General features: G+C 33.6%; 44 protein-coding genes (1 of these 44 running past the window's edge). 26 read left to right on the forward strand and 18 right to left on the reverse strand.

Annotated elements, in window-relative coordinates:
• Positions 1-874: 874 nt before the first annotated feature.
• Complete coding sequence (locus tag RT99_RS19655) at positions 875-1,555, reverse strand: DUF4294 domain-containing protein (protein ID WP_042566454.1); 681 nt, start codon at positions 1,553-1,555, stop codon at positions 875-877.
• A gap of 81 nt (positions 1,556-1,636) precedes the next feature.
• On the opposite strand from RT99_RS19655, the gene RT99_RS19660 reads away from it, so the two are divergent.
• The 6 genes from RT99_RS19660 to RT99_RS19685 all read left to right on the forward strand — a co-directional run bounded on the left by RT99_RS19660 (position 1,637) and on the right by RT99_RS19685 (position 10,366).
• Positions 1,637-2,725, forward strand: a complete 1,089-nt coding sequence (locus RT99_RS19660; protein WP_042566455.1) for a M42 family metallopeptidase — start codon at positions 1,637-1,639, stop codon at positions 2,723-2,725.
• 60 nt (positions 2,726-2,785) lie between these two features.
• Positions 2,786-3,466: a response regulator transcription factor gene (locus RT99_RS19665; RefSeq protein ID WP_042566456.1), complete on the forward strand. Its 681-nt coding sequence runs from the start codon at positions 2,786-2,788 to the stop codon at positions 3,464-3,466.
• Positions 3,463-4,827 carry a HAMP domain-containing sensor histidine kinase gene (locus RT99_RS19670; RefSeq protein ID WP_042566457.1) on the forward strand — a complete coding sequence of 455 codons (1,365 nt, stop codon included), beginning with the start codon at positions 3,463-3,465 and terminating at the stop codon, positions 4,825-4,827. Before RT99_RS19665 ends, RT99_RS19670 begins: the two co-directional genes overlap by 4 nt.
• Before the next feature lie 92 nt (positions 4,828-4,919).
• Positions 4,920-6,167, forward strand: a complete 1,248-nt coding sequence (locus RT99_RS19675) for a TolC family protein (protein ID WP_042566458.1) — start codon at positions 4,920-4,922, stop codon at positions 6,165-6,167.
• 11 nt (positions 6,168-6,178) lie between these two features.
• Entirely contained in the window at positions 6,179-7,264 is a 1,086-nt protein-coding gene (locus RT99_RS19680; protein ID WP_042566459.1) for an efflux RND transporter periplasmic adaptor subunit, read from the forward strand.
• 3 nt (positions 7,265-7,267) lie between these two features.
• A complete protein-coding gene (locus RT99_RS19685; protein ID WP_042566460.1) occupies positions 7,268-10,366 on the forward strand; it encodes an efflux RND transporter permease subunit in 3,099 nt (1,032 codons plus the stop codon).
• Between the two features lie 367 nt (positions 10,367-10,733).
• Here the strand turns inward: RT99_RS19685 and RT99_RS19690 are convergent, their stop codons facing one another.
• The 6 genes from RT99_RS19690 to RT99_RS19715 form a co-directional block, all read right to left on the reverse strand.
• Complete coding sequence (locus RT99_RS19690; protein ID WP_042566461.1) at positions 10,734-11,114, reverse strand: ankyrin repeat domain-containing protein; 381 nt, start codon at positions 11,112-11,114, stop codon at positions 10,734-10,736.
• 680 nt (positions 11,115-11,794) lie between these two features.
• Complete coding sequence (locus RT99_RS19695; protein WP_042566462.1) at positions 11,795-12,751, reverse strand: phosphoribosylaminoimidazolesuccinocarboxamide synthase; 957 nt, start codon at positions 12,749-12,751, stop codon at positions 11,795-11,797.
• Positions 12,752-12,927: 176 nt separating this feature from the next.
• Complete coding sequence (locus tag RT99_RS19700; protein ID WP_042566463.1) at positions 12,928-13,515, reverse strand: hypothetical protein; 588 nt, start codon at positions 13,513-13,515, stop codon at positions 12,928-12,930.
• 117 nt (positions 13,516-13,632) lie between these two features.
• On the reverse strand, positions 13,633-14,466 hold the full coding sequence (locus RT99_RS19705; protein ID WP_042566464.1) for a Cof-type HAD-IIB family hydrolase: 834 nt from the start codon (positions 14,464-14,466) through the stop codon (positions 13,633-13,635).
• A gap of 138 nt (positions 14,467-14,604) precedes the next feature.
• On the reverse strand, positions 14,605-14,967 hold the full coding sequence (locus tag RT99_RS19710; RefSeq protein ID WP_042566465.1) for a DUF1801 domain-containing protein: 363 nt from the start codon (positions 14,965-14,967) through the stop codon (positions 14,605-14,607).
• A gap of 224 nt (positions 14,968-15,191) precedes the next feature.
• Positions 15,192-16,142 carry a PhoH family protein gene (locus tag RT99_RS19715; protein WP_042566466.1) on the reverse strand — a complete coding sequence of 317 codons (951 nt, stop codon included), beginning with the start codon at positions 16,140-16,142 and terminating at the stop codon, positions 15,192-15,194.
• A gap of 183 nt (positions 16,143-16,325) precedes the next feature.
• Between RT99_RS19715 and RT99_RS19720 the strand changes: the two genes are divergently transcribed.
• The 6 genes from RT99_RS19720 to RT99_RS19745 all read left to right on the forward strand — a co-directional run bounded on the left by RT99_RS19720 (position 16,326) and on the right by RT99_RS19745 (position 22,703).
• Positions 16,326-17,153 (forward strand): S-adenosyl-l-methionine hydroxide adenosyltransferase family protein, encoded by an 828-nt coding sequence (locus RT99_RS19720; protein ID WP_042566467.1) that lies wholly within the window; start codon positions 16,326-16,328, stop codon positions 17,151-17,153.
• Between the two features lie 355 nt (positions 17,154-17,508).
• Positions 17,509-17,805 (forward strand): putative quinol monooxygenase, encoded by a 297-nt coding sequence (locus RT99_RS19725; protein ID WP_042566468.1) that lies wholly within the window; start codon positions 17,509-17,511, stop codon positions 17,803-17,805.
• 228 nt (positions 17,806-18,033) lie between these two features.
• Entirely contained in the window at positions 18,034-18,759 is a 726-nt protein-coding gene (gldF, locus tag RT99_RS19730) for a gliding motility-associated ABC transporter permease subunit GldF (protein WP_042566469.1), read from the forward strand.
• Positions 18,759-20,444 carry a gliding motility-associated ABC transporter substrate-binding protein GldG gene (gene gldG, locus RT99_RS19735; RefSeq protein ID WP_042566470.1) on the forward strand — a complete coding sequence of 562 codons (1,686 nt, stop codon included), beginning with the start codon at positions 18,759-18,761 and terminating at the stop codon, positions 20,442-20,444. The genes gldF and gldG overlap by 1 nt, the downstream gene beginning before the upstream one ends.
• Positions 20,445-20,551: 107 nt before the next feature.
• Positions 20,552-21,670, forward strand: a complete 1,119-nt coding sequence (gene dnaN / locus RT99_RS19740) for a DNA polymerase III subunit beta (RefSeq protein ID WP_042566471.1) — start codon at positions 20,552-20,554, stop codon at positions 21,668-21,670.
• Positions 21,671-22,073: 403 nt separating this feature from the next.
• A complete protein-coding gene (locus RT99_RS19745; protein WP_042566472.1) occupies positions 22,074-22,703 on the forward strand; it encodes a DsbA family oxidoreductase in 630 nt (209 codons plus the stop codon).
• 54 nt (positions 22,704-22,757) lie between these two features.
• Here the strand turns inward: RT99_RS19745 and RT99_RS19750 are convergent, their stop codons facing one another.
• Positions 22,758-23,789, reverse strand: coding sequence for a substrate-binding domain-containing protein (locus tag RT99_RS19750; protein ID WP_042566473.1), 1,032 nt, complete (start codon positions 23,787-23,789; stop codon positions 22,758-22,760).
• A gap of 205 nt (positions 23,790-23,994) precedes the next feature.
• On the opposite strand from RT99_RS19750, the gene RT99_RS19755 reads away from it, so the two are divergent.
• From RT99_RS19755 to RT99_RS19810, 12 genes are all read left to right on the forward strand, one after another.
• Positions 23,995-24,447, forward strand: a complete 453-nt coding sequence (locus tag RT99_RS19755; protein ID WP_042566474.1) for a YhcH/YjgK/YiaL family protein — start codon at positions 23,995-23,997, stop codon at positions 24,445-24,447.
• Between the two features lie 175 nt (positions 24,448-24,622).
• Positions 24,623-25,435 (forward strand): SDR family oxidoreductase, encoded by an 813-nt coding sequence (locus tag RT99_RS19760; protein WP_042566475.1) that lies wholly within the window; start codon positions 24,623-24,625, stop codon positions 25,433-25,435.
• 342 nt (positions 25,436-25,777) lie between these two features.
• Positions 25,778-26,962, forward strand: a complete 1,185-nt coding sequence (gene uxuA, locus RT99_RS19765) for a mannonate dehydratase (RefSeq protein WP_042566476.1) — start codon at positions 25,778-25,780, stop codon at positions 26,960-26,962.
• Between the two features lie 219 nt (positions 26,963-27,181).
• Entirely contained in the window at positions 27,182-28,822 is a 1,641-nt protein-coding gene (locus tag RT99_RS19770; protein WP_042566477.1) for a hypothetical protein, read from the forward strand.
• Positions 28,823-29,055: 233 nt separating this feature from the next.
• Positions 29,056-33,141 carry a two-component regulator propeller domain-containing protein gene (locus RT99_RS19775; protein WP_042566478.1) on the forward strand — a complete coding sequence of 1,362 codons (4,086 nt, stop codon included), beginning with the start codon at positions 29,056-29,058 and terminating at the stop codon, positions 33,139-33,141.
• Positions 33,142-33,583: 442 nt separating this feature from the next.
• On the forward strand, positions 33,584-36,586 hold the full coding sequence (locus tag RT99_RS19780) for a TonB-dependent receptor (protein WP_042566479.1): 3,003 nt from the start codon (positions 33,584-33,586) through the stop codon (positions 36,584-36,586).
• Positions 36,587-36,602: 16 nt separating this feature from the next.
• Positions 36,603-38,117: a RagB/SusD family nutrient uptake outer membrane protein gene (locus tag RT99_RS19785; RefSeq protein ID WP_042566480.1), complete on the forward strand. Its 1,515-nt coding sequence runs from the start codon at positions 36,603-36,605 to the stop codon at positions 38,115-38,117.
• A 249-nt stretch (positions 38,118-38,366) separates the two neighbouring features.
• Positions 38,367-39,542, forward strand: a complete 1,176-nt coding sequence (locus tag RT99_RS19790; protein ID WP_042566537.1) for a glycoside hydrolase family 88 protein — start codon at positions 38,367-38,369, stop codon at positions 39,540-39,542.
• A gap of 93 nt (positions 39,543-39,635) precedes the next feature.
• Positions 39,636-42,074 carry a glycoside hydrolase family 2 TIM barrel-domain containing protein gene (locus RT99_RS19795; RefSeq protein WP_042566481.1) on the forward strand — a complete coding sequence of 813 codons (2,439 nt, stop codon included), beginning with the start codon at positions 39,636-39,638 and terminating at the stop codon, positions 42,072-42,074.
• A 217-nt stretch (positions 42,075-42,291) separates the two neighbouring features.
• Positions 42,292-44,109 carry a glycoside hydrolase family 2 protein gene (locus RT99_RS19800; protein WP_042566482.1) on the forward strand — a complete coding sequence of 606 codons (1,818 nt, stop codon included), beginning with the start codon at positions 42,292-42,294 and terminating at the stop codon, positions 44,107-44,109.
• 65 nt (positions 44,110-44,174) lie between these two features.
• Positions 44,175-44,738: a DUF2911 domain-containing protein gene (locus RT99_RS19805; RefSeq protein ID WP_042566483.1), complete on the forward strand. Its 564-nt coding sequence runs from the start codon at positions 44,175-44,177 to the stop codon at positions 44,736-44,738.
• A gap of 120 nt (positions 44,739-44,858) precedes the next feature.
• Entirely contained in the window at positions 44,859-46,253 is a 1,395-nt protein-coding gene (locus tag RT99_RS19810) for a serine hydrolase (RefSeq protein ID WP_042566484.1), read from the forward strand.
• Positions 46,254-46,382: 129 nt separating this feature from the next.
• Here the strand turns inward: RT99_RS19810 and RT99_RS19815 are convergent, their stop codons facing one another.
• The 4 genes from RT99_RS19815 to RT99_RS19830 form a co-directional block, all read right to left on the reverse strand.
• Positions 46,383-46,838: an Hsp20/alpha crystallin family protein gene (locus tag RT99_RS19815; protein WP_042566485.1), complete on the reverse strand. Its 456-nt coding sequence runs from the start codon at positions 46,836-46,838 to the stop codon at positions 46,383-46,385.
• Between the two features lie 823 nt (positions 46,839-47,661).
• Entirely contained in the window at positions 47,662-49,872 is a 2,211-nt protein-coding gene (locus RT99_RS19820; RefSeq protein WP_042566486.1) for a xanthine dehydrogenase family protein molybdopterin-binding subunit, read from the reverse strand.
• A 7-nt stretch (positions 49,873-49,879) separates the two neighbouring features.
• Positions 49,880-50,860, reverse strand: coding sequence for a xanthine dehydrogenase family protein subunit M (locus tag RT99_RS19825; protein WP_042566487.1), 981 nt, complete (start codon positions 50,858-50,860; stop codon positions 49,880-49,882).
• Complete coding sequence (locus RT99_RS19830) at positions 50,857-51,495, reverse strand: (2Fe-2S)-binding protein (RefSeq protein ID WP_042566488.1); 639 nt, start codon at positions 51,493-51,495, stop codon at positions 50,857-50,859. Before RT99_RS19830 ends, RT99_RS19825 begins: the two co-directional genes overlap by 4 nt.
• Before the next feature lie 178 nt (positions 51,496-51,673).
• On the opposite strand from RT99_RS19830, the gene RT99_RS19835 reads away from it, so the two are divergent.
• Complete coding sequence (locus tag RT99_RS19835; protein ID WP_042566489.1) at positions 51,674-52,795, forward strand: cysteine desulfurase family protein; 1,122 nt, start codon at positions 51,674-51,676, stop codon at positions 52,793-52,795.
• A 136-nt stretch (positions 52,796-52,931) separates the two neighbouring features.
• On the opposite strand, the gene RT99_RS19840 is transcribed toward RT99_RS19835, so the two are convergent.
• From RT99_RS19840 to RT99_RS19850, 3 genes are all read right to left on the reverse strand, one after another.
• A complete protein-coding gene (locus tag RT99_RS19840; protein WP_042566490.1) occupies positions 52,932-53,525 on the reverse strand; it encodes an NTP transferase domain-containing protein in 594 nt (197 codons plus the stop codon).
• Positions 53,515-54,639 (reverse strand): XdhC family protein, encoded by a 1,125-nt coding sequence (locus tag RT99_RS19845; RefSeq protein ID WP_042566491.1) that lies wholly within the window; start codon positions 54,637-54,639, stop codon positions 53,515-53,517. Before RT99_RS19845 ends, RT99_RS19840 begins: the two co-directional genes overlap by 11 nt.
• 197 nt (positions 54,640-54,836) lie before the next feature.
• Positions 54,837-55,307: a copper resistance protein NlpE N-terminal domain-containing protein gene (locus tag RT99_RS19850; protein WP_042566492.1), complete on the reverse strand. Its 471-nt coding sequence runs from the start codon at positions 55,305-55,307 to the stop codon at positions 54,837-54,839.
• A gap of 358 nt (positions 55,308-55,665) precedes the next feature.
• Between RT99_RS19850 and RT99_RS19855 the strand changes: the two genes are divergently transcribed.
• Positions 55,666-55,998 (forward strand): YegP family protein, encoded by a 333-nt coding sequence (locus RT99_RS19855; protein WP_042566493.1) that lies wholly within the window; start codon positions 55,666-55,668, stop codon positions 55,996-55,998.
• 103 nt (positions 55,999-56,101) lie between these two features.
• Here RT99_RS19855 and RT99_RS19860 read toward each other — a convergent pair whose 3' ends face one another.
• The 3 genes from RT99_RS19860 to RT99_RS19870 all read right to left on the reverse strand — a co-directional run.
• Complete coding sequence (locus tag RT99_RS19860) at positions 56,102-56,488, reverse strand: helix-turn-helix transcriptional regulator (protein ID WP_042566494.1); 387 nt, start codon at positions 56,486-56,488, stop codon at positions 56,102-56,104.
• Between the two features lie 201 nt (positions 56,489-56,689).
• On the reverse strand, positions 56,690-57,091 hold the full coding sequence (locus RT99_RS19865; protein ID WP_042566495.1) for a hypothetical protein: 402 nt from the start codon (positions 57,089-57,091) through the stop codon (positions 56,690-56,692).
• Positions 57,092-57,521: 430 nt separating this feature from the next.
• A protein-coding gene (locus RT99_RS19870; RefSeq protein WP_042566496.1) for a carbohydrate kinase crosses the window boundary here: on the reverse strand, positions 57,522-57,671 show its end. Its footprint extends 750 nt past the window's final position; the window shows 150 of its 900 coding nt (coding positions 751-900); the start codon falls outside the window, past its right edge; the stop codon is at positions 57,522-57,524.

Consider the following 57,671-nt stretch of genomic DNA (forward strand, 5'->3'; position numbering starts at 1 on the left):
AGCGGGTGCAAAAGTAGAAAACTTATTTCTAACTGGCAAATGTTTTTTGAAGTTTTTTTTAAGAAATTTTAATTTCCTTTTTCTTCATTTATTTACCAATCTGTCAATGAACTTTCCCTGTTTTGCGGGGTGCAAATGTAACTTCTGTTTTTAAATCTCACAAGCTTTTTTGAATCTTTTTTTGAAAAAATTTTTCTTTCCAAAATCCGTATGCCTGTCAGTATTTCTTAGAACGTCTGTCGCTGTTGCGGGTGCAAAAGTAGCACCTTTATTTACATTTACAAGCCTTTTTTTTATATAATTTCAATCTTTTTTATAAATCACTGGTTTTGCGTTTTTTACAATCCAAAGTTTTTTTGATCGGATTGGGGTTTTCTGAATTTGTAGCGTTTTTTATGAGTTTGGATGGTTTTGCCACCAAGGCACTAAGGCCCCAAGATTTTTGTTTTACTTCTTTTTATTGGGATGGAAAAGTCACAAGAGTGCGGTTTGGGCTGGTTTTTGTTTCGCGCAAAGTCGCAAAGGCGCTAAGTTTTCTTCTTTGTTCCTGAATTTTCCTCTCTTTATCCAAATGTTTTCTTGAAAACTACTGCCCTAGCCCCGATAGAAACGGAAATCCTTTTGTGCCGGGGTTCGGCACAAAAGATTGTAGTGGATAGCGGGAAATAGCTCCTTCTAAAAACTAAATTCCAAATTCTTCAAACTCCAAAATTCCAATCAGTGGCGTTTCGGCTTCAGTTCAGCAGGATAAACTATACATATCTAATTAAAGAAGTTTCTCCTTATATATAATAGGTAGCAAAAAACAAACCCGACAGGTTTTCAAAAACTGTCGGGTTGTAGAAATTAAATTCTATTACTATATATAGGTATATTATTTTTTATTGAGTGTTTTTGCCTTTTCTTCCCAATGCTCCATCAAATCATTATAATTAACTGGATTTGCAGGTTTTTGATTTATTAATCGACCGGATTCAAATGCTCTGACAAGAATGGTTTCTATTAAATAGTCTTCATTGACTTCATAAGGCTTATATTCTGTTTTTAAACTTATGTCAAATAAATTGGCCGTGGTATTTGAGACAAATGCCTTGAAACCACTTTTTAGAGTTCGGATTAATTCATATGTTGTAATTCCGGTTTGACGATGAATTAATTTTACCAAAATTTGACCTTGTTTTCTAGAGAGCTTTTTAAGTCGCTCTTCAAATTCGTTATTAAGGTAATCTTCTACAATTTTAAAATATTTCTTTTTCTCACGATTTGTTTTTAAACGTGCCATTCCTTTATTTAAAGCTGTCAATCTATCTGATGCTAATTTTGCGTACGGATAGGTTTTATAAACTCTGTTTTGAAGAATCAAAAATTGTTTCTGCGCTTCGGGGTCCAGCTTTTCTTTAGATATTATAATCTCTGGCAACTCGATTGTATCGTTTAAGATAGAATCTTGTTCGGTAAGGATATATCCCATTTCCTGATTTTCTTTTGGAGTAACCTGAGCCTGAGTTGTAAAAGAAACCGATATAAAAAACAAAATAATGTAGGTAAATCTCATAGAGTCATAATTTAAATGTAAAATTATATATTTATATACAACTCTAATACCAAATTTATAAATTAGCGCAAAAATATTTTTATGAGTACGAAATCTATCTTAAAAGATACCTCTATTGCTTTTCTGGAAAGTTACCTAAATAACGCCTCTCCTACTGGTTATGAAAGTGAAGGGCAAAAACTTTGGATGAATTATTTAAAACCTTACGTTGATACTTTTATTACGGATACTTATGGTACTGCTGTGGGAGTTATTAATCCTGATGCTCCTTTTAAAGTAGTCATTGAGGGACATGCTGATGAAATTTCCTGGTATGTAAACTATATTACTGATGATGGCTTATTGTATGTAATTCGCAATGGTGGTTCTGATCATCAAATTGCGCCTTCTAAAAGGGTTCACATTCATACTAAAAAAGGAATTGTAAAAGGAGTTTTTGGATGGCCTGCAATTCATACTCGTTTGCGTGACAAGGAAGAAACTCCAAAACTGAGTAATATTTTTATCGATTTAGGCTGTGAAAACAAAGAACAGGTTGAAGCGATGGGTGTTCATGTGGGTTGTGTGATTACATATCCTGATGAATTTATGATATTAAACGAAAATAAATTTGTTTGTCGCGCTATAGATAACAGAATGGGCGGTTTTATGATTGCCGAAGTTGCCCGTTTATTGCATGAAAATAAAAAGAAATTACCTTTTGGATTGTATATTGTAAACTCTGTTCAGGAAGAAATTGGTTTGCGTGGTGCCGAAATGATTGCACAAACTATTAAACCAAATGTTGCAATTGTAACTGATGTTTGTCATGACACAACTACTCCTATGATCGATAAAAAGGTCGAAGGCGACCTTAAAATGGGAAGAGGTCCTGTTATTGCTTATGCACCGGCTGTACAAAATAAATTGCGAGATTTAATTATAGATACTGCCGAAGAAAATAAAATTCCGTTTCAACGCAGTGCGATTTCAAGGGCCACTGGAACAGATACTGATGCTTTTGCTTACAGTAATGGTGGTGTGGCTTCGGCTTTAATTTCGCTGCCTTTACGTTATATGCATACTACTGTAGAAATGGTTCATAAGGAAGATGTTGAAAATGTTATTCAATTGATTTATGAATCTTTATTGAAAATTGAAAATAATGAGACTTTTTCTTATTTCAAATAAAAAATAATTTTAAACGTCAATTCTGTTATTAATGACCGAATTGACAAATAAAAAAACAATATGAAAATTTTACTACTCGAAGACGATTTTACTTTATCCAAAGAAATCTCAACATTCTTTACTTTAAAAGGATTCGAGTGTATTCCTTATTATGATGGTTCATTATTATTGAAAAAATATTTTCCGTATGAATATGATTTAATAATTCTGGATATTAATGTTCCCGGAATCAATGGGATCGATGTTTGTAAAGGTATTCGGGAAGTCGATAAAAAAACACCTATTATAATGTTGACTGCTTTTAGTGAAATTGAAGATAAACTGACTTCTTTTGATAATGGAGCTGATGATTATTTGGTGAAACCTTTTCATTTTGAAGAATTATATGCCCGAATTTCATCTCTTTTAAGAAGAAAAGAGATTCCGCAACAGGTTGAGAAAAAAATTTCTATTGAAGATTTAGAAATATTCGAAGATGACATGAAAGTTTTTCGCTCTGGCGAAGAAATTAAATTAACCCCAAAAGAGTTTAAACTTATTTTGATTTTGGCTCATGCCAAAGGAAAAGTGCTTTCTAAACAATTTATTGCCGAAAAACTTTGGGATTATCATATAGAAACAAATCAGAATACGATTGAGGTTTACATTAATTTTTTAAGAAAGAAAATAGATAAAGACCACGAAATAAAATTGATTCGAACCAAAATTGGCTACGGCTATTATTTAAGCAATCAGGAATGACTTTAAAAAACCGGATATCACTTTTAGTAAGTTTATTATTTACAATCCTTTTTGGGTTGGCTTCTACATTGATATTTGTTTTATATTCTAATTTTAGAAAAGAAGAATTCCGTGATCGATTAGAAATAAAAGCACTTTCTAATATTAAATTACTGGTAAACGTTAAAGAAGTAGACGATCAGCTTTTGAAAATGATTGATCAAAATTCCATTAATAAATTGTATGATGAAAAGACATTGGTTTTTGATTCTCACTTTAAACTTATTTATAGCAGTATTGATGATGCGAAAATTAACTGGTCTATTGATGATTTAAAATATTTAAAGAAAAATAAAACTTTTTTTAAACAACAGGGCGATTATGAAGTTTATGGTGTTTTTTATGACACTAAAGACAAAGACTTTTATGCCCTTATATCTGCAACAGATGATTATGGTAAACGAAAATTACTTTTTTTACGATACACCTTAATTATATCTTATATCTTTTTTACTTGTATTTGTTGGGTATTAACTTCATTCATGGTTAAAAAGGCAATGAGTCCTTTAAATATATTCCATCAAAAAATTAAAAATATAAACGAGAATAATCTTGATACTCGTATTGCTTCTAAAAGCAATAAAAATGAAATTGATTTGATTGCAAATGAATTTAATTTCATGATGGATCGCATCGAAATATCGTATCAAAAACAAAAAGAATTTACCGCACACGCTTCGCACGAGCTTAGAACTCCCCTGTCCAGAATTACATCGCAAATTGAAAACACTATTGAAGATTCGGCAACATCTATAAAAGGTAAAAGCTTTTTAAAAACTATTTTATCTGATGTGAACCAATTAACCGAATTAATTAATTCGTTATTGATTTTGTCTAAAATAGACAATAAAAATCATGAGAATTACGAAGTTCAAAGAATGGATGAGATTTTATTTTCTGCTATTGAGAATTTAAATAAAAGCTTTCCTGATTTTGTTATCCTTTTTGAAATGGAAGAAAATGAAAATCTAGATACTGCTTTAGAAATAAAAGGAAATAAAAATCTGCTGGAAATTGCTATAAGTAATGTTCTAAAAAACGCTTGTGTTTACTCTGATAACAAACAAGCTATTGTAAAAATTAGTATTGAAAACGATAACCTTATTATTTCAATTTCTAATATTGGAAAGACTTTAACGGAGAACGAACAAAAAAATCTCTTTCAGCCTTTTATGCGTGGCGAAAACTCAAAAGGAACTGCAGGTTTTGGGCTTGGATTACGCATTGTAAACCGTATTTTAACACTGCATAACGCCAAAGTTATATATAATGTCCCTTTTGAAAACACCAACTTATTTCAGTTGATTTTTCATTCAACTTAAATTCACTTAAATTTTTAAGTTCTTTTTAAGTTCTTTCTTAAGGTGTCTTAAAGTCTCACGATAGCATCTTTGTATCAAATAAAACCGATACAATGAAAAAGTTATTTGCAATACTACTATTGATTTTAATACATCCGGTAGGTTTCGCACAAAAGCCATTCACTTTAGAAGAGTGCGAAAGTCAATTTCTAAAAAACAATCTTTTCCTGCTTGCATCTCAATACAATATTGATGCTTCAAAAGCACTTACAATTCAGTCCAAAATTTGGGAAAATCCAACAATTACTGCAGAGTTAAACGCTTATAATCCTGAAAGAAATCAATATTTTGATATTGGAAAAGAAGGGCAAAAGGCATTTGGTATCGAACAGCTAATTTATTTAGGTGGGAAAAAACGTAATGAAATTAAATTGGCGCAAACTAATGAGAAATTAGCCGAGCTACAATTTAATGATTTATTAAGGACATTAAAACTACAATTACGCAAAAGTTTCTATACCGTTTATTACAATACAAAAAGCCTTGAAACGACTGACGATCAGTTAACTCATATTGAAGATTTAATCAACTCCTATTCTGTTCAGGTTCAAAAAGGTAATATTCCTTTAAGAGATCTTGTTCGTTTGCAATCGTTATACCTAAATTTTAAAAACGAACGAATGGAAGTTGTAAATGATAATATTGAAGAACAGGGAAACCTGAAATTATTATTGAACTCACAAGAAAATATAGTTCCTCAAATTTCTAAAGAAGAATTTAATAAATATCTAAAAGAAATTCCTTTTGATCTTAAAAACTTTCAGGATGAAGCCATTGTAAATCGCCCTGATTATCTGGCCAAACAAAAAGACATCGAAGCAAATGAACTAAATGTTAAATGGCAAAAATCACTTTCTGTTCCTGATATTACGGTTGGTGCCACTTACGATCAACGAAGCGGTGCTTTTAACAAAGAAGCTAATCTTACACTTGGAATTCCTTTGCCGCTTTGGAACAAAAACAAAGGAAATATCAAATATGCCCAAACCATTTTAGAGCAATCAAAAGTCGAAAAACAAAATTTTGATTTGCAATTGCAAACCGAAATTACATCGGCATGGAACAAATGGGACGAATCCCGTAAAAACTACATTGTTATAAAACCAACAGTAAATTCAGATTTTGAGGCTGTCTACAATGGTATTTTAACCAATTTTCAAAAACGAAATATCAGTTTACTGGAGTTTACAGATTTCATGGAAAGTTATAATCAGGCTGCTGTTCAGTTAAACGAACTAAAGAAAAGAGTAGCACTATCCGGGGAAGAATTAAATAGTACAATCAACAAAGACTTATTTTAAAACTAAATAAAATGAAATATAAACTAATTATAGGAATTGCTCTTGTCAGTCTATCAATTGCAAGCTGCAAAAAAGAAGTTGAAAACCCTGAAACGAATACCTCTTTTGCATTAAGCGATGCAATGCTAAAAACTACTACAACGGCTGTGGCACAAACTCAGCCTGTAAAAAATGAATTGAGTTTTTATGGGAAAATTACAGCTGACAATAATAAAATGATTGACGTTTATCCCCTTGTTGGTGGAAATGTAATCAAAGTAAATGTAGAACTTGGAGATTATGTTCGCAAAGGTCAGGTTTTGGCAACTATTAGAAGTACTGATGTTGCCGATTTTGAAAAACAATCTATCGATGCAAAAGGCGATTTATTAGTAGCCAAAAATAAGTTGAAAGTAGCTCAGGAATTATTCGACGGAAAATTAAATTCTGAAAGTGATGTTTTTGAAGCAAAATCAGAAGTAAATAAAGCGCAGTCTCAATTAAGCAAGATTCAGGAAACTTATAAAATTTATAATATTAAAGCAGGGTCTATTTATGAAGTTACAGCTCCAATTAGTGGATTTATCATCCAAAAAAGTATCAATCAGGATATGCTTTTAAGAAACGACCGCTCTGAAAATATTTTTGATATAGCTGAAATTAGCGAAGTTTGGGCATTAGCCAATATTAATGAAATCGATATTAATAAAGTAAAATTAGGAATTGATGCTGACGTTACAACTTTAAGTTACCCTGATAAAGTTTTTAAAGGTAAAGTCGATAAAATCTTTAACGTGATTGATCCTGAAACAAAAGCTATGCAAGCACGTATAAAATTGAAAAATCCGGATTTTATGCTAAAACCGGATATGAATGCAAACATTAAATTATCTTATAATGAAGGAAAATCAATGATTGCAGTACCAAGTAAAGCAATTGTTTTTGATAAAAGTAAAAATTTCGTAATGGTATTTAAAGATCGTCATAATATTGAAACCAGACAAGTTGAAGTCTATAGTGTAGTTGGTGATGTCACTTACATTTCGAATGGTTTGAAAGAAAACGAGAAAGTTATTACAAACAATGAGTTATTTATTTATCGCGCTTTAAACGAATAAGACATGAACAAATTCATACGAAATATTATTGCTTTTTCGCTTAAGAATAAAGCATTCACCTTCTTTTGGGTAGGATTACTGGCTGTTGCAGGATTTATTTCTTTCAAAAATATGCCAATCGATGCTTTTCCGGATGTAACGAATACTCAAATTATTATCATTACACAATGGAATGGAAAAAGTGCTGAAGAGGTAGAACGTTTTGTTACTTCTCCTATAGAAATCTCTATGAACTCGGTACAAAAAAAGACCAGTGTTCGTAGTATTACCATGTTTGGTTTATCTGTTATTAAAATTATTTTTGATGATGGTGTCGATGATACCTTTGCACGCTTGCAGGTAAACAACTTATTAAAAAATGTCTCGTTACCAGATGATGTAGAACCAGATGTTCAGCCACCTTATGGACCAACCGGTGAAATTTTCAGATATATTGTAAAAAGTGACAGTCGAGACAGTAGAGAATTATTAACTTATCAAAACTGGGTTATTGATAAACAGCTTCGTTCTGTTCCTGGTGTTGCCGATTTAAATGTTTTTGGAGGTCAGACTAAAACTTATGAAGTTGGTGTTGATCCAATAAAATTAGCAAAATACAACATTACGCCGCTGCAGGTTTATAATGCTGTTAATGCAGGAAACTTAAATGTTGGTGGAGATATTATCGAAAAGAACGGACAGGCATTTGTTGTACGCGGTGTCGGGCTTTTAAAATCGATTCAGGATATTGAAAATATTATTGTAGATGATGCCAACGGAAATCCGATTTTAGTAAAAAACTTAGCTTCTGTTTATGAAAGTTCAATGCCGAGAGTTGGACAAACCGGTTTAGGCAAAAATGACGATGCCGTTGAAGGAATTGTTGTAATGCGTAAAGGTGAGAATCCGCAGGAAACATTGGCATTGATTAAAGCCAAAATAAAGGATTTGAATGACAATGTTCTTCCAAAAGACATTAAAATAGAAACTTTTTATGACCGTGATAATTTGATGAATTTCACGACAGAAACAGTAATGCATAACTTATTTGAAGGTATTATTCTTGTAACCTGTGTCGTGTTTCTTTTTATGGCAGATTGGAGAACAACTTTTACAGTTTCTATAGTTATTCCGTTATCGTTATTGTTTGCCTTTTTGTGCCTGAAAATGATGGGAATGAGTGCCAATTTGTTGAGTTTAGGTGCAGTCGATTTCGGAATTATTATTGATGGTGCGGTGGTAATGGTCGAAGGATTATTTGTGGTATTGGACCACCGTGCACATCAATTAGGAATGACGGCATACAATAAAATTGCAAAAGGCAGTTTGATTAAAAAAACGGGAGCAGAAATGGGGAAAGCTATTTTCTTTTCTAAATTAATCATTATAACTGCTTTACTCCCAATTTTCTCATTCCAGAAAGTGGAAGGAAAAATGTTCTCTCCGTTGGCTTATACTTTAGGTTTTGCTTTAATGGGCGCATTGCTTTTTACTTTAACATTAGTTCCGGTTTTATCACATTTACTTTTAAATAAAAATGTAAAAGAAAAAAACAATCCTTTTGTTAATTTCTGGGATCGAATAGTAAGTAAAAGTTTTGCCTGGACATTTAAGCATAAAGTAAAAACTTTAATCGCTTCGACAGCCATTTTAGTAACTGTTTTCTTTTCGGCTACGTTTTTAGGAACTGAATTTTTACCTCAATTAAACGAAGGCGCTTTATGGGTAACGGCCGAATTACCGATGAGTACTTCTTTGCCGCAAAGTGTAGAAACAGCCGCAATGATTAGAAAAGATCTGGAAACTTTTCCTGAAGTAAAAAATGTTTTATCTCAAACCGGAAGAAGTAATGACGGAACTGACCCCAATGGTTTTGGATTTATCCAGCTTCAGGTTGATTTGAAACCCAAATCAGAATGGACGCGAAAAATTACGATGGATGATTTGATTAATGAAATGGATCAAAAATTAAAAGTTCATCAGGGAATTACTTATAATTATTCGCAGCCTGTTATTGATAATGTTGCTGAATCTGTTGCTGGTTTTAAAGCCTCAAATGCAGTAAAAATATATGGTGATGATCTTGACAAACTTGATGAATTATCAAATGAAGTTTTAGCTCAAATAAAAGATATTCCGGGTATTAAAGATGCCGGAATTTTAAGAAACGTTGGACAACCGGAAATCAGTGTAATTCTTGACAGAGATAAAATGGCCGCTTATGGAGTAACTTTAAGTGATGCTCAGGCTGTTCTGGAACTTGCATTTGGAGGAAAAACAGCCACTCAAAAATATGAAGATGAAAAGAAATTTGATGTAAGGGTTCGTTTTTCTAAAGAATACCGTAAAGATGAAAATGACATTGCTGAATTGAAAGTTCCAACAATTAGCGGAATCAAAATTCCATTGAAAGAAATTTGCGATCTAAAAACCGTTACTGGTCCCGCTTTTATTTACAGAGATAATACCAAACGTTTTATTGGAGTTAAATTTTCTGTTCGTGATCGTGATTTAGGAAGCACAATTGCAGAAGCTCAGGCAAAAGTGGCAAAAATGAAACTTCCAAATGGCTATACTGTAGGCTGGACAGGAGAATTTGAAAATCAGGTTCGTGCCAGTGCGCGTTTGGCTCAGGTAGTTCCTATCAGTTTAATCGGGATTTTTGTTTTGTTGTTTATTTTGTTCGGAAATATTAAGGATTCATTACTTGTTTTGGCGAATGTTCCGTTTGCAATTATCGGGGGAATCATGGCTTTGCATCTTACAGGAATGAATTTTGGAATCTCTGCCGGTGTTGGTTTCATTGCCTTACTAGGGATTTGTATTCAAAACGGTGTAATTCTAATTTCTGAATTCCACCATAATCTAAAAGCAAAACTATCTCTCGAAGAATCTATTTTTATGGGAGTAAAAGCCAGAACAAGAGCTGTAGTCATGACGGCACTTATGGCCTCAATAGGTTTAATGCCGGCTGCAATTTCAACAGGAATTGGTTCTGAATCACAAAAACCATTGGCAATTGTAATTATTGGAGGATTAATTACTGCAACAATTTTAACATTATTAGTGTTCCCAATTATATTTTGGGTATTCAATCGAAAAAAGCACGTTCCTATTGAATAGTGTTTTAAAAATAAATTAATTTGGTTTGATTAATTTGACTTGGTTTTAAAAAAGAAAAGCATCATTATTATTAATGGTGCTTTTTTGATTTTAAGCTTTAAGGCTTTTTTAAGATCAAAAAAATGAATTTTGCCGCAGAGTTCACAAAGATTTTTTACTATTAGCCTTTTATAAAAAACACAAAGTTCGCAAAGCTTTGTATTGATTAAGCTTTGCGAACTTTCTGTCTAATAGGAAGTACAATCTTTGTGAACTCTGCGGTAAATAACTACTCGATAATAATCAATTTCAAATTACCACAAAAAAAAAGACCCTCTGCTCAAAGAAGATCTTTTTTGTATACTAACTCAAACTTTTTTTTAAACTCTTATTTCAAATCTTTCAAAAGAGCGATTGCATCTGTTGCATTTGATAATTGTGCATATTTTAAAGCTGTATATCCTTTTTCATTTTTGTCACCAGGACGAGCGCCGCTAGCTAATAAAACTTTAATAATTTCAACTTTGTTATAACGTGCAGCTGTCATTAAAGGAGACATATCGTCTGACTTTTCATTAACGTTAGCACCATATTCAATAAATTTTTTAACTACTTCGATGTCACCTTTACTAACAGCAACGTTTAGTGGAGTTGCATCCCAAGCTGAAACTTCAACTGGTTGTTTTACTACTACTTGTTGATTTGAAGCCATTGAAACATTTGCAAATGCAACTAAAGCTAGTCCTAAATAAATAACTGAATTTTTCATAATGATTTGTGTGTTAAATTGATTGATAAATATTTGATTGATAATGGGTTGTTGTTAAATTCTATACAAATGTAAATTAAATTCCAGTATATTGCATTGCAAGGTACTTTGTTTTAACTAATTCTTAACGTTTAATTAATAAACTAATAATGACAAGAGCGTTTAATTGACGTTTCCATATAATAGACGCTGCAAAAGTAAAAATGTTACACTTAATTGAATATTTTCTGAAAAATAATTCGTGAAATATTCAGAAAACGAACAAACAATCCTCTATCTTTTTAACGTTAGTTCAAAAGGAAGTGCAAAAAAAGCTCGAGAATTAAATAAAAACTAAATAAATAGCGAGTAAAATATAAATTAACAATCTAAATACGTCAATTTTAAAGAAAAGCTAAAAAGAAAGAAAATACATCTGATTTCAATGCGTTTCTTTAACATTATTTTCAATAAATTGAATTTGTGCGAGTTTTTAAATCTGTATTTTAACTTAAAACACACTTCATAAAAAGGAAAAAAATCATAAAAAGTGTGAAAGACAATTGAAGATTTAGAGACAAAACAAAAAGCCACAGATTACATGATCAAAAGATTATTAAAATCAAATTAATCATGTAATCTGTGGCTAAATATTCTCAAGCTTGCATTACAGATAATTTCTATAAGACAAGATAAAATAACTATTTTTTAGAAGCGAGATATTCTACGACGTTTTTTTCAATTCGCTCATCGATATTGTCAATGTTTGCCTTAACAAATTTTTCTCCTAAAATATTCTCGTATAATTCAATATATCTTTCAGAAACAGATTCTATATAAGTATCTGTCATTTCTGGAATTTGTTGTCCTTCCTGACCCTGGAAACCATTTTCAATCAACCAGCGACGAACAAACTCTTTAGATAATTGTTTTTGCTCCTCTCCTTTTTCCTGTCTTTCCTGATATCCATCAGCATAAAAATAACGAGAAGAGTCTGGAGTATGAATTTCATCAATTAAAACAATTACACCGTCTTTTGTTTTTCCAAATTCGTATTTAGTATCAACTAAAATTAAACCACGGCTTGCAGCAATTTCAGTTCCTCTTTGAAACAAATCACGTGTGTATTTTTCTAAAACAATATAATCTTCTTCAGAAACAATTCCTTTTGCTAAAATGTCTTCACGAGAAATATCTTCGTCGTGAGAACCATTATCTGCCTTTGTAGTTGGTGTAATAATTGGTTCAGGAAATTTATCATTTTCTTTTAAACCTTCGGCCATAGTTACTCCGCAAATCTGTCTTCTTCCTGCTGCATATTCACGGGCAGCATGACCAGAAACATATCCACGAATTACCATTTCTACTTTAAAAGGCTCACATAAATGCCCTACAGCAACATTAGGATCTGGTGTTGCAATCAACCAGTTTGGTACAATATCTTCTGTTAACTCCATGAATCTTGTAGCAATCTGATTCAAAATTTGCCCCTTGTACGGAATTCCTTTTGGTAAAACCACATCAAAAGCCGAAAGTCTGTCCGTTGCCACCATTACCAAAAGTTCATCATTAATATTGTAAACTTCTCTAACTTTTCCTCGATAAACTGATTTTTGATTTGGGAAATTAAAATTTGTAGTTGTGATTGTATTGCTCATTATCCTTAAGTTGTGTTTTGTTTTATGAATGCAAATTTAAAACTATTTCACAGAGTTACACAATGAAAAGACAGAGATCATCAAGAAATGTGATATTTTATAAATTATAATCTTTTCAAAAAAATAATATTCCAATAAACGTATTAATTATCTGCTATTTATAATACAAAAAGAAACTATTTGAAACTCAATATTCCCTTGCCTAATGTTTTTACTGAAGCATCAAAATTTCCCAAAGTTGTATCAGGCAGTCGTTTTATATCAGCAGTGCTTACAATATAAATTTGTCCCTGATCTTTTGCGGGAGCTGTTGGTACAAAAACCACAGCATTGCCCTCTGTATTTTCTTCAATTAAATAAGCAGGCTGCCAATAGGCGTCAAACTTCAATAAAACAGGCAAATTTGTATTTGGATTATTTACTTTTTTAATCAGTTTTTCTTCTGCCAGCTTTTTATTTTTTTCATAACCCGGCAAAAAAAACATTAATTTATCATCAATCCAGTCTGCGATTTTTTTTAAGAAAGAAAATTGCATTAGATAACCACTGAAATAAATCAATAGAATTAAAAATATTCCACCAATAATGTCGCTCCCAATTGTACCTAAGACTTTATCGATATTCAAAAAGTGAGCAAATTTGTCTCCGTACTTTCTAAAAAATCCCCATACTTTCTCGAGGATCATAAAAAACACAACCAATGGCAATAAAAGAATAATTCCTGAGATACAATTTCTTTGAACCTGAAGTAAAAAATTTTTCATGGTATTGCAGATTAAATTTATATCAAAAAAAAACTTATCTAAAAATCAGATAAGTTTCTATAAAATTAAAAATTTAGTATCAATGGGCAATACATCAATTGGTTAATTATTTAAATATTAATCAATTACAAATTCTTTATTTAGTATTTTAGATGAAATATATCTTGCAACGCCATCTTCGGCATTGGTTTTTATAACTTCTAATTCCGGCAAAGTTTCTTTTAATAATGCCGGAGCGTTCCCCATAATTAAACCTTTTCCTGACGCTGATAACATTTGAACATCATTAAAACCATCACCAAAAGAAACAACCTGTTCTAATGTAAAACCTTCTTTTTCTAATACCGTTTCAATTGCAACTGCCTTATCTATAGATTTATCCATAAATTCTAAACAAGTTGGTAAGCTGAATGCGTGATGCAAATGCTCAGAAGAATTAGCTAAAATATCATCTTTTAATTTTACTAATTTTTCATGGTTGTCGCAGGAAAAGAAAATTTTAATGGCGCCAAAGTCTTCTAGTTTTTTATAGTCGACCAATTCAGGGCGGTAGTTTAATTTTTCCTGAAAAGCATTTAATTTTTCACTTACTTTGTTTGTTTGCCAAACATTTTCTTTAAATAAAACAACTGTAATTTCGGGATCAATTTCAACATTTAGAGCAGCTTTTACAACATCGCTGTCTAAATTAAAAGAGAATAATTCTTCTTTTTCCGGAGAATGAATTCTCGCTCCGTTTGAACTTACCAAATAAACCGGTACTTCCAGTTTTTCAATAATAGCCATTGCGTCAAGATGGTGACGTCCTGTGGCTACAACTATAAGATAATTTTGATTGTGAAGCTCCTGAAAAATTGATTTAGTGTAATCTGATATTCTGTGCTGTGTGTTGAGTAAGGTTCCGTCTAAGTCACTTACAACAACTTTTATATTCTTAAGTTTACAAGTCATATTAAAATCAAGTATTTATGATATACAAATCTACGATTTTAACAACAGTTGAGCAAAGATTACCAAGCATAAAAGCCCAAAGACGGGCAAGTTTATTATTTATTTAACTATTTGGTTAAATAATTATATTATCCTATTTTAAATCCTTACAGCTCCTGAATTATATAAGTTAAGGGCTTTTTGTAAAATAATTTCGATTCTGTCTAATGGCAGATCTTCATTAGAATCGACCAGCATAATTTTCATTCGAGAACGTTTATCCTGAACTAAAAAAGATTCATTAAAATAAGATCCTTCTACTATTCCAATATAAGGTTTCTTGCGTTTTTTATCTATCCATAAATAGCAAAACATTTTACCTTTATAGTAAAAAAATGGCATACCATATTTTATTACATTAGTAATATTTTGGTCTCTTCTTAAAATAATATCCCGCAACGCAATTAGTGTTCCTTTTACAGGTTCTTCCTGGTTTAAATAAAATTCATCTAGCTGATTCATCGGCGCATAACTTTTTTTATTGTGCTAAAAAGTACCTGCAAATTTATAAAGGAAGAATCATTATTTATTTAAAAAAAATTAATTTATAAGTAATTTTAACTTAACTTGTAAAGTTTTACTTAAAAAAAAATATTCGTTTTATGCATTTTTAAAAAAAATGCATAAAACGAATACTAAAACATCAAAAAAACAGTTACGATTAAATCAAATATTTAAATTTAGTATTAATCGTGATTTTCAATTTGTTTATAAGCATCGATTACCTTTTTCACTAATCTGTGGCGTACGATATCTTTATCATCGAGATAAATAATACCAATTCCGTCAACGTCTTTTAAAACCAAAATAGCTTCTTTCAAACCAGAAATAGTTCTGCGTGGTAAATCGACCTGTCCTGGATCACCCGTAATCATGAATTTTGCATTTTTTCCCATACGGGTCAAAAACATTTTCATTTGTGAATGGGTTGTATTTTGCGCCTCGTCAAGAATTACAAAAGCATTATCAAGTGTGCGCCCACGCATAAATGCTAATGGTGCAATCTGAATAATTCCTTTTAAAATGTAATCTTCGAGCTTTTCATTTGGCAGCATATCGCGCAAAGCATCATAGAGAGGCTGCATGTACGGATCTAGTTTTTCTTTCATATCGCCGGGTAAAAAACCAAGATTTTCTCCTGCTTCTACCGCCGGACGCGTTAATATGATCCTTTTTACTTCTTTCTCTTTAAGTGCTTTAACAGCCATTGCCACACCTGTATACGTTTTTCCTGTTCCAGCGGGACCAACTGCAAATACCATATCATTTTTTTTAATGGTATCTACCAGTAATTGCTGGTTGGGCGTCATGGCTTTAATTATTTTACCGCCAACACCGTGCACTAAAATTTTGTCATGATCATATGATTTTCTTTCATCCTGACCATCACTCATAATGACACGTTCGATAACATTATCGTCAATGTTATTGTATCTCGTAAAATGAAGCATTAGTCTTTGAAACCTTTTCTCGAATTCATCTAAAACTTCTTTTTCGCCAAATGCTTTCAAAGTAGTACCTCTCGCAACGATTTTAAGCTTTGGGTAATACTTTTTAATTATTTCAAGATGAGTGTCCTGAGCGCCCCAAAAGTCTTTTGGAGCGATGTCTATGAGCTCGATTATTCTTTCGTTCAAATGAGGTAGTTTTAAATTAAAAATAAATTTGTTTTTGTAAATCTATTGCTGTCGGGTTGTTTATATCTTTAAATGCAAATTGTCTTTTGTTTCTTTCAATTTGCATTTAGTATTACTAGATTTGCATATCTCAAATTTAATGAAAATTAGATTTAAAAACTACCAATAGTTATAAACAAAATTATGTCAATAATTACCCTTACTACTGATTACGGCTTAAAAGACCACTTTGTTGGTTCGCTAAAGGGTAAGATTTTATCTGAATATTCAGAGGCTCAAATAATTGACATTTCTCATGATATAGATCCGTTTAATACTGCCGAAGCAAGCTACATTATTGGAGCATCTTATTTAAGTTTCCCAAAAGGAACTGTACACCTTATTGGTGTTGACATTGAGCGCAATAAAGAGAACCAGCATATCGCCATGCAATGGAACGACCATTACTTTATTTGTGCCGATAATGGAATTTTAAGCATGCTTACGCAGAAAATTGTTCCCGAGAAAATTGTTGCCATTAATATTCATGATCGTTTCCCCGCAGAATCTACCGATTTGGATATTTTTATCCAGGTAGCCTGTCATATTGCAAAAGGCGGATTATTAAATGTTATTGGCAAAGAAATTACGGCTATTAAAGAGGTTACAGAATTACAGGCAGTTGTTGCCGGTGATGGAAATTCAATAAAAGGATATGTAATTTATATCGATCATTTTGGAAACGTAATTACAAATATTTCGAAAAAACAATTTTTAGAAATTTCACGTGGTCGCCCGTACGAAATTGTCATGAATACCAAAAACATCAAAACTATTTTACCAAATTATTCTGCAATTGCAACATCTGATAAATATCCAATAAAAACCTACGAAGGCGAAAAACTGGCTATTTTTAATGAAGCCGGATTTCTTGAAATTGCCATTTTTAGAAGCAATCCTTCAAAAGTGGGTTCTGCAAATAGTTTGTTAGGGTTGAATTATCGTGATGTGATTACAATTCAGTTCTTGTAGGGATTTTTGATTTTAGAGTTCAGATTTTAGATTAAATGGAATACAGATTTTGTGGATTGAATAGATTTACACTGATATTCATTCTCATTTCATCATACTAATGAAGAGATTATTTATTGCATTATAAACATAGCACACGGTTTCAACCGTGGGAATGCATAATGATAGGCATTGTGTCCCCACGGTTGAAACCGTGGGCTATATTTGAAATACGATAAGACATTAGAATCCAAAAAAAATATGTATTTATAATATTTTATTTTTTCATAAAAAGAACAATCAAAATTGGTATTTTTGCCCGCTTATTAGATTTTTTCAATCTAAAATCTAATATCAGCAATCTTAAAATCATTATATGTTTGTTCGAATAGTAAAAATGAGCTTTCACGAAGAAAAAATTCCTGATTTTCTGGAAAATTTTGAAACTGTGAAATATAAAATACGAAATGCAGAAGGAAATCGTTTTTTAGAACTGTATCAGGACAAAAATGATAAATGTATATTTTTTACCTATAGTTATTGGGAAACCGAAGCAGATTTAGAAAATTACAGACAATCTGAACTTTTTAATTCCGTTTGGAGTTTTACAAAAAAACTATTCAATGCAAAACCGGAAGCGTGGAGTGTTGATAAAATTGTTTCTTTAGTTTAAAGTTTCAGGTTTCAAGTTATATACTGGATTTGAAAATTGGAACAATTTAACCGCAAAGAACGCAAAGAAAATATTTAAAGGTTTAGAAAACAAAAAGTTAGCAAAGCTGGAACTTGAAACCTGAAACTTGAAACAATATAAATAATTAAAATATAAAAGGTTTAGAAACGTAAAGTTCAAAGTAAAGCAACTTAAAACCTGAAACAAGAAAAACTTGAAACAAAACATATGAAATCAATCATTTTAAGAGAAATAAAATCTTTTTTTGGCTCTCCTATTGGCTATTTGGTTATTGCTATATTCTTAATTAGCAACGGACTATTTTTATGGGTTTTTGAAGGAGATTACAATATACTGAATACCGGTTATGCAGATCTGACTCCGTTTTTTACTTTAACGCCGTGGATTTTAATTTTCCTGATTCCGGCCGTAACGATGAGAAGTTTCTCTGACGAAAAAAAACAAGGAACTCTTGAATTACTTTTAACCAAACCATTGTCAATTTGGGAAATCGTAAACGGAAAATTTTTAGGTTCATTATTTCTGATTGTTTTGGCCATTATTCCAACATTTATATATGTAAAAGTAATTTCTAATTTAGGTTTACCCGAAGGAAATATTGACATGGGCAGTACAATTGGTTCTTATTTCGGATTATTGTTTTTAATAGCTGCTTATTCTGCTATCGGAATTTTCACTTCTACCCTATCCGAAAATCAAATAGTTGCTTTTATCATTGCCGTTTTTTTATGTTTTCTTTTTTATTTTGGTTTTGAAGGTTTAGCAACATTAATTCCTGGTTTCAGCAATATTATTGTCGATTTTGGTATGCAGGATCATTTTAAAAGTATGAGCCGGGGCGTTATTGATACACGAGATGTTATTTATTTTTTAAGCATCACAGTATTATTTTTGTCTTTTACTGTTTATCAATTAAAATCATTTAAAGCCTAATGAAAGCATCCAATCAACAAAATATCAAAGCATTAGGTATTACAGTTTTCGTTCTAATCGTTTTAAATGTATTAGGAAGTTTATTTTTCCACCGATTTGATTTGACAAAAGACAAACGATATACTTTATCTGAAACCTCTTTACAAATTGTAAAACAGGTTAAAAATCCGCTATCAATCAAAATTTATATGCAGGGCGATTTACCTGCAGATTTTAGACGTTTACAACAGGAAACCAAACAATTATTAGAAGAGTTTCAGGCTTACAACGGTAATATTGTTTTCGAATTTGTAAATCCTATGGAAAACGAAGACGAAAGCATGGAAGTCGTAAAATCACTTTACCAAAAAGGTCTTACGCCAATAAATATTACTGTTGACGACAAAGGTAAACAATCACAGGCAATGGTTTTTCCGTGGGCAATTGCCGTTTATGATAATAAAGAAGTTAATATTCCATTACTAAAAAACATAATGGGCGCTTCGACAACACAAAAAGTAATTGGATCAATTCAACATTTAGAATATTCGATTGCAGATGCTATTAATAAAATTACAAAAGCCAAACAAAAGAAAGTTGCCATTATAAAAGGAAACGGTGAAATAAACGAAATTCATATTGCCAAGATGCTGATGCAAATTCGCGAAAGCTATTACATCGGACCTTTTACATTAGATTCTGTTGCTAAAAATCCAACCGGAAGTTTAGAAGCTTTAAAAAAGTATGATTTAGCTATTATCTCAAAACCAACTGAAAGTTTCTCTGATGAAGAAAAACAGGTTTTAGATCAATTTATCATGAACGGTGGAAAAACTTTATGGTTAATTGATCAGGTTGCAGCCGATATGGATAGTCTTTACAATCAATCCGGTGCAACTCTGGCTTACCCAAGAGATTTGAATTTGAACGATATGTTCTTTAAATACGGCTTTAGAATTAATCCTGATTTGGTAAAAGACGAACAAGGAAGTCCAATAAAACTGGCAACCGGAGAACAAGGAAGCGCAACTCAATATCAGGATTTTACATGGAAATTTGCTCCGCAGGTATATCCAACAAGCAAACATCCAATTGTAAAAAACCTGGGCGGAATTAAATTTGATTTTGCAAATCCTATAGATACTTTAAAAAACGGAATCAAAAAAACAGTTTTACTGCAATCGTCTCAATATTCAAAAGTTATCGGAACTCCGGCAGAAATAAATTTGAATATTGTAACCGAAAAAACGTCTCCGGAAGAATATTTAAACAAAGGAAACTTACCTCTTTCGGTTTTGTTAGAAGGAAATTTCCATTCAGCTTTTGAGAATCGTGTTTTACCTTTTAAGGAAAATGATTTTATTGAAAAAGGGAAACCAAATAAAATGATTGTAATTGCAGATGGCGATTTGGCCCGAAATCAATTGGACAAAAACAGGGAGCCGGTTGAATTAGGTTACGATCAGCGTACAGGAAACCTGTATGACAACAAAGATTTTATTATGAATTGTATCAATTATTTGCTGGATGACACAGGACTTATTAACATTAGAAGCAAGGATGTTGAACTGCCATTATTGGATAAAGAAAAAGTTTACGAAAATTACAGCATAACACAATTCATAACTATCGGACTTCCAATTGTAATTTTATTGGTATTCGGGCTTGTATTTACTTACATCAGAAAAAGAAAATACAGCAAATAGATGTTAATAAAAAAATTACGAAACTAAGATTGTTTACGATATATTTGTAAAACCTATCTTAGTTGAAGAAAAACTAAAGAAAAGAGCAAAAAAATAAAACAAAAGACATGAAATTTATAGTATCGAGTTCGTACTTATTAAAACAATTACAAGTTTTAGGTAGTGTAATTAACAGTAACAATACGTTGCCTATTTTAGATAACTTTTTATTTGAACTAGACAATGATGCGTTGACAGTTTCAGCTTCAGATCTTGAAACTACAATGTCTGCTACATTATCTATCGATTCTAAAAGTAAAGGAAGCGTTGCTGTACCTGCCAAACTTTTGCTTGAAATTTTAAAAACGTTCCCGGAACAACCTTTAACTTTTACAGTTGAAGACAACAATACAGTTGAAATTAGCTCTAACTCAGGAAAATATGCATTGGCATACGCAGCCGGAGAAGAGTTTCCAAAAGCTGTAAATCTTGAAGATCCATCTGTAACACTTGTTCCTGCTGATGTTTTGGCAACTGCAGTAAGCAAGACTATTTTTGCTGCCGGAAATGATGATTTACGTCCGGTAATGTCCGGAGTTTTCTTCCAGTTCTCACCAGAAGGTTTGACTTTTGTAGCAACAGATGCTCATAAATTAGTTAAATATGCACGTACAGATGTAAAAGCATCTCAGGTTGCAGATTTTATTATGCCTAAAAAACCTTTGAATATTTTAAAAAGTATTTTAGGATCTTCTGACGCTGAAGTAAAAATTGAATACAACGACTCAAATGCGACTTTCTCATTTGACAATTATATTTTAATGTGTCGTTTAATTGATGGAAAATACCCAAATTACGAAGCGGTAATTCCTAAAGAAAATCCAAATAAATTAATGATCGACCGTTCTTTATTTTTAAGTTCTGTTCGTCGTGTTGCGATTTTCTCAAACAAAACAACACACCAAATTCGTTTAAAAATTGCCGGAGCTGAACTTAATGTTTCTGCAGAAGATATAGATTACTCTAACAAAGCCGAAGAAAGATTGACTTGTGATTATCAGGGAGACGACCTTCAAATTGGTTTCAATTCACGTTTTTTAACTGAAATGTTAACCAACTTACAATCAGACATGATTATGTTAGAGATGTCATTGCCTAACAGAGCTGGAATTTTAACTCCAGTTGATGGCTTAGAAGAAGGAGAAACCGTTACCATGTTGGTAATGCCTGTAATGTTAAATAGTTAACATCAAAACTTCTTTTTGTTACAGGGATTTTTTTTAGTTTCAAATTAAAGACATATCATTGTAAAAAAAAACATCGCTATTAACCAACCATTTTTTATACCTAGAAACCGCAATTTTTTCAAAAGAGTTGCGGTTTTTTATTTTGGGGACTTTTTGTTTCAAGTTTCAAGTTGAAATGTGATAAGATGTTTCGCAGATTTTTACCGCAAAGACGCAAAGTTTTTCGCAAAGTTCGCAAAGCTAATAACACAAGCTTTGCGAACTTTGCGTTTTTACGGACAAAGTAAATCTAAAAAACCTTGCGCCTTTGCGGTAAAATGACAAAGTTGCTCTACCCTCATTTCAACCTGAAACCTGAAACAAACAAAAACCTGAAACAAATTTTTTCCTTAACTTTGTATTTATGAAAATAGAAATTTGGTCGGACATCATGTGTCCGTTTTGTTATATCGGAAAAAGACAACTGGAAACAGCTTTAGCTGAATTTCCAGATGGAGAATTTGAAATTGAATGGAAAAGTTTTCAACTTGACCCAACTATTACGCCACAGTCAGGAAAAGACGTTTACACGTTTCTTGCTGAAAGAAAAGGTATCTCTATTGAGCAATCAATAGAAATGCACAAAGGTGTTGTAGAACGCGCAAAAAGCGTTGGTTTGGATTATCATTTTGATAAGGCAATTATTTCCAATTCACTTACTGCACATCGCATTATACATTTGGCAAAAACCAAAAATTTAGGCGATGAAATGGAAGAGATTTTCTTTAAAGCTTATTTTACTGATGGAAAAGATCTAAATGATGCGCAGACATTAGTTGAATTAGGCTCTAAAGCCGGTTTAGATTCAAAAGAAGTACAAGAAATTATAGAAAATGAAAACCTTTATCTAAACGACGTAAAAAGCGATATTAGAGAAGCTCAGGAAATTGGCGTTCAAGGAGTTCCTTTTTTTGTTTTTGACAGAAAATATGCTGTTTCCGGAGCACAGCCTGTTGAAGCTTTTGTAAATACTATCAGAGAAGTACAGAAATAATTTTGATTTTAGATTAACAATTCATTTTATCAAAACGGATTGTTAATCTAAATTTTATTTTTTCGCAGGAAAATAATTCTCTTTTAAAATAATCTCCAACGGAATATAATTGGTATTTTCTACCGTTTCCTGTAAAACCAATTTTTTATACAAATAATTAACTCCCATATAACCCTGTTCTTCAGGTCTTTGATTGATTAAAAAATCAATTATTCCTTTATTCAAGTATTCTATGTTTTCTTTCAATAAATCGTAACCTATTATACGAACGCCCTTTATATTGTTTTGTTCTAAAAAACGGGCAACAATATAAGCTCTTGAATTAGGCACAAAAACACTGTTTATTCCCGAAAATATTTCCAACGATAATTGATCAATTCCGGAATCTTTAATAGTTACTTCTGAGAATTTAAAATTAGTAAGTTCGTTATGATCTTTAAAAAAAGAATAAAAACCATCAATACGCTGTAAATAAACAGATGTACTTTCTATTTCTCTGGTAATTTTAAAAATCAGAACCTGTCTTTCGTTATTTACCGCAAAACTAATCAGTCTTCCAGCCAGATAACCGCTTTGAAAAGCATCCTGTCCCACATAAGCGTGTTGATCATTACTCGAAATATTTGAATCGATCATAACAACCGGAATATTTTTCTTTTCATATTCGTTTAAAAACCGAACGGATTCTTCATAAAAAATTGGAGCAAACAATAATCCATTACAATCAAAGTCTAATACTTTTTCAACGGTTTTTTTGAATGAAGCTTCGTTAAAATCATAGAAAAAATAATCAAGCACAACGCCAAATTTTCCAAATTCAATGGCAGCTTTTTCTATTCCGGTAATCTGACTTTTCCAATATTCTATATTTTCATACTTAGGCAAAAAAACGGCAAAGCGAAACTTTTTATTTAATGCCAGATTACTCGCCAAAATATTGCGTTTATAACCGTATTGTTCAATTATAGCATTTACTTTATCTACATTATCCTGAGTAACCTGTCCGCGATTATGGATTATTCGGTCAACAGTTCCTGGTGAAACATTCGCTAATTCTGCTATTTTTTTGATTGTTATGATAATGATTTATTTTTTAAGTTAAAAGGGGATTTTTAAGTCTGTAAAATTAATTTTTTTTGGATATGATGAGTTGTTTTAGAAAACTTTTTATATACATTTGTAAAGCTCGTGTGCGTACACGTAAAATTACATAATTTACATACAAAATCGTAAATTATTTGTCTTTTTTGAAATAATTACACATAAAAAAATCAAATACAAAATTTAAAATATGATTATAGACATTTTAAATAATGCAAAGAGATATTCAGGTTTACATCCGAATTTTAAAAAAGCATTTGATTATTTAAGTCAAAATGATTTGAATAATCTTGAATCTGGTTCGTTTGAAATTGCAGAAGGATTAAAAGTAATTGTAATTTCCGGAGAAGGAACAACCAGAGAAGAAAGCATAAAAGGTTTTGAATGTCATGACCAAAATATTGACATACAATATTCTATAAAAGGCCCCGAAACTTTTGCCTGGAAACCAAGAGAAAAATGTGTGAATCCAAACGGGGAATATAGTGATGAAAGAGATGTTCGTTTTTTTCATGACAAGCCGGATACGTTTTTTGAATTGCAGGAAGGACAATTTTGTATCCTGTTTCCAGAAGATGTTCACGCTGCAATGATTGGCGGAGGGATTATTAAAAAAATTGTTATAAAAGTAAAGATTAAATAAATTCCAATTTTTTAAAATTCCAAATTCCAAACTAAAAAATAAATTCCAAATTTTAAATAGCAAATTCCAATCTTAAAATTAAATTTTAAAATTTCAAATCCCAATTTTTAAAGCTTGCGATTGGAATTTGGAATTTAAAAAATTGGAATTTAATCAACACAAATAAACTAAATACATGAATTCAATATTTAACCTTGAAGGAAAAATTGCCCTAATTACCGGCGGTGCAGGCGTGTTGGGAAGCAATTTTGCAAACGTTTTGGCAAAACAAGACGTAATTGTCGGCATTGTTTCTCAATCGATTGATAAAGCCAATAAAACAGTTACTGACATCGAAAGCATTGGCGGTAAAGCTTTTGCGATACAAGCTAACGTATTAAACAAAGAAGAACTGGAAAAAGCCAAAGATGCTATTGTTGAAAAATACGGTCGTCTTGACATTTTGATTAATGCTGCGGGAGGAAATATGCCAGGCGCAACCATTCAGCCCGATCAGGCAATTTATGACATGAAAACTGATGATTTACAAAAGGTAATCGATTTGAATATCATCGGAACCATGCTTCCTTCGCAGGTTTTTGCAGAACTTTTTGCGAAACAAAAACAGGGAATTATTATCAATATTTCGTCGGCATCGGCACAAAGGCCTTTGACGAGAGTTGTGGGTTATTCGGCTTCGAAAGCGGCGATTGATAATTTTACACAATGGATGTCGGTGGAACTGGCTTCTAAATATGGGGAAGGAATTCGTGTAAACGCTATTTCACCGGGATTTTTTATTGGTGAACAAAACAGGGCTTTATTATTGACTCCTGAAGGAAAATTAACTCCAAGAGGAGAAAAAATCATTGAACATACACCAATGGGAAGATTTGGAACTCCGGAAGATATTGATGGAGCTCTTTTATTTTTATGCAGCGACATGTCCAAATTTGTAACAGGAACAATTATAAAAGTAGATGGTGGATTTGCCGCAACGAGTATTTAAAGATTCTGTTTTACGGTAAAATTTCGATTCTTTGATAGCTCATATCTCTATATTGTATTGTCAGGCTGAGCGAAGTCGAAGCCCACGTTCCAATTGGAGTGCCCTTCGACTCCGCTCAAGGTGACACACGATATAAAAATTAGCCCTCAGGATGACATAATATAAAAAATACTTCTTATGAAAACGAGTGCCCTAGCCCCGATAGAAGTGGAAATCCTTTTGTGTAATGAAATGGAGCAAAAGATTGTAACGGATAGCGGGAAATAGCTCCTTAAAAAACTATAAATAATTATACCTACAAGGTTTCGAAAACCTTGCAGGAACTAATAAAAAACATAAAAAATGGAACAAACATTAAGATGGTTCGGCCCAAAAGATCCGGTTTCTTTACAGGATATTAAACAAACCGGAGCAACCGGAATCGTAACCGCACTGCACCATATCCCGAACGGAGAAGTGTGGACTATTGAAGAAATCATTAAAAGGAAAGTTGAAATTGAACACGAAAATGGCGATCCTAAAAAAGGTGCATCGGGCTTAATCTGGTCGGTTGTTGAAAGTATTCCGGTACACGAAGACATTAAAAAGCAAACCGGAAAATACCTGCAATACATTGAAAATTATAAAGAAAGCATTCGGAATTTGGCGTTGTGCGGAATTAAATGTGTTTGCTATAATTTTATGCCGGTTTTAGATTGGTCAAGAACTGATTTATCGTATACAGTTGAAGATGGATCTAAAGCATTGCGTTTTGATATTAATGCTTTTGCCGCTTTTGAATTATTTATTTTGAAACGACCGGGCGCAGAAAAAGAATATTCATCTATTCAAATCGAAAAGGCCACTAAGTATTTTCATGCTATGACGGATGATGATAAAGTAAAACTTCAGCAAAACATTCTTGCCGGACTTCCGGGTGCCGAAGAAGCCTATTCTGTAGAGGATTTTCTGGTTACTTTGAGTGCTTATAACCATATTGACAGAAAAGCATTGAAGGAAAATCTTTTCTTCTTTTTAAAGCAGATTATTCCCGTTGCTGAAAATAAAGGTGTTCTGATGGCGATTCATCCTGACGATCCTCCCTACCCTATTCTGGGTTTACCTAGAGTTGTTAGTACCGAAGAAGATTTAACAGAATTAATGGCAGCGTACAACTCAAAATCAAACGGATTTACGATGTGTACAGGTTCTTACGGCGTTCGTGCAGATAATGATTTACCCGGAATTGTAAGACGTCACGGCGATAAAATGAATTTTATTCACCTGAGAAGTACGCAAAGAGATGAGGAAGGAAGTTTTTACGAAGCCAATCATCTGGAAGGAAATGTGGACATGTACGAAGTTGTAAAAGCAATTCTTGAAGTAGAAAAAAGAAACAACAGCACATTGCCAATGCGCCCGGATCACGGTCACCAAATGCTGGATGATTTGAATAAAAAGACAAATCCCGGCTATTCTGCCATTGGACGTTTGAGAGGTTTGGCTGAATTAAGAGGGCTTGAAATGGGGATTAAAAGATCCATATAAAAAATTTGCCACGAAGGCACTAGGGCGCAAAGTTTTTATTTCACGCAGATTTTGCAGATTTACGCAGATAATTATCCAAATTTAAATCTGCTCAAATCTGCAAAATCTGCGTGAAAAAATCATTTTAATTCTTTAATTCTTGACTTAAAAAACTTCGTGCCTTAGTGCCTTCGTGGCAAAACGGCAAAAAAAAACTAACTATCATAATAACCACAAACCATGAATAGTCAAAGCCTTATTATTTGTTGCAGCCTTTTTGTAAACAGTATCGCATTTAGCCAGCAAACGCCAAAAATACTGACTGATTCAAAAGCAAATTACCTTCCTGATTTTAGTTACGCTGGCTATCATTTCGGCGAAAGTCCAATTCCTGAAGCTACAGGAAAAACTATAAATGCTGTAGATTTTGGTGTAATAGCAAATGACGGTTTGGACGATTCTAAAGCTTTGTTGAAAGCCATAAAAGCAGCAACTGAAACTGAAGGAAATGTGATTCTGCAATTGCCTGCGGGACGAATTATTCTGAGTGATATTTTGTATATCGAAAGAAGCAATTTTGTACTTCGCGGTGCCGGTTCGGGCGAAAACGGAACCGAGATTTATTGCCCGCGACCAATGATGTACCTTAAAAATCCGGAATCGCTGGCAGAACTTCGCGAATATCTAACGACTTTTGATAAAAGACAACGTGAACCTGAAAATAATGTCGATTTGCCTTTTTCGCAATATGCATGGTCGGGCGGGTTTATCTGGACACAAATTCCTGGCGAACGTGTAAAATCGTATCTGGATAAATATGAACCGGTTCCTAATGTTCTGGCGAAAGTCATTTCTGGAAATATGGGCGAACATATTATTTCGGTTTCTGATGTAAAAGGATTGAAAGTTGGTGATATTGTCGAGCTTCAATTGTTTAATAAAGAGGGCGAAAACGGCGAAATTATTACCGATTTATATAAAGGTGCAAAAGTAAAACCGGGTTCACATCATTGGAAATTTCCAAAACTTCCAATCGTAAGACAACAAGTCGAAATCACTAAAATTTCAAACTCAAAAATTACCATAAAAACGCCGTTGACGATTGCGATAAAGCCAAGTTATCAGGCGCAATTGGTTGAATGGAAACATTTAAACGAAGTGGGAATCGAACATATCCGTTTTACTTTTCCTGATATTCCGAGAGTGGCGCATCACGTAGAACCAGGAAATAATGCGATATTTTTAACGCGTGTTTTTAATAGTTGGGTTAAAGATGTCACGATCACCAATGCTGACAGCGGAATTTTAGGCGAAGAAATTTCGAATGTAACCGTTCAGGATATCGTGACCGATGGAAATCATATGGCGCATTATACCGTAACTTTAGGCGGTGTTCATAATGTTTTGGTTAAGAATCTGAAAATCTACAATAAAGCGGTTCATCCGTTGAGCTTCAATACATTTGCGACTAAAAACGTATATCAAAATTGTGAAATATTTGCCGATCCGCTTTTAGACCAGCATTCGGGAGCAAATCATCAAAATTTATTTGATCATATTACGGTGCATATCAGTCCGGATAAAAACAATAGTTATCTATTATTTGGCGGTGGCGGTGCTGATTACTGGAAACCTTCTCACGGGCCTTTCAGTACGTTTTGGAATCTGAATGTTCAGGTTGAAAAACCTTCTGAAATAACAAAACCTGTTTTGCTTTACGGAATGAAAGACGGTCCTTTTGCAAGAATTATTGGCGTGAATGGCAATGCAAAATTCGAAGTAAAATATGAACCTGACGCTTATATTGAGTTTTTAAATATGCCGATGGAGAAAGTCCCTTCGTTGTATGATTATCAATTACAAAGACGCATGAAAAAATAATTTTGCCACAGATTTAAAGATTAATTTCTTTGCATTAAATAGCCACGAATTCACGAATTATTGTGCATAATAATTATAAAAATTCTTGAATTCGTAGCTTTAAAATCTCACCGCAATCTTTGTCAAAGTTTTAAACTTTGACAAAGATAATCACAATAAAATTCGTGAATTCGTGGCTAAAAAAACTTTGTCCCTTTGTTACTCTGCCCCTTTGCACCTTAAAAAAAACCACCATGAAATACAAAATAGCTTTTCTGGTTCTACTCTTTATTTCGGGTAATATATTTTCCCAAAATAAATACCGCCTCAAAAATATCTCGACGACAGATGGGCTTTCACAGAGTTCTGTGATTGCGATTCATCAGGATAAATTTGGGCAAATGTGGTTTGGTACGCGCGACGGACTTAATAAATACGACGGAAGTCACTTTACCATTTTCAGAAATGATGCTGCTGATAAATCGTCTATTAGCAACAACGATATTTTGGCAATCGAAGAAGATAATATGGGCAAAATTTGGGTTGGAACCTACAACGGATTAAATTGTTATGATCCTGTTACGAATACTTTTAAAAGATATTTACATACCAAAAACAATCATACAATAAGCAATAATGCTGTTTGGTCGATCAGGAAAATCAACAACGAAATGTGGTTTGGTACTTCAAAAGGATTGACAATTTACAATAGAAATACAGGAAAATTTACTTCTTTTTTTCATTCTGATAATGATGATGCTACTTTACCGAGCAATAATATCCTTACTATTTTAAAAACCAAAAAAGGAAAAATCTGGGTTGGAACCACAAAAGGTTTATGTGTGGTTAAAAGCAGAAAATTCGGAAAGCTTTCTTTTAGAAATTACCGCTTAAATAATACTGATCTTCTTAATGTTCAATCTATAAAAGAGGACAGTGACGGAAATTTATGGGTTGGAACTAAAAACAAAGGGCTTTTAAAATTTGATACTTCTGACAATAAATTTGTTTCTTTTTTACCTGATAATAAATACAAAGAAATTAATTCTGATATTCGTTCTCTGGCCTTTGATAATCAAGGTTCTTTATGGATTGGAGCTTATGACGGAATTTATATTTTAGGAAAGGACAAAAGCATTCAAAAAATAAATAACAGCAATAATAACAACGGAATCGATAAGGTAAAATCGGTATTTATTGATAAAAAGGGTTCGGTTTGGATTGGCTGTTATTACAAAGGCGTGAATATTTGGGATGTTTCGAATGTTAATTTCTCTAATTATAATCAGAATTCTAAAAAGATTCCGATGAGTTTTGATGTGGTGAGTTCGATTATTTCAGACAAGAATCATAATATTTATTTTGGAACGGAAGGCGGTGGAATTACGATTTTTAACCAAAATACCGAAGCGGTAAGTTACATTAACAGCAAAACGAATCAGACGAATAAAAATGATATTAAATCAATGTGTCTTTCTGAGGATAATATTCTCTGGATTGGAACTTTCTCTAAAGGAATTTCTGCTTACAACATAATTTCTAAAAAAATTGAAGACAACCGAATTGCATCGGATTTAAGTGATTTACTGAAAGAAAGCGGCGTTTATTCACTTAAAACAGAAGGAAATGGAATTTTATGGATTGGAACTTTTGGGAAAGGTTTGATTCGCTATAATACGATTTCAAAAACTTTTCAGGTGATTGGGAACGATATGGCTTCTGCCAATTTCCTGACGAATAATATTGTTCGAACTCTTTTGGTAGACCAAAATAAACTTTGGATTGGAACTCAAAACGGTCTGAATTGCATTTCGCTAAAAGATTTTCAGCAAAATAAATACACAATAAAACATTACTTTTTTGATGCTTCAGCTTTGTCCGGCGATGATATTCTAACGTTGTTTAAGGACAGTCAAAACAAAATTTGGGTGGGAACTAAAGCGAAAGGATTGCATTATTTTGATGGGAAAAAATTCAACAAAATCAATCTTAAAGTAGGAAACACGATTATTACTTCCATTCATTCAATTCTTGAAGATGATGATAAAAATCTTTGGATTAGTACGAATCAGGGAATTATAAAATACAGCACAATCCTGAAAAAGTTAGTTCTTTATGACCAAAAAGATGGTTTGGCAAGTAATGAATTTAATGATAATGCCGCTTTAAAATTAGATTCGAATCAGTTTTATTTTGGAAGTCCGTCTGGAGCGACTTATTTTGATGCCAAAAAAATCTCCTTGAATGATTATGCACCTCAGGTTTTAATTACAAGTTTGAAAATTAAAAATGAGACCATTAATCCAAACAGAAAAGATAAAATTTTGGAGAAAAGCATTGGCTATACCAGAAACATAACATTAGATTACGACAAAGCCAATTTCTCGATCAGTTTTGCTATTCCAAATTACATTCGATCCAAAAACAATCAATACAGTTATCGTTTAATTGGGTTAGAAAATAATTGGACGATTACCAAAAATAACGAAGCCATATTTGCGATTCAGAATCCTGGAACTTATCGATTTGAAGTTCGTGGCGCCAACAATGACGGTGTTTGGAATCACATTCCGACTACTTTAACAGTTGTTGTAAAACCGGCTCCGTGGCGCAGTATCTGGGCGTTTTTATTATACGGAATCATCATTGGTTCAGCATTATACGGTTTAATATGGATTATGAAATCGAAAGCAAGATTAAAACAAAAACTGGAACTGGAATATCTGGAAACCAAACGTATTGAAGAAAACAACCGCGCCAAACTAGATTTCTTTACCAATATTTCGCACGAATTCAGAACGCCTCTAACTTTGATTTTGGGTCCGTTACAGCAAATTTTATCCGATTATAACGGAACAAATGAAATGTACAAAAAGCTGTTGGTGATTGAAGGAAGCGCGAATCATCTTTTGAGTTTAATCAACCGTTTAATGGATTTTAGAAAACTCGAAAACGATCAGGTTAAATTGGAATCGGCAAACGGAAATATTGTCAAATTCACCAAAGAAATCTTTTTGTCTTTTATCGAATATGCCAAAGATGGCGGCTACAATTATACTTTTGAAACTCAGGAAGAAGAGATTTTGGTTTATTTCGATCGTTATAAATTGGAACGTGTTTTTTATAATTTGATTTCGAATGCGTTTCGTTACACACCAAAAGGCGGTGAAATCAACATAAAAATCAATCACGATCACGAGAATTTATTTATTGCCGTTGAAGATTCAGGAGTTGGAATTGCGGATGAACACATTGATAAAATTTTCGATTTGTTTTTTGAAGTTCCGCTTCATAATAATGTTCAGAAAAACTACAATAAAGGAACCGGAATTGGTTTATCAATCGTAAAAAACATCGTCAAACTTCATAAAGGAAATATTGAAGTCACAAACAAAGAAACGGGCGGTGTGGTATTTACTGTCACGCTTCCGTTAGGACGCGCGCATTTACTGGACAATGAAATTATCGAAAATTTTAAAATCAGCGATGATATTGCACAATATTCGGCTCAACTTGAAACGCATGAAATTACCGAATATGAAGATATTGATGATTTTGTGGTTGATGGAGAAAAGCAAACTATTCTTTTAGTCGAAGATCATAAAGTTTTGAGAACTTTTATGAAAAATTTACTCAAAAAAGAATACAACATCATTGAAGCCGAAAACGGCAAAATAGCATTTGAAAAAGCATTGCAACACGTTCCTAATTTAATTATCAGCGACGTAATTATGCCTGAAATGGTGGGAACAGAATTGTGTTCCAAAATAAAAGAAAACCTAAAAACAAGTCATATTCCGGTTATTCTATTGACTTCGAGATCTTCATTGGTTTATAAATTTGAAGGATTAGAAAGCGGTGCCGATGATTATATCAGTAAACCATTTAATCTGATTGAATTTAAACTTCGGGTCAAAAACCTTTTAAATTCAACCGAAAGATTAAAAAAGAAATTTACCAGCGAAGACAATTTTGTTCCGTCAGAAATTACGGTTTCGTCTCTGGATGAAGAATTATTGAAAAAAGCATTCAAAATTGTGGAAGAAAACATTTCGAACGAACAATTTGATATTCCGCTTTTCTGTTCAGAATTGGGCGTTAGCCGAACGATGTTATTCTTAAAAATTAAAGCATGGACGAATTATACGCCAAACGAATTTATTCATGAAATAAGATTAAAACGCGCCGCTCAATTATTGGAACAAAACAAATTGAATGTTTCTGAAGTAAGTTATAAAGTTGGTTTCAACAATCCGAAATACTTCAGCAAATGTTTTCAAAAAAGGTACGGAGAAACGCCGTCGCAATTTGCTGACAAATTTAGCGAAAAAATCTCCTGATGTATTCCTGCAAGGTTTTCAAAACCTTGTAGGTATAGATTTTAAACACAAATTTCACGAACTAATTAGTGGCAATTGGTGAAATTCGTGTTTATATTTCTATGTGTTAGAAATAATTACACTCAACGCTTACCTTCAAATTTTAAAAAATATAAATGAATACCTACAAGGTTTTGAAAACCTTGCAGGAAGAAGAACTTCAATTAATTGCAAATTCTGTAATAATTCCTAAATCCGCATTTTTAAAGGCTTAAAAAAGGGTATCTGTATTTTTAGATACCCTTTTTTGTATTTCTGTATCCTTCTACCCCTATACATTTGTGATATGAAAATCAAAAAAACAAAATTCCTGCTGCTGCAAATTCTCTGTATGCTGCTCATCATCGGAATGAGTTTATTGCTTTTTTATTTTACCTAACATTAACCTAAAAAACCAAAATGAATGTTTACAAATCTCAAAATTAAATCACTTAAATGGTGTTTTCTGGTACTTTTTTTACTGGCAAATATCATGATGAATGCACAGGAGAAAAAAATCACCGGAAAAGTTACTTCCAGCGAAGATTTACTCGGGCTTCCTGGTGCCAATGTTTATGTTAAAGGATCTTCTGTGGGAGGTTCTGCAGATATGGACGGAAATTATAGTGTTTTCGTTTCAGACAAAAATGCTGTTTTAGTCTTCAACTTTGTTGGCTATCAAACGATTGAAATTCCCGTAGGAGGCAAAACCGTTATCAACGTAAGTTTAAAACCAGATACAAAAAATCTTGAAGAAGTAATTGTTGTAGGTTACGGTACCCGAAAAAAGAGCGACATAACAGGTTCTGTATCATCAGTTACCGCAAAAGAATTAACTGCTTACCCATTATTAAATGCAGAACAGGCTTTGCAAGGACGTGCAGCGGGGGTTTCGGTACAATCAAATAATGGTGGTGAACCGGGCGCTCCTGTAAAAATCAGGGTTCGTGGCGGAACTTCGATCAATGCAAGTGGTGATGCGCTTGTTGTAGTCGATGGTTTTGCGGGCGTTGCCATGCCGGCGCCTCAGGATATTGCTTCGATCGAGGTTCTAAAAGATGCATCTGCAACGGCAATTTACGGATCAAGAGGTTCAAACGGGGTTATTATGGTGACAACTAAAAAAGGAAAACCGGGAAAACCAGTTATCGAATTCAGCAATTCTACATCGGTACAATCTGTAAATAATAAACTCGATTTATTAAATGCTGAACAATTTGTAGCCTACAGAAAAAGTTTTACAACGCATACTGACGGCGGCGCAAACACAGACTGGCAGGATGTTATTTACCGTGACGGAATGGTTTCAAATACATCACTTTCTTTTTCCGGTGGATCTGAAAACGTTAGATATTATGTTTCAGGAAACTACTTTAACCAAAATGGTGTTGTAATTAACTCAGGAATTGACAAATACACAATTGTAAGTAATCTAGAAGCTGATTTGTCTGATCGTTTTAAAGTGGGTTTGAATTTATTTCAAAGCAAACAAAACAAGGAAGGAATTATTAGCCAAACCGGCGCCGGAGGAACTGGTGCTGCAGGTGTAATTGCGGCGGCGTATCGTTTTATGCCAGACAAAGGAATTTATAATGCAGACGGAAGTTACACAACAACGGCTCCAATTGGTGACGATATTGACAATCCGTATGCGACTGCGATGGAAAATGTTTTGGAAACCGTATCCATCGTAAACAGATCGAATTTCTTTGCTCAATATAAAATCACAAAAGATCTTGACTTTAAAACTACTTTAGGATTAACCGACAATAATTCGCAAACCGGAAGATTTATTCCGTCGACTTTAATTGCAGGAAAAAATATCAAAGGAGAAGCTTCTGTAAACAACACAAGATTTTCTTCTTTCCTTACAGAAAATTATCTGACGTATAAAAAAGAGATTATCGACAAAGGAATTTTGACGGTTCTTGGCGGTTATTCGTATCAAAAAAATAAAAACGAAAGTTCGTATGCGGCTTCAAGAGGATTTTTGACGAATACCAATTCGTATAGAAATTTAGGCGCGGGAACTGTTTTCTTAAAACCAGATTCGAATTTATCTGAAACAGAATTAATTTCGGCTTTCGGAAGGTTGAATTTTGATTACGACGATAAATACTTATTTACGTTTACGGCACGTCGCGACGGTTCTTCAAGCTTTAGTAAAAACTACAAATACGGAACTTTCCCTTCTGGAGCCGTAGGTTGGAATATCGCAAAAGAGAATTTCTTAAAAGACAACAAAACGATTTCAAATCTTAAATTGAGAGCGAGTTATGGTGCAACCGGAAATCCGTCAATTGGCGCCTACTCTACTTTATCAAGATTCTCAGAAATTTATGATGTGAGCGGTGACGTTATTGTAAACGCAGTTCAGCTGACTTCTTTGGATAATCCGAATTTGAAATGGGAAACATCATATCAACAAGATTACGGAATTGATTTGGGTTTATTCGAGAACAGAATCAGCTTAACGGCAGATTATTACAAAACTATTACGAAAGATTTATTGTTCAACAGGCCTTTACCGGGCGTTTCTGGAATTGCTTCTCAGCTTCAAAACGTAGGTGAATTAGAAAACAAAGGTTGGGAATTAGGCATAAATTCTAAAAACTTTATTGGTGCAGATTTTACGTGGTCTACGAACTTTAATATTTCTTCAAACAAAAACAAAGTATTAAAACTGGCTGACAATAAAGATCTTTTAATCAACTCTACGCCAGGACATTTCCTTGCAACAGATTCGCAAATTTTGAGAGTTGGCGAGCCGGTTGGTTCTTTCTTCGGATTTGTTTATGACGGTGTAATTCAACAAGGTGAAACAGCTCTTCCGGGGAATTTTGAAACGATTGCCGGTGGAGAAAAATTCAAAGATGTAAACGGCGACGGAAAACTAGATTCTAATGATAAAACGATTATCGGAAATCCAAATCCTGATTTTATCTTCGGTTTAAACAATGATTTTACGTATAAAAATATTGATTTGAATATCTTTTTTCAGGGTTCACAAGGAAACCAAATCTTAAATTATACGTTGATGGAACTGGCATCCGGAAACAACAATGCTACAACAGAAGTTTTAGACGCCTGGACGCCAACAAATACGGACACCAATGTGCCAATTAATGCAGCAAGAACAAAAAGGGTTACTTCGAGATTTGTTTATGATGGAAGTTACATTCGTTTAAAAAACGTTTCTATAGGATATAGTTTAGATGAAAAAGTAGTTTCTAAAATTGGTTTGAGTAAAGTTCGTTTCTACATCAGCGCGCAAAATCTTTGGACAATTACAGATTATCCAGGTTCTGATCCTGAAGGAAATTACCTGAATGATACCAACGCGAGAAGTAACACCAACTTAGGATTAGAATATGGAAGTTACCCAAATGTGAGAACTTTTACTTTCGGTTTTAATTTAAAATTTTAGTCTAAAAAATAATATTATGAAAAAATATATAGCTTTTCTTTTCTTGGGAATATTCGCTTTTGGCTGTTCTGACCTTGAAGAAAAACCCGTGGGAATTATTCGTCCCGATAACTTTTTTAACAATACAGATGACTTACAAGCCGCTGTAAACGGAGCTTTTGCCAACATTGCCCACAATAATTATTGGGGACGTGAATTTACGATTGCCCTAATGCTTCGTGATGATATGGCCGATATTGGCGACAGAACCACGCAGGCTGCCCGTATCGATGTTAATGATATGAATATGAACGATACTAACGCACTTGTTGCTAACTTTTGGCCGCAATCGTATGTGATTATTACCGCTGCAAATCAGGCGATTGAAGGCGCTAAAAAAACGCCCGGAGATCCTGCAAAAGTAAACGCCATTGTCGCTCAGGCTTATTTTGCGAGAGCCTTTGCTTACTATCATTTGGTTCGCATTTTTGGCGATATTCCATATATTGATTTTGTGGTCAATGATGTATCTCAGGTAAATTCGTTAAGCAGAACCAAAGAAGCAGATGTGTACCCAAAAATTATTGCCGATCTTGAATTTGCAAAACAATGGCTGGAAGACAAACCAAAAGTAAAAGCCGTTCCCGGAAAAGGTACTGCAGCAGGATATTTAGCCTCTGTATATCTGACTTTGGGAAATTACCAAAAAGCCTATGACGAAGCAAAATACGTTATTACAAACGAAGCCAAATTTGGTTTAGGTTTAGATGCTGATTTTCAGGACTTATTCAACGCTACAAAAGCGGCGGCATTAAAAGAACCTTTGTTTACTATTGATTTTAATAACTTAACATCAGGAAATTATGGTCAGGATTATACCGCTTTTTTTACAGGTTCTTTAAAAGACGACAGTTACAGTTACGGACAAGGATTTTCGGTTGCTGTGCCTTCTCAAAAAGTTTTTGATACCTGGGATCAAAGAGATTACAGACGTGCGGTAAGTTTTGATACGATTATTAGAAAGAAAACGGGTCCGGGCGGCGCGTTGCAGATTTTCCCTTCAAGCGATAATGAAAAAGCACCACGTCCGCATATTGCAAAATATTTTCGTTTTCCCGGAAAAGCCGGCGCAAACGGAAGAACTTCGCAACACAATTACATCACGATGCGTTACGCAGAAGTTTTGTTAACGGCTGCCGAAGCTTTAAACGAAATCACGCCGGGAACTACTGAAGCCGACGGATATGTAAACCGTGTTCGCGCCAGAGCGAGAAACAAAGCCGGAAAACAGGTTTCGTTTCCTGCAAACGTAACGCCGGGACTTTCTCAGTCCGATTTTAGAAAAATGGTTATTGATGAAAGACGTTTAGAATTAGCCTTTGAATACATCAGATGGTACGATATTAAACGATTGAAAATTGGTCCTGATGTTTTTGGAGTGAATGGTTTAGAACCTCACACTTTTGATGTAAACAAAGATTATTTATGGCCGTTACCGGGAACAGAATTAGCGATTAATCCTAATTTAAAACCGAATAATCCCGGATATTAATATTCATAAAATAAATTAAAAATTTGGAATTAAAAATTAAAAATAGCTACTGTGTTTGTTTTCCAGGGATTAATCCCGAAGCTTCGGGACTGGCTACAATATAGATTGTTCCTCCGGAACTTTTAGAAAAGAGCCTTAGGCTCGACCTATTTTGTAGGGATGGATTTTAATCCATTAATCGCATGCATAATTGCGGTTCAAAGATTTTTAATTTTTAATTCTAATTTTTTAATTAAAAAAAATATAAGCATGAATAAAGTTAGTTACTTTTCTTTAATTCTAGGATTTGCATTGCTGGCATCAGCGTGCAAATCCGGAATTAATTCTCAGACCAAAACTTCGGCAAGTGCTGAACATCTTCTGGAAAACCGATACAAAATGTTATTGGATTATCCGGTAGATTCGATGTCGATGCCACGAAGTATGACCATTAAAACCAATTTAATAAAAAAAGTGCCGTCGAGAGACTGGACAAGCGGATTTTTTGCCGGAAACTTATGGCAATTGTACCGCCTTACAAACGATTCAAAATACAAAGAGCAAGCTCAAAAATGGACTCCTTTCAGTAAAAAAGAAAGCGTTAATAGTAATTCGCACGATGTTGGTTTTAAAGTGTTTTGCAGTTTTGGAGAAGCGCTGAAAGTGGAAAACAAACAAGAATACAAAGATGTGATTATTAAAGGCGCCGAAACTTTATGCACGCGTTTTAACGCAAAAGTGGGTGCGATTCGTTCGTGGGATTTCAACAAAGAAATTTGGGATTATCCGGTGATTATCGATAATATGATGAATCTTGAATTGCTGTTTGAAGCCTCAAAATTATCAGGAAACCAAAAATACCATGATATTGCTGTAAAACATGCGAATACAACATTAAAAAATCAGTTTAGGGAAGACAACAGTTGTTATCATGTTACTGATTATAATCCTGTTACGGGAGAAGTTAGAAAGAAAACTACGTTACAGGGTTACAATGACGATTCGGTTTGGGCACGCGGGCAAGGCTGGGCAGTTTACGGATTTACTATGTCGTATCGATATACCAAAGATCCTGAGTATTTAAAACAAGCTGAAGCAACTGCAAAATTTTTTATGACCAATAAAAATCTGCCGGAAGATGGAATTCCTTATTGGGATTTTAAAGATCCAAGTATTCCGAATTCACCGCGCGATGTTTCTGCTGCAACCGTTATGGCTTCAGCGTTGTACGAACTTTACGGATATACCAAGAATCAAAGTTATTTGGCTTTCGCCGATAAAATAATGACGTCTTTACATTCAGACAAATACATTTTACCTGATACTGTAAAAGCGCCTTTTATTCTGGATCACAGTACCGGAAACTGGCCAAAACACGACGAAATTGACGAACCTATAATTTATGCTGACTATTATTTTCTGGAAGCATTATTGAGAAAAAAGTAGCAAAGGTACAGAGGTGCAGAGGGACAAAGGTTTTCATCCTTTGAACCTTTATCCCTTTGTCCCTTTGAACCTAAAAAAAAAGCTTTATAATTTATGCAAAAACTACATCACAACTATATTTCTTTTTCTGCTATCGCTTTTTTGATTGCTTTTCAGTTTTGCTTTTTCATTGGCTTTGCCCAGAAAAATTCGGCAATGCGAACGAAGACCAATATCAATGAAAATTGGCTGTATTTAGAAAATCATACTTCAAGTCTTACGGAAGCAAAAAATGCGGCAAACTGGACGCCTTTAAATTTACCACATACGTGGAATGCCGAAGATGCAACCGATTTAAATCCGGGTTACAGACGCGATGCAAGCTGGTATCAAAAAAAGCTGAACATTACCCAAATAGACAAAAACAAACGCTATTTTTTATATTTTGAAGGCTCGAATGTCACCACAAAACTTTATGTAAACGGCAAAGAAGCCGGCGGACATATTGGTGGTTATATTGGGTTTACGATTGATATTACAGATTTTATCAACGAAGGAAACAACGACATTTTTGTACGTGTTGATAATAGTTATGATATTGAAATAATTCCGTCGCAAAAAAGTGATTTTTTTATTTATGGCGGGATCACACGAGATGTCTGGCTTTTGTCTCAATACAAAAACCGAATTGATAATCTAAAAATTACAACTCCAGAAGTTTCTGCAAAAAAAGCTTCGGTACAGATTCTGGCTTCGACTATAAATGCTGAAAATGCAAAAGATTTATCTTTAACGGTGGTTCTTAAAAATCCGAAAGGGAAAAAAGTTGCCAGCAAAACGATTTTAGTTTCTGATAAAACGTCGAATATTACTTTCGAAAACATTAAAAATCCAGAGTTGTGGGATACGGATAATCCGAATTTATATTCGGTAACGGCTACTTTATCAGAAAATAAACAAATCATTGACAGCGTAAACGAAAAAGTTGGTTTTAGATGGTTTGAGTTTAAAGATCACGGTCCTTTTTATCTTAACGGAAAGCGATTATTGATTCGCGGAACCCATCGCCATGAAGAACAAGCCGGAGTTGGTGCTGCGATGAGCAACGAACAACATTGGGCAGATATGAAATCCATAAAAAATATGGGCGCCAATTTTGTTCGTTTGGCGCATTATCCGCAAGATCCTGAAATTTACAAAGCCTGTGATGAATTGGGGCTTTTGGTTTGGGATGAATTACCGTGGTGCCGTGGTGGAATTGGCGGTGAACTTTGGCAAACCAACACCAAAAATATGCTGGCCGAAATCATCAATCAAAATTACAATCATCCGAGCATTATCATTTGGTCTTTAGGAAACGAAATGAACTGGCTTCCTGATTTTCCTGATGGCGACAATACCGAAAAAACGAATGCATTTTTAACGGAATTAAACGACATCGCACACAAAGTGGATCCTACCCGAAAAACGGCGATTCGAAAATATTACGAAGGCTCACAAATTGTAGATGTTTTCTCCCCTTCTATTTGGTCAGGCTGGTATTCAGGAAGTTACAAAAGTTATCAAAAAGCAATTGACGTTTACAAAAAAGAATACAAACATTTTATTCATGCCGAATATGGCGGTGATAGTCATGTTGGGCGTCACAGCGAAAATCCCGTAACTGGCGAAAATGTTATAAAAGCCGAAGGCTGGGAAGAAGCCATCGTACAAACCAAAGTGGCCAATATTGCACAAATTGGTGATTGGAGCGAGAATTATATCGTCGATTTATTTGACTGGCATTTGCATATATCCGAGAACGATCCGGCATTTGTGGGAAATGTTCAGTGGGCGTTTAAGGATTTTGCAACGCCATTGCGTCCGGAAGACGATATTCCGTACATGAACCAAAAAGGACTCGTGGACCGAAACGGAAATCCGAAAGATGCGTATTATGTTTTTAAAAGTTATTGGGCAAAAGAACCGTTTGCGTACATCGAATCGCATACCTGGACAGAACGCCAGGGACCTGAAAATACGCCAAGAACTCTGAGTGTTTTTAGTAATTGTGAGCAAGTTACGCTTTATCATGAAGGAAAATCGCTTGGAGAAAAACAAAGAAATCTTTCGCTATATCCTGCAAATGGCTTAACTTGGGATGTGAATTTTTTAAAGGGAGAAAATACGCTGATTGCTGTTGGGAAAACAATAGCCGGAAAAACAGTTTCGGATACTTTAAAAGTAAACTATCGTTTCAACAAAAATGATACGGCAACGTCTTTGCAATTGTCTTATCAAAAATTAAAAAACGGCAATTATTTAGTAACAGCAATTGCTATTGATAATAACAATTTGCGTTGTCTGGATTATGAAGAAAGTGTTTATTTTCAATGCCTAAAAGGTGGGAAAACCATGAAAAATCAGGGAACTCCAACGGGAAGTGAATCAATCAGAATGGCAAATGGAAAGGCTTCGATTGAGGTTATTCCGGATGGTTCTGGTTTACCTATTGAAATGACAGCTTTGAATCAGAGTTTTAAAGGGGAATATTTAAAAATAATGCTTAAATAAAAATAATGCCACAAAGTCGCTAAGACACAAAGTTTTTTTTGCCACAGATTAAAAGATTAAAATGATTTTTTTTTACGCAGATTCTGCTGATTTTAGCAGATTTAATTTTTAAAAAACTTTATAAATAATCTGCACATATCTGCTTAAATCTTTTTAAAATCTGCGTGAAAAAAAACTTTGTGCCTTCGAGCCTTTGTGGCAACAAACACACATACTAATGAAAAAACTAATAACCACATTACTCCTAACCTTTTCCATTTTCGGACAGGCACAGGATATCAACCTAATAGCAAACGTTCCAAATCGAAATACAACCTCATTAAACGGTGTTTGGAATTACATTGTAGATCCTTACGAAACAGGATATTACAGTTTTCATCATGATGAATACGACAAACAGGCAAAGCCATCAAATGCGGCATATTTTAATAATTATCACGCTGTAAATAAACAGGAATTGGTAGAATATGATTTTGATAAATCTCCGAAAATCAATATTCCGGGCGATTGGACTTCGCAGGTTCCGGAACTGAAATATTATGAGGGAAATGTCTGGTTCAAAAAATCTTTCGATTATGATTTAAAAACCGGAAAACGCCTTTTTCTTTATCTCGGTGCGATCAATTATAAAGCTGATGTCTATCTGAACGGCAAAAAACTAGGCACTCATATTGGCGGATTTACACCTTTTAATTATGAAGTTACTTCGATTGTAAAACCAAAAGACAATTATCTGGTTATTAAAGTCGATAATACACGCCACAAAGAAGATGTTCCGACGATTAATACAGATTGGTGGAATTATGGCGGAATAACGCGTGATGTGACTTTAATTGAAGAAAACGCCTCATTTGTAGAAGATTATAATATTCAGCTAAAAAAGAATAGTACAGATTTGATTTCCGGGTTTGTAAAAATCAATAATCCTGATGCTTCAAAAAATGCAGTTTCAATTTCAATTCCTGAATTGAAAATTAATTATAAAGGAAAAGTAGGTGCTGATGGAATTGTAAACTTCGAAATTCCGGCGAAAAAAATCTCTTTTTGGTCACCTGAAAACCCGAAATTGTATGATGTAACGATTGATTTTAACGGACAAAAACTGAAAGACAATATTGGTTTCAGAACGATTGAAACAAAAGAAGATAAAATTTTATTAAACGGAAAACCGATTTTTTTACGTGGAATTTCGATTCACGAAGAAAATGCAAAAGGCGGACGCGCCAATTCTGAGGAAGATGCTTTGCGTCTATTAAATTGGGCAAAAGAACTGGGCTGTAATTATGTTCGACTGGCACATTATCCGCATAACGAGAATATTATCAGAACGGCAGATAAAATGGGATTAATGGTTTGGGAGGAAATTCCGGTGTACTGGACAGTTGAATTTACAAGAGAAGCGACTTATAAAAATGCCGAAGATCAATTAACGGCGGCGATTACGAGAGATAAAAACAGAGCTTGTATTATTATCTGGTCAATGGCAAATGAAACGCCAATTTCTGACGCGAGAAATACTTTCATTAAAAAATTAATCGATCACACAAAATCTTTAGACAATACGAGATTGATTAGTGCTGCTTTATTAACGCAAAGCGGAAGTGATGGTTTTGGAACGATCAACGATGCTATTGGAGAATATTTAGACATTATTTCTTTCAACCAATATTTGGGCTGGTACGGCGGAAAACTGGAAGATGCCGAAAAGATTTTCTGGAAAACAAAATACAACAAACCCGTTATTGTTTCTGAATTTGGCGGTGATGCCAAAGCAGGATTACACGGTGAAAAAAACGAGCGCTGGACAGAAGAATTTCAGGAATATTTATATATTCAGAATTTAAAAATGATAGAGAATATTCCGCATTTGAGTGGTACAAGTCCGTGGATTTTGGTTGATTTCAGATCTCCAAGACGACTTTTACCGGGAATTCAGGACGAGTACAACCGCAAAGGATTGATTTCTAACGACGGTCAAAAAAAGAAAGCCTTTTATATTATGCAAAATTGGTACGAGAAAAAGAAAAAAGAGTAAAAATTGTATGATTTCTCTTTGTTATTCTCTTACTTTGTATGAACCTATAACAAATTATAATTCTTATGAAAAAATTTAGTTTATTGGCAATTACTTTTTTGATTGCTATTTCAGTTAAAGCTCAGGACGTAGTAAAATTTCCACCGTTAGATGCAAGTCCGGTTGATATTGCTTATTTCCCAAATAAAGCGGTTAAATTCAAAAAAACAGATACTCCTTCGCCTTCTATCAAAGTTATTTATTCAAGACCTTCTGTAAAAGGGCGTGTAATTTTTGGAGATTTAATTAAGTATGGTGAAGTTTGGAGAGTTGGTGCAAATGAAAATACAGAAATCAAATTCTACAAACCAGCTACTATAAATGGTGTTGCTGTTCCTGCAGGAACTTACAGTTTGTTTGCCATTCCTGAAAAAGATAAATGGACAATAATTATCAATAAAGAACTTGATTTATGGGGAGGTTATGCGTATGATGAAAGCAAAGATCTTGTAAAAATTACAGTTCCTGTAAAACCAGTTTCAGAAGTAATCGAAGCTTTATCAATCGCTTTTACATCAAAAGATAAAGTAACAAATTTGGTAATTGGATGGGACAAAACAACAGTTGAAGTTCCGATCACAATAAAATAATTACTCAATATTTCGACTTAAATATCAAAGAGACACTTAATTAAATAATTAGTGTCTCTTTTTTTTTGCTTAATATTGAGTAAATTTAACAACCTAACCACCAACCAAAAAACCACAAAAATGAAAAAAAAGTATGTATTGCTGCTATTTCTGTTGTCCGTTTATTGCGGATATTCTCAACAAATGTTTAAAATTACTTATGAGCAATTAAAAGAATATGAAGGCATTTATGAATATCAAAACAATACTAATTTACAAATCGCTGCCTCGCCAAAAGACACTATTTTATACGCTATTATCAACGAAAGCAAATATGCTTTAAAACCTTCAGAAAAAGACATCTTTTTAAACATGTCTAAAGAAAAAGTGACTTTCTTAAGAAATAGTGCTTCTGCGATTACCGGTTATACTTCTCAGGAAAAAACATTTAATCTGATTAGTAAAAAAGTTGTTTTTCCAAAAGAAATGTGGTATCCGAGACTTAATTCAAAAGATTTTAAATATAGCTATCAGCCGCCAAAAAAAGACCTTGATGGTTTATTGACCGGAACGCTCGATAATACTGGAATAGATAAAGCATTATTGAATGAAATGATGCAGAAAATTGTTGACGGAACTTATGCAAACGTACACAGTGTTTTAATTATAAAAGATGGAAAATTGGTTTTTGAAGAATATTTTTATGAATACAACAAAACCAAATTGCACGAAATGCGTTCTGCTACAAAAAGTATAATTTCTGCCCTTACGGGAATTGCAATTGATAAAGGATTTATTAAAAGCAAAACTGAAACTGTACTTTCTTATTTTCCTGAATATACTTTTAAAAACCTCACAGATGATAAACGACAAATTACAATTGAAAACCTTTTAACCAATCAAAGCGGACTTGATTGCGATGTGAGTAATCCTAAATCTGAAGGAAATGAAACGACAATGAATTATTCTGATGACTGGATACAATTTACATTAGATTTACCAATGATTGATGTTCCGGACGGACGAGGAATGTATTGCTCGGGAAACCCGATTACAGTGGGGAGAATTATTGAAAAAGCAACTAAAATGACACTTCCGGATTTTGCAAAACAAACTCTTTTTAAAGATATTGGCATTAAAAATTTCAAATGGAATTTTAAACCCGATGCTTCCAGTTCCGAAACTTTTTGTCAGGTCTATTTAACGCCAAGAGATATGGCTAAATTTGGTTTGCTTTATCTAAATAAAGGAATGTGGGCAGACAAACAGGTTATTTCTAAAAACTGGATTGAGGAATCTTTAACCAAACACTCTGTTATTCAGGGCGTAAATTACGGTTATTTGTGGTGGCTTAAATATCTGGAAGTAAATGGCACTCGTTTTTTCGGAAAGGCTGCTCAAGGAAACGGCGGACAGAAAATTTATGTTTGGGAAGACCAGAATATGGTTACTGTGATCACAGGCGGAAATTATAACTCACAATCACCAAGTGACGAACTGATTCAGAAATATATTTTGCCTGCTTTTAAGAAATGAAACAATTAGATAATTCGGCAATTAGATAATTAGATAATTTTTAAATGAGATAAAAAAAGGCTGTCAAATTTTTTGACAGCCTTTTTCATGAATAAAACAGATAAATAATCTCGAATTGAGACTTAATCATTATGCAATCTCAATCATTTTTGGTGCTTTTTGTTTTGCCTCATCTCTTTTTGGAATAGTAAGATTTAAAATTCCGTTCTCGTAGCGGGCATTGATATTATCCTCATCTACAACGTTTTTTGGCAATTCAAAACTTCTTTGAAATGATTGGTAACTAAACTCTCTGCGAGTATAATTATCTCCTTCCCCTTTCTCTTCTTTATTGGTAGATTTGGTGCAGGAAATAGTCAGTAAATTGTTATCCAGGGTAACATTAAAGTCTTTTTTGTCGAGTCCCGGAGCTGCGACTTCAACCTCATAATTTTCGGCTGTTTCTTTAACGTTTATGGATGGTACGGTTGTACTGGTGGATGAAAAATTATTGTTTCCCCAGTTAAAAAGTTCACGACTGAAAAAGTCGTCAAATAATGCCGGAAATGCATGGGAATTTGTCCCGTTTCTTCTAATAGTTAACATGACTTTTACTTTTTAAATAGTTATACATTAAAATTTAATTTCACAACCCAAAAAAAGCAAAATAAATACCAAAATAAAAAAACTGTCATTTTTTCAATATTTATTTGACACAATTTCAGATACATACGAAAAAATGTCAGTTCAAAATTAAAACATGGGAATTATGTAATAAATAAATTAAATTATATAACAGATGTGTGTTTTACACATTTATTTTTGATGTAGTATAGAAAGTAATTATTAAGAAAATGTTCCACAACTTGTAAAAAAACTTAATCATTATTCAATCATAAAATCTATACTAACCAAAACCAATTAAAGAAAAAAAATGGTGCATTGTCATAAACGAAATATCAGCGTAAAAATTTAAAAGACAGTAATTAAGAAAACTACTTTTTATATTCCCACTAATAATCATGTAGCATTTTTTTAATTTGTGTCCAAAAATTAATGACTTTTCACTTTATGACATTTTGCATCATTTTTTATTGATGACTTTATTAACTTTCTTGAAAAACGGCTCATTTTATTAATTAAAAAAATCCCTTTGAGAATCAAATGATATTCGATTCCTAAAGGGATTATTGTTTTTTCGTCTGATAATTATTATTAAGTAAGCAATAGTTCATGTAATCCCTACGGGATATTTGAACTGGAGTAAAATTCTACTTTGTTACCAATATGTAAATCCTAACGGATTATCTTTTAGAATTTGAATTTTATTCATAAATAAAAAATCATATCTCGTAGAGATTACATATTGGTAGAAAAAAAGGAATATGCACACAATATTGTCCCGTAGGGACTACACGATATTATTAAATTATGCTGTCGCTACAGTAGGATCTAAAATTTTATCAAGTGTAATTGGTAAGTCTCTAACACGTTTTCCGGTTGCATTAAAAACTGCATTTGCAATTGCCGGCGCCATTCCTACCAATGCTGTTTCTCCCAAACCTTTTGTTCCCATCGGGTTACTTACAGGATCTTTTTTATTTACAAAAAACACTTCCTGTTTTTCAATATCAGCATTTACAGGAACATGGTAATCAGCAAAATTATTATTGATCGGACGGCCAAAACGGTGATCGATTTCTAAAGCTTCCATTAATCCCATTCCAATTCCCCCAACTGCCCCACCGTACATTTGCCCGGCCGAAGTTTTGTGGTTGATTACTGTGCCAATATCAGCGCAGGAAACTACGTGAGCAATTCTGATTTTACCTAAATTAGGGTTTACCAAAACTTTTACAAAATGCACTGAAAACGAATAAATAGAATATTTTTTAGCTTCTTCAGAACCTTTTGATTCATTTTCTACCGCTAGTTCTTCTAATTTATTAGCACTAAGCAAAGTCCCTAAAGAAACTGATTTTGAAGCCTCTTTTTTAGAAGAAACCGAACCATTTGCAAAAGCTAAATCTGTGATAGGAATATTTTTAAAAGTTGGATTTTCTGTTGCCAAACCAAGAGCTTTACTTACTAATAAGTTACAGGCATCGTGAACTGCAGAACCTACAGACGAAGTCGTTGCAGAACCACCTTGCGTTGGTCCTTTTGGTAATCCGCTTCGACCCATTTCAATCAGTACATTTTCAGTTGGGATTCCGGTAATTTCTGCACCAATTGCTGTCATCATGGTTGCCGTTCCCGGTCCCATATCGTTTACGCTGCATTGGAGAACTAAATTTCCATCTGCCAAAAATTTCGCTTTTACTGTTGTAGGATTTCGGTACGAACCAAAAGTTCCCGTTCCCATTCCGTAACCTACCAGCCATTCGCCTTCACGAACACTTCCGGGTTTATTTTTACGGTCTTTCCAGCCAATGCGTTCCATTCCGGCTTCGTAACAATCTAAAAGATATTTACTGCTCCACGGTTTATTTTGTTCCAGATCTTTTTCGGCGTGATTGCGTTTTCGAAATTCAATAGGATCCATATTTAATTTATGTGCCAATTCGTCGATAGCGCTTTCCAAGGCAAAAGAGCCGGTCGCTTCGCCGGGACCACGCATCCAGATTGGTGTACAACTATCAAGTTCAGCAATTCTATATTTGGTCGAAACATTTGCACAATCATACATAAAACGTGACATGTTTACGGTTGCCTCGGTAAAATCTTCATAGTTCGAAGTCATTGCCAGGGCTTCGTGACTTAAACCTGTAAGTTTACCGTCTTTAGTTGCTCCTAATCCCATTTTCTGAATCGTGTAAGGACGAAATCCAACATTGGTAAACATCTGTTCACGATGCAAAACCAATTTAACCGGTTTGCCTATTTTTTTTGATCCAATTAAAGCTGCAATTTCATAAGGCCAGGTATGCAAACCCATTCCAAAAGCACCACCCAAATATTCAGAATGCACTTCTACATCTTCTGGCGGAATTCCAAAAACGTTCCCAACACTTTTTCTGGTTCCTTCTACACCCTGACTTTTGGTGTATAAAATGGGTTTATTATTTTCCCATTTTGCAATAATATTTGCCAATTCCATCGGATTATGAACTTCCGTCGGAATCGTGTATTCTGCTTCTAAAACAACTTCTGCCGTTTTATAAGCATCTTCTGTTCCGCGATTGTAATCTTTTGCACGATCACCGCCGGGATTTCTGCTTTTATCTTTTACTTTTTCAAGTTGTGTTGTATGTTCTTCTTTTAAATATTCGGCTTTAATTAAACTCGCCGCATATTGCATACGCTCAAAAGTATCGGCAATCACCAAAGCTATTGGCTGATCGTAATAACGAACTGAATCGTCTTTAAAAATTTGAAGCGGTTGTCCCAGATTATTACGCTGTTTGGCTTGCTCGTATCCTGCAGGTTTCTCGACATTTAAATGCGTTATAACCGCCAGAACTCCCGGCGCCCATTCGGCTTTTTTAGTATCAATACTTTTGATTCGGCCTTTGGCAATCGTACTTCCCACCAAACAGGCGTAGGTAACACCAGCAGTTTTATACTCGGCCGAATAAGTTGCAGAACCCGTTACTTTAGCAAATCCGTCAACTCTGTTTATATTACTTGTCTTGCTCATAATCAAATTATTTAGATGCTGCTATAGTTAACGCTTCGGTGATTGCATTTGGTCCTAGAGTCAATTTAAAGGCGTTGTCGCCATAACTTTTAGCACCTTTCATGCTTAAATTTGCCGCTTGTCTGAACGTTTCTTCAGAAACTGTTTTTCCTTTCAAAAATTCTTCTGTTTCTGTTAATCGCCATGGTTTATGTGCAACACCGCCCATTGCAAGTCTTGCCTCATTTATTACATTGTTTTTAATGTCTAAACCAACGGCAACAGAAATTAATGCAAAAGCATAACTGCTTCGGTCACGAACTTTTAAATAATGTATATTTTTGGTAAAATTATTCTCAGGGATTTCTATCGAAGTTATCAATTCTTTACTTTCCAATGTATTGTCTTTTTCAGGCGTATTTCCGGGAAGACGATGAAAATCAGTAAATTTTATTTGTCTTTTGCCTTTTGGACCTTCTACAAAAACGGTCGCATCCAGAGCTGCAAGTGCTATGCACATATCACTTGGATGAACGGCAATACAACTGTCTGAAGCCCCAAAAATGGCGTGCATTCTGTTTGAACCACCAATGGCTCCGCAGCCGCTTTTTGGTGTTCTTTTATTGCAGGGCATATCGGTGTTATAAAAATACGAACAACGCGTGCGCTGTAACATATTTCCGCCAACGGTTGCCATATGTCTGATTTGCTGTGACGCTCCGGCGGCTAATGCTAAAGCCAGCAAAGGATATTTTTCTTTAATGGATTTATCTTCGGCAACCTGACTGTTTTTTGCCAATGCGCCAATTGATACTTTTCCAGTTCCAAATTCTATTTTCTTTAAATCCAAAGCTGTAATGTCGACCAGTTTGTCCGGAGCAACAACATTCTTTTTCATTAAGTCTACCAGGTTTGTTCCACCTGCAATAAACATTGCTGAAGGTTCTTTGCTGATATTGGTTACTGCAGAGCCGGATGAAAGCGCTCTAATGATTTGAAAGTTTTTCATAATGGCTTCCCTCCTTCCTTAACTTCTGTTATCGCGTCTACAATATTATGATAAGCTCCACATCTACAAATGTTTCCGCTCATATATTCTCTAATTTCTTCTCTGCTGTTGGCGTGACCTTCTTTAATGCAGGCAATTCCCGACATGATTTGTCCCGGCGTGCAATATCCACATTGAAAACCGTCATTTTTGATGAAAGCTTCCTGCATTGGATGTAATTTTTTTCCTTTCGAAAGTCCTTCAATTGTAGTCACCTGCGCATTTTGCTGCATGGATGCCAATGATAAACAGGACAAAATTCTGGTGCCGTTTACATGAACCGTACATGCACCGCATTGTCCGTGATCGCACCCTTTTTTTGTTCCTGTTAATTGTAAATTCTCCCTCAACAAATCCAGCAAAGTAGTTCGTGGTTCAACATTAAGATTGTGTTTTGTACCGTTTACTTCTATCGAAAGCGGAACTGTCTCTAAATATTCTGCAATTTTCTCATCCCACTTTTTTTCTGAAGCCATAACCAATGAGGGCGGAGCAAAAGCAAGTGCGGTAAATAATCCTGATTTTTTGATAAAATCGCGACGAGAATTAGTGTCGTCTTCGATTACTTTCTTAATATTTGTTTTTTTGGGAGCCATGCATACTGTTTTTAAATTAACAAATTGCTTGTAGTAATTCTAACAAATTTAAGTATCCTTTGTGAGAAAAAATTACAAAATTCACATAATCCTGTTATTCAGAAATTTTCTAGATAAGGACTGTTTTTGTTAAATTTCAAAATCGTATTTTTACAATAATTAGACTAAATGCCACTTCATGATTTACCTTGACAACAATGCAACTACCCGTTTAGATGATCGCGTATTAAATACTATGCTTCCATACTTTACAGAAAATTATGCAAATGCAGGAAGCGCTCATCTTGCAGGATTAACCGTAAGTGAAGCCGTGGCCAATGCGGCATGGCAAACGGCAAATTTGATTGGTGCCAAAGAAGAAGAAATCATCTTTACATCGGGTGCAACCGAAGCTATAAATCTCGCCATTAAAGGTCTTGCTAATCAGTATCGTAAACATATTGTTACAATTATAACAGAACACAAAGCTGTACTCAATACCTGCGAATTTATGGAAAGTATTGGGTTTGAAGTCACCTATTTACCGGTGGGTTCTGATGGTGTTTTAGATCTTAATGTTTTAAATGAATCAATTACAGATAAAACACTGATTGTCATCGTAATGATAACCAATAATGAAACTGGTGTAACACAAAATATTGAAGCGATTTCTGAACTTGCCCATGCCAAAAATGCATTGTTTATGTGTGATGCTACACAGGCAATTGGAAAAATTTCGGTTGATGTTGAAAAACTAAAAATTGATCTTTTGCCACTTTCGGCTCATAAATTTTATGGTCCAAAAGGTGTTGGTGCTTTGTACATTTCGGCGAAAGCCAAATTAAAATTATTGCCTCAGCTACATGGCGGGGAACAACAGCGAAAATTGCGAAGCGGAACGTTAAATGTACCCGGAATTATTGGTTTAGGTAAAGCAAGTGAAATTGCTGTTAATGAATTAGAAAGAGATCAAAATAGAATTGCAAAATTAAGAGATAAACTTGAAAATGGCCTGCTAAATTTTGAAGGTTCATTTGTAAACGGAAATACTGAAAACCGAATTTACAATACTACTAATATTTGTTTTCCGGGTGTTGTTTCCGAAACCTTAATTCTCGCTTTACAGGATATTTCTGTTTCTAATGGAGCTTCTTGTTCGGCAGTAACGTCTAAACCTTCGCATGTTTTAAAAGCGATGGGATTATCTGATGATGATGCCTTGAGTTCAATACGCTTTAGTTTGGGAAGATTTACTACTGAAACTGAAATTGATTTGGCTATTGAAAGGATTTTGGATTTGACTGGCAAATTACGCGTTTAGGTTTTGCCACGAAGGCGCTAAGGCGCAATTTTTTTTTCACCGATTAATCAACGACCGTATTGTGATTTCTCGTGCCTCGAAATGACAAACTTTGAAAACAAAAAACTTCGTGCCTTAGCGCCTTCGTGGCAAATCTTCAAATAAGCTTCTCATAATCTTCTATTGTATCAATATCGATATTACCTTTTTCGAAAGGAACAGCAATAACATCATCGTTAAAACGGTTGATTATTTTTTTTGCACCTTCATGACCTTCCAATTCTAAAAGTTCATCGAAGTATTTTTTATTAAAAAGAACGGGGGTTCCTAATGTTTCAGAATAAGCAGATGCTGCAATTCCTTTTTCGTTATTTTGGTAGTGATGAATTAAATCCTCAAAAATAGCAGTTGTTAAATAAGGCTGATCGCAAACGGCAAAAATACAGCTTTCACAATCCGCACATAAAATTAATAGTTCTTTAAGCCCTTTGGCGATTGAAGTTGACATACCAGCTTGCCAATCTGAGTTAAAATAGATTTTAATTTCATCACTATTAAGGCTTTTTTCTATTGTTTCGCTATTTGATCCCGTTACTACGATAATAATCGAATCAGGAACTAATAAAGCTGCTGCAATTGTATTTTTTAAGAGCGTTGAGTTCTTATATTCCAGCAATTGTTTAGGCTGCCCTAATCTTGAAGAATTTCCTGCAGCCAGAATAACAATACCTGTTTTTAAATTATTCGACATAAGGCGCTGAGTTATGAATTTTTCCGGTTTTGTATTTGAGTGAAGTACCGGTTTTACCACTCATCATTGCTTTTATTTCGGCAACAATCGACAAGGCAATTTCTTCGGAAGTTTCGGCACCAATATCAAGTCCGATTGGGCCATAAATGCGATTTAATTGCTCTTCGGTTACTTTTATTCCTTCACCCAACAAATCATCGAGCATGCGGTTTAATTTTGTTTTCGGTCCCAGAATTCCAATATATCTGCAATCGCTTTGCAAAAGCAATTTTAGCATTGCCAAATCGTATTTGTAATTGTGTGTTATTAATACAAAATAAGTTTGATGGTCAATGTTTATATTTTCAAAGACCTGCTCCGGTTTTCCAACCCGTATTTGTTTTGCTTCCGGAAATCGTTTCCTGGTTGCATGTGTGGCGCGGCCTTCGGCTATTGTAATTTCCCAGCCTGTTATTTCAACCATTTTTACAAGTGGCTGCACATCGTTCCCCGCTCCAACAATAATAAGTGAAACCGGTGGCGTTATGTATTCGATTAAGGCTTCGACGTCATCATTTTCATTTAGTTTTTTTATAATCATAAGCTTATCTTCTAAAACCCTTTTTGCATCCGGAAGAAGTTCAAAGGCTATCTTATTAGAATATAAAGGATCTGCATTTTCTCTGTAAAACAATATAGTTCCGTCTTGTCTCGCCTGTTTTTGCAACGAAAATAAAGTCCCAATTATGGCAGGTTTTCTTTCGGCCTGCAATTGCTGTAAAAGCCGGATTGGGTTGTTTTCTAACGTTTCGTCTATATATTCAAAAAGAATATGAACGATTCCGTTACAGCCTAACTGTAATCCTACTTCAGCATCTTCATCGTTAGTGGTATTATATGTTATTAATTTATTTTGCTGCTGATGAATTGAGAGCAATGCTTTTCGAAGCGCATCGCCTTCTAAACAGCCACCGCTTATGGCTCCTGTTAGCAGACCGTCTTCGGTAACGAGCATGCGTGCTCCCGGTTGTCTGTACGACGAACCTTCTACCTTAACAACTGTGGCCAATGCAGTCTTTTTTCCTGTGGCTTTTGCCTCTGAATATGCTTTAAGAATTTCGCTAATTTCTTTCATAGTGGTAAATGCCTTCTAACAAAAATAAGGGATTTAAATAATTTTTACCACAAAGTCTGCAAAGTTTTCTAAAGAAATAATCTCGCAATTCTAATCAAGATCAAAAGTGATATTTACCAAATAAACGAAACAAAAAAGAGTTAAAACGTTCAGGCGAACATTTTAACTCTTTTAATTCTTTGCTAATAATTATTTTGTTAATGAATAATCGTCAGTGAATAATTGAGGTCTGATTTAATTATTTTTCGATTATTATTCAATAAATAAATCTTTTCGCGATTATTACTATAACTGCCGTAATAAATTTGTTGTGCTTCGGGTTTATCCCAATTTAGTACATAAATTGTTCCATCTGCATCATCTTCCAAACCTCTTTCGAGATTAAAATTACCTTTTTCTATAATTTCTTTTTTGGGTTCTTTTCCTTGATAAGTACTTGATAATTCAAATTTATGACTTTCTATTGTTCCATCTCCTTCATAAATTTTCAAAACTGTTTCAATCCCGGCACAATCAGCACAAGGAATTACACCTTTATAAATTGCAGCCTGGTCCGAAACATTGTTGTTCACTTCAACTTTTTTCGTCTCTACAACTTTTTCACTTTTTTTAGAATTACACGCAAAAAATTGCGCTGTAACAACTAGTACCAATAATAATTTTTTCATGACTTTTTTTAAACAAAAGAAAGAATATTCTTAGCTTTAAAATTTCATTTAACAAAACTTTATCGTTTAAAAAAATATAATTCTACTAAATCCATTTTTGAACTTTCGTTTGATTCTTATTTAAAAAGTATTTCTTTAAAATTCATTTTGCTTCTACATTCAAAAAACATTTTGGCATTTTACAAAAACAATTTTATCAAACAATTGTAGTTCTTTTTAAGTTTTCAGCTTTGATTTGCAGATTTAATACACTGAATATTATTAAATAATTATTTTTTTTAGCAATATAATTTATATGATGAAGTTTTGTATTTTTATCAGGCAAAATAAAAATGTTACCTAACTTAAACCAATAATTATGGGAAAATTTGTGATTACAAAAAGAGCCAACGGAGAATTTCAATTCAATTTAAAAGCTGGAAATGGCCAGACTATTTTAACCAGCGAAGGTTACAGCACAAAAGCAGCGTGCAATAACGGAATTGAATCTGTAAAAACAAATTCGCAGGATGATGCCAGATTCGACAAAAAAGAATCAAGTAATGGGAAACCTTATTTTAACTTAAAGGCGTCAAACGGTCAGATTATTGGCGCAAGTGAAATGTATGAAAGTACATCTGCAAGAGATAACGGAATCGCGTCTGTAAAAACAAATGCTCCTGACGCTGTTACAGACGATCAAACAGCATAATTCTTAAATATTTAAATAAACACGAATTTCACAAAACTAACACAGAAATTAGTGCAAATTAGTGAAATTCGTGTTTAAAATAATTTATAATAAATAGTTGGTTTTATATAGGTCCGAATTTCTTTTTGTACCGATACAATTCTTCTTCTGTTTTTTTTAGAAGTTTTTCGAGGAGCTTTATTTTATCTTCGTAAAGCGTTTTCAGGGTTTCGTTGTTATCCTGATTAATGAGGATACTGCCGTTGTTATTTCCTTTTACATTATTAAAATTATTAAAGTACCTCTGACTGTCGAAACTAATGATATCTTCTACACTAACATCTAAAATACGGGCAATTTCAACTAATTTAACATAGGAAAGAACCGTTTTTCCTTTTTCAATTTTACTATAACCCGCCTGGGTGACACCTAGTTGATCTGCCATATATTCCTGAGTGTAATTTTTTAACTCTCTAATGCTTTTTATTTTGTTTTTTATTGAAGTGGCCATAAACTTTGTTTGGGGGGATGGTATAGCTATAACTGCAATGCGTATCTGAATTTGCTTCCAAATGTAGGTCAATGAAGCACTATTGATATGTTATTTTTTTTTAATGGTAATTATGAAACCGTATACTATTGCAACAGCCATAAATGCCCAATCGAAAGATGAAATTCCGAATAATGATTGATCCATTTTATTATCTTGGTTTTATGCTTCCTGCAAAATCTGATCAAATTTCAGACTAAGGTATTGGTCAATTTGTTTTCCTATTTTTGTTCGGTCTAATGCTTTTATTTTAATTTTAGTTTCTTTCTGATAAATGTCTTTTACGATAACATAATAATCAAATTCGAGATTTTTGGGGAATCTTAAAATGATTAAAATAGTGTAACAGAGCAAAGTTGGTATAATGTAGTAGAGTTCGGCAAAATTCGAAAAAATAATAAAATAATAGGCAAAAGCGGTTACTATTAAAAAAGCAATGTTTTCAAGAAAATAGGATTTCTTTTTTTTGAGCAATCCAAGCTCGACAATTTCATCAAAATTGTACTGCCAGTGCTCCGATCCGTAATAAAAACGGACTTGATCATGTGTGAGAGTAATAAACATAGTAATTGTGTTGTTTTAAAATAATAAGTATTCAATAACGAAATCTTAAATACAGTAGTGAAAAACCATTTTTATACTTGAAAATAGGTATAAAAACGCTAAAAATGTTACGAAACATTCCGAATCACAATATTACGTATATTCTGCTTTTTTATTCTTACAAAAAGTATCATAGAATATAACTATACGTTGTAATTCAATCTTAATATCACTTTTTACTGATTTTTAATATAGTTAGATTGAGATTTTACTGATATAGTATTTTATCCTAAAATTGAATTCTAAACTCAAAATTATTACCTAAAATAAAGGCCGTTTCTTTATTATTAGAAACGGCCTTTTTTTATCAAAATTATTATTTTTTGCTATTTTTTTTAATGCATTCCCCTAAAAATCATTTGTTTCATAAATTTATATTTTCTAATAAAATTTATATTTTACCAATCATATTTTCGATTCGTGAAAACGATATTTCAGGATTTGCTCCCGCAGATTCTGCAACTAAAGCACCAACGGCACAAGCAAAATCAATCGAAGTCTGTGGATCCTTATCGGTAAGTAAATAAGTTATTAACGAAGC

Source organism: Flavobacterium sp. MEB061, from assembly GCF_000834715.1.
GTDB lineage: Bacteria > Bacteroidota > Bacteroidia > Flavobacteriales > Flavobacteriaceae > Flavobacterium > Flavobacterium pectinovorum.

Coding starts and splice junctions, on each gene's coding strand:
- RT99_RS19655 (WP_042566454.1), bottom strand. CDS start 1,555: ATGAGATTTACCTACATTATTTTGTTTTTTATATCGGTTTCTTTTACA.
- RT99_RS19660 (WP_042566455.1), top strand. CDS start 1,637: ATGAGTACGAAATCTATCTTAAAAGATACCTCTATTGCTTTTCTGGAA.
- RT99_RS19665 (WP_042566456.1), top strand. CDS start 2,786: ATGAAAATTTTACTACTCGAAGACGATTTTACTTTATCCAAAGAAATC.
- RT99_RS19670 (WP_042566457.1), top strand. CDS start 3,463: ATGACTTTAAAAAACCGGATATCACTTTTAGTAAGTTTATTATTTACA.
- RT99_RS19675 (WP_042566458.1), top strand. CDS start 4,920: ATGAAAAAGTTATTTGCAATACTACTATTGATTTTAATACATCCGGTA.
- RT99_RS19680 (WP_042566459.1), top strand. CDS start 6,179: ATGAAATATAAACTAATTATAGGAATTGCTCTTGTCAGTCTATCAATT.
- RT99_RS19685 (WP_042566460.1), top strand. CDS start 7,268: ATGAACAAATTCATACGAAATATTATTGCTTTTTCGCTTAAGAATAAA.
- RT99_RS19690 (WP_042566461.1), bottom strand. CDS start 11,114: ATGAAAAATTCAGTTATTTATTTAGGACTAGCTTTAGTTGCATTTGCA.
- RT99_RS19695 (WP_042566462.1), bottom strand. CDS start 12,751: ATGAGCAATACAATCACAACTACAAATTTTAATTTCCCAAATCAAAAA.
- RT99_RS19700 (WP_042566463.1), bottom strand. CDS start 13,515: ATGAAAAATTTTTTACTTCAGGTTCAAAGAAATTGTATCTCAGGAATT.
- RT99_RS19705 (WP_042566464.1), bottom strand. CDS start 14,466: ATGACTTGTAAACTTAAGAATATAAAAGTTGTTGTAAGTGACTTAGAC.
- RT99_RS19710 (WP_042566465.1), bottom strand. CDS start 14,967: ATGAATCAGCTAGATGAATTTTATTTAAACCAGGAAGAACCTGTAAAA.
- RT99_RS19720 (WP_042566467.1), top strand. CDS start 16,326: ATGTCAATAATTACCCTTACTACTGATTACGGCTTAAAAGACCACTTT.
- RT99_RS19725 (WP_042566468.1), top strand. CDS start 17,509: ATGTTTGTTCGAATAGTAAAAATGAGCTTTCACGAAGAAAAAATTCCT.
- gldF (WP_042566469.1), top strand. CDS start 18,034: ATGAAATCAATCATTTTAAGAGAAATAAAATCTTTTTTTGGCTCTCCT.
- gldG (WP_042566470.1), top strand. CDS start 18,759: ATGAAAGCATCCAATCAACAAAATATCAAAGCATTAGGTATTACAGTT.
- dnaN (WP_042566471.1), top strand. CDS start 20,552: ATGAAATTTATAGTATCGAGTTCGTACTTATTAAAACAATTACAAGTT.
- RT99_RS19745 (WP_042566472.1), top strand. CDS start 22,074: ATGAAAATAGAAATTTGGTCGGACATCATGTGTCCGTTTTGTTATATC.
- RT99_RS19755 (WP_042566474.1), top strand. CDS start 23,995: ATGATTATAGACATTTTAAATAATGCAAAGAGATATTCAGGTTTACAT.
- RT99_RS19760 (WP_042566475.1), top strand. CDS start 24,623: ATGAATTCAATATTTAACCTTGAAGGAAAAATTGCCCTAATTACCGGC.
- uxuA (WP_042566476.1), top strand. CDS start 25,778: ATGGAACAAACATTAAGATGGTTCGGCCCAAAAGATCCGGTTTCTTTA.
- RT99_RS19770 (WP_042566477.1), top strand. CDS start 27,182: ATGAATAGTCAAAGCCTTATTATTTGTTGCAGCCTTTTTGTAAACAGT.
- RT99_RS19775 (WP_042566478.1), top strand. CDS start 29,056: ATGAAATACAAAATAGCTTTTCTGGTTCTACTCTTTATTTCGGGTAAT.
- RT99_RS19780 (WP_042566479.1), top strand. CDS start 33,584: ATGTTTACAAATCTCAAAATTAAATCACTTAAATGGTGTTTTCTGGTA.
- RT99_RS19785 (WP_042566480.1), top strand. CDS start 36,603: ATGAAAAAATATATAGCTTTTCTTTTCTTGGGAATATTCGCTTTTGGC.
- RT99_RS19790 (WP_042566537.1), top strand. CDS start 38,367: ATGAATAAAGTTAGTTACTTTTCTTTAATTCTAGGATTTGCATTGCTG.
- RT99_RS19795 (WP_042566481.1), top strand. CDS start 39,636: ATGCAAAAACTACATCACAACTATATTTCTTTTTCTGCTATCGCTTTT.
- RT99_RS19800 (WP_042566482.1), top strand. CDS start 42,292: ATGAAAAAACTAATAACCACATTACTCCTAACCTTTTCCATTTTCGGA.
- RT99_RS19805 (WP_042566483.1), top strand. CDS start 44,175: ATGAAAAAATTTAGTTTATTGGCAATTACTTTTTTGATTGCTATTTCA.
- RT99_RS19810 (WP_042566484.1), top strand. CDS start 44,859: ATGAAAAAAAAGTATGTATTGCTGCTATTTCTGTTGTCCGTTTATTGC.
- RT99_RS19815 (WP_042566485.1), bottom strand. CDS start 46,838: ATGTTAACTATTAGAAGAAACGGGACAAATTCCCATGCATTTCCGGCA.
- RT99_RS19820 (WP_042566486.1), bottom strand. CDS start 49,872: ATGAGCAAGACAAGTAATATAAACAGAGTTGACGGATTTGCTAAAGTA.
- RT99_RS19825 (WP_042566487.1), bottom strand. CDS start 50,860: ATGAAAAACTTTCAAATCATTAGAGCGCTTTCATCCGGCTCTGCAGTA.
- RT99_RS19830 (WP_042566488.1), bottom strand. CDS start 51,495: ATGGCTCCCAAAAAAACAAATATTAAGAAAGTAATCGAAGACGACACT.
- RT99_RS19835 (WP_042566489.1), top strand. CDS start 51,674: ATGATTTACCTTGACAACAATGCAACTACCCGTTTAGATGATCGCGTA.
- RT99_RS19840 (WP_042566490.1), bottom strand. CDS start 53,525: ATGTCGAATAATTTAAAAACAGGTATTGTTATTCTGGCTGCAGGAAAT.
- RT99_RS19845 (WP_042566491.1), bottom strand. CDS start 54,639: ATGAAAGAAATTAGCGAAATTCTTAAAGCATATTCAGAGGCAAAAGCC.
- RT99_RS19850 (WP_042566492.1), bottom strand. CDS start 55,307: ATGAAAAAATTATTATTGGTACTAGTTGTTACAGCGCAATTTTTTGCG.
- RT99_RS19855 (WP_042566493.1), top strand. CDS start 55,666: ATGGGAAAATTTGTGATTACAAAAAGAGCCAACGGAGAATTTCAATTC.
- RT99_RS19860 (WP_042566494.1), bottom strand. CDS start 56,488: ATGGCCACTTCAATAAAAAACAAAATAAAAAGCATTAGAGAGTTAAAA.
- RT99_RS19865 (WP_042566495.1), bottom strand. CDS start 57,091: ATGTTTATTACTCTCACACATGATCAAGTCCGTTTTTATTACGGATCG.